General features: G+C 36.7%; 48 protein-coding genes and 6 pseudogenes (2 of these 54 running past the window's edge). 46 read left to right on the top strand and 8 right to left on the bottom strand.

Features of this window, described 5'->3' with window-relative positions:
• From trmFO to ACZ2V4_RS00660, 24 genes and pseudogenes are all read left to right on the top strand, one after another.
• Positions 1-312, top strand: the end of a protein-coding gene (gene trmFO, locus ACZ2V4_RS00545) for an FADH(2)-oxidizing methylenetetrahydrofolate--tRNA-(uracil(54)-C(5))-methyltransferase TrmFO (RefSeq protein WP_490514359.1). It extends 990 nt beyond the left edge of the window; only the last 312 of its 1,302 coding nucleotides appear in the window; its start codon lies beyond the left edge, outside the window; it ends in the stop codon at positions 310-312.
• 59 nt (positions 313-371) lie between these two features.
• Positions 372-1,244, top strand: coding sequence for a tyrosine recombinase XerC (locus tag ACZ2V4_RS00550; RefSeq protein WP_413475303.1), 873 nt, complete (start codon positions 372-374; stop codon positions 1,242-1,244).
• An 11-nt stretch (positions 1,245-1,255) separates the two neighbouring features.
• Positions 1,256-1,798 carry an ATP-dependent protease subunit HslV gene (hslV, locus tag ACZ2V4_RS00555; RefSeq protein ID WP_413475302.1) on the top strand — a complete coding sequence of 181 codons (543 nt, stop codon included), beginning with the start codon at positions 1,256-1,258 and terminating at the stop codon, positions 1,796-1,798.
• Between the two features lie 10 nt (positions 1,799-1,808).
• On the top strand, positions 1,809-3,182 hold the full coding sequence (hslU, locus tag ACZ2V4_RS00560) for an ATP-dependent protease ATPase subunit HslU (RefSeq protein WP_219494650.1): 1,374 nt from the start codon (positions 1,809-1,811) through the stop codon (positions 3,180-3,182).
• Between the two features lie 16 nt (positions 3,183-3,198).
• Positions 3,199-3,972: a GTP-sensing pleiotropic transcriptional regulator CodY gene (gene codY, locus ACZ2V4_RS00565; RefSeq protein ID WP_420494367.1), complete on the top strand. Its 774-nt coding sequence runs from the start codon at positions 3,199-3,201 to the stop codon at positions 3,970-3,972.
• 208 nt (positions 3,973-4,180) lie between these two features.
• Positions 4,181-4,948, top strand: a complete 768-nt coding sequence (gene rpsB, locus ACZ2V4_RS00570) for a 30S ribosomal protein S2 (RefSeq protein WP_086038570.1) — start codon at positions 4,181-4,183, stop codon at positions 4,946-4,948.
• A gap of 125 nt (positions 4,949-5,073) precedes the next feature.
• Positions 5,074-5,955 carry a translation elongation factor Ts gene (gene tsf / locus ACZ2V4_RS00575; protein ID WP_219494655.1) on the top strand — a complete coding sequence of 294 codons (882 nt, stop codon included), beginning with the start codon at positions 5,074-5,076 and terminating at the stop codon, positions 5,953-5,955.
• 144 nt (positions 5,956-6,099) lie between these two features.
• The gene (gene pyrH / locus ACZ2V4_RS00580; protein WP_420494368.1) at positions 6,100-6,822 is read left to right on the top strand and encodes a UMP kinase; all 723 of its coding nucleotides are present in this window, start codon (positions 6,100-6,102) and stop codon (positions 6,820-6,822) included.
• Positions 6,823-6,847: 25 nt separating this feature from the next.
• Positions 6,848-7,405 carry a ribosome recycling factor gene (gene frr / locus ACZ2V4_RS00585; RefSeq protein WP_420494369.1) on the top strand — a complete coding sequence of 186 codons (558 nt, stop codon included), beginning with the start codon at positions 6,848-6,850 and terminating at the stop codon, positions 7,403-7,405.
• Between the two features lie 140 nt (positions 7,406-7,545).
• Positions 7,546-8,295, top strand: a complete 750-nt coding sequence (gene uppS / locus ACZ2V4_RS00590) for an undecaprenyl pyrophosphate synthase (protein ID WP_283721623.1) — start codon at positions 7,546-7,548, stop codon at positions 8,293-8,295.
• 10 nt (positions 8,296-8,305) lie between these two features.
• The gene (locus tag ACZ2V4_RS00595) at positions 8,306-9,091 is read left to right on the top strand and encodes a phosphatidate cytidylyltransferase (RefSeq protein WP_099483165.1); all 786 of its coding nucleotides are present in this window, start codon (positions 8,306-8,308) and stop codon (positions 9,089-9,091) included.
• Positions 9,092-9,247: 156 nt separating this feature from the next.
• Positions 9,248-10,378, top strand: a complete 1,131-nt coding sequence (locus ACZ2V4_RS00600) for a 1-deoxy-D-xylulose-5-phosphate reductoisomerase (protein ID WP_420494370.1) — start codon at positions 9,248-9,250, stop codon at positions 10,376-10,378.
• Positions 10,379-10,380: 2 nt separating this feature from the next.
• Positions 10,381-11,661, top strand: coding sequence for an RIP metalloprotease RseP (gene rseP, locus ACZ2V4_RS00605; RefSeq protein WP_219494664.1), 1,281 nt, complete (start codon positions 10,381-10,383; stop codon positions 11,659-11,661).
• An 83-nt stretch (positions 11,662-11,744) separates the two neighbouring features.
• Entirely contained in the window at positions 11,745-13,451 is a 1,707-nt protein-coding gene (locus ACZ2V4_RS00610; protein WP_490514360.1) for a proline--tRNA ligase, read from the top strand.
• Between the two features lie 71 nt (positions 13,452-13,522).
• Complete coding sequence (locus tag ACZ2V4_RS00615) at positions 13,523-17,827, top strand: PolC-type DNA polymerase III (RefSeq protein WP_490514361.1); 4,305 nt, start codon at positions 13,523-13,525, stop codon at positions 17,825-17,827.
• 114 nt (positions 17,828-17,941) lie between these two features.
• A complete protein-coding gene (gene rimP, locus ACZ2V4_RS00620; RefSeq protein ID WP_219494667.1) occupies positions 17,942-18,409 on the top strand; it encodes a ribosome maturation factor RimP in 468 nt (155 codons plus the stop codon).
• Between the two features lie 9 nt (positions 18,410-18,418).
• Positions 18,419-19,480 carry a transcription termination factor NusA gene (nusA, locus tag ACZ2V4_RS00625; protein ID WP_219494669.1) on the top strand — a complete coding sequence of 354 codons (1,062 nt, stop codon included), beginning with the start codon at positions 18,419-18,421 and terminating at the stop codon, positions 19,478-19,480.
• A gap of 10 nt (positions 19,481-19,490) precedes the next feature.
• The gene (gene rnpM / locus ACZ2V4_RS00630) at positions 19,491-19,778 is read left to right on the top strand and encodes an RNase P modulator RnpM (RefSeq protein ID WP_219494671.1); all 288 of its coding nucleotides are present in this window, start codon (positions 19,491-19,493) and stop codon (positions 19,776-19,778) included.
• Positions 19,775-20,107, top strand: coding sequence for a YlxQ family RNA-binding protein (locus ACZ2V4_RS00635; protein WP_219494672.1), 333 nt, complete (start codon positions 19,775-19,777; stop codon positions 20,105-20,107). The genes rnpM and ACZ2V4_RS00635 overlap by 4 nt, the downstream gene beginning before the upstream one ends.
• Positions 20,100-20,262, top strand: a pseudogene (locus tag ACZ2V4_RS00640) (translation initiation factor IF-2 N-terminal domain-containing protein); the annotation flags it as partial. The gene ACZ2V4_RS00635 and the pseudogene ACZ2V4_RS00640, both read left to right, overlap by 8 nt.
• 185 nt (positions 20,263-20,447) lie before the next feature.
• Positions 20,448-22,280: pseudogene (gene infB / locus ACZ2V4_RS00645) on the top strand (translation initiation factor IF-2); the annotation flags it as partial.
• A gap of 195 nt (positions 22,281-22,475) precedes the next feature.
• Entirely contained in the window at positions 22,476-23,495 is a 1,020-nt protein-coding gene (locus ACZ2V4_RS00650; RefSeq protein WP_490514362.1) for a tyrosine-type recombinase/integrase, read from the top strand.
• Positions 23,496-24,273: 778 nt separating this feature from the next.
• On the top strand, positions 24,274-24,549 hold the full coding sequence (locus tag ACZ2V4_RS00655; protein ID WP_133453414.1) for a hypothetical protein: 276 nt from the start codon (positions 24,274-24,276) through the stop codon (positions 24,547-24,549).
• 1,584 nt (positions 24,550-26,133) lie between these two features.
• Positions 26,134-27,525: a hypothetical protein gene (locus ACZ2V4_RS00660; RefSeq protein WP_490514363.1), complete on the top strand. Its 1,392-nt coding sequence runs from the start codon at positions 26,134-26,136 to the stop codon at positions 27,523-27,525.
• Positions 27,526-27,606: 81 nt separating this feature from the next.
• Here ACZ2V4_RS00660 and ACZ2V4_RS00665 read toward each other — a convergent pair whose 3' ends face one another.
• Positions 27,607-28,221: a recombinase family protein gene (locus ACZ2V4_RS00665; protein ID WP_490514364.1), complete on the bottom strand. Its 615-nt coding sequence runs from the start codon at positions 28,219-28,221 to the stop codon at positions 27,607-27,609.
• A gap of 225 nt (positions 28,222-28,446) precedes the next feature.
• Between ACZ2V4_RS00665 and ACZ2V4_RS00670 the strand changes: the two genes are divergently transcribed.
• Both ACZ2V4_RS00670 and ACZ2V4_RS00675 read left to right on the top strand, forming a co-directional pair.
• The gene (locus ACZ2V4_RS00670) at positions 28,447-29,433 is read left to right on the top strand and encodes a hypothetical protein (protein WP_490514365.1); all 987 of its coding nucleotides are present in this window, start codon (positions 28,447-28,449) and stop codon (positions 29,431-29,433) included.
• 228 nt (positions 29,434-29,661) lie between these two features.
• A pseudogene (locus tag ACZ2V4_RS00675) lies at positions 29,662-29,868 on the top strand (DNA/RNA helicase domain-containing protein); the annotation flags it as partial.
• A 157-nt stretch (positions 29,869-30,025) separates the two neighbouring features.
• Here ACZ2V4_RS00675 and ACZ2V4_RS00680 read toward each other — a convergent pair.
• Positions 30,026-30,610 (bottom strand): annotated as a pseudogene (locus tag ACZ2V4_RS00680) (IS30 family transposase); the annotation flags it as partial.
• A gap of 342 nt (positions 30,611-30,952) precedes the next feature.
• On the opposite strand from ACZ2V4_RS00680, the gene ACZ2V4_RS00685 reads away from it, so the two are divergent.
• A complete protein-coding gene (locus ACZ2V4_RS00685; protein ID WP_012656763.1) occupies positions 30,953-31,450 on the top strand; it encodes a GNAT family N-acetyltransferase in 498 nt (165 codons plus the stop codon).
• 57 nt (positions 31,451-31,507) lie between these two features.
• Positions 31,508-31,742 (top strand): annotated as a pseudogene (locus ACZ2V4_RS00690) (IS5/IS1182 family transposase); the annotation flags it as partial.
• Positions 31,743-31,828: 86 nt separating this feature from the next.
• Here ACZ2V4_RS00690 and ACZ2V4_RS00695 read toward each other — a convergent pair.
• The 6 genes and pseudogenes from ACZ2V4_RS00695 to ilvD all read right to left on the bottom strand — a co-directional run.
• A pseudogene (locus ACZ2V4_RS00695) lies at positions 31,829-32,083 on the bottom strand (transposase); the annotation flags it as partial.
• A 312-nt stretch (positions 32,084-32,395) separates the two neighbouring features.
• Positions 32,396-33,658 carry a threonine ammonia-lyase IlvA gene (gene ilvA / locus ACZ2V4_RS00700; protein WP_219494675.1) on the bottom strand — a complete coding sequence of 421 codons (1,263 nt, stop codon included), beginning with the start codon at positions 33,656-33,658 and terminating at the stop codon, positions 32,396-32,398.
• Positions 33,659-33,670: 12 nt separating this feature from the next.
• Positions 33,671-34,663, bottom strand: a complete 993-nt coding sequence (gene ilvC, locus ACZ2V4_RS00705; protein WP_490514366.1) for a ketol-acid reductoisomerase — start codon at positions 34,661-34,663, stop codon at positions 33,671-33,673.
• The gene (locus ACZ2V4_RS00710; protein WP_219494677.1) at positions 34,663-34,908 is read right to left on the bottom strand and encodes an ACT domain-containing protein; all 246 of its coding nucleotides are present in this window, start codon (positions 34,906-34,908) and stop codon (positions 34,663-34,665) included. Before ACZ2V4_RS00710 ends, ilvC begins: the two co-directional genes overlap by 1 nt.
• Positions 34,905-36,572: a biosynthetic-type acetolactate synthase large subunit gene (gene ilvB / locus ACZ2V4_RS00715; protein ID WP_219494679.1), complete on the bottom strand. Its 1,668-nt coding sequence runs from the start codon at positions 36,570-36,572 to the stop codon at positions 34,905-34,907. The genes ACZ2V4_RS00710 and ilvB overlap by 4 nt, the downstream gene beginning before the upstream one ends.
• An 11-nt stretch (positions 36,573-36,583) precedes the next feature.
• Complete coding sequence (gene ilvD, locus ACZ2V4_RS00720) at positions 36,584-38,272, bottom strand: dihydroxy-acid dehydratase (RefSeq protein WP_490514367.1); 1,689 nt, start codon at positions 38,270-38,272, stop codon at positions 36,584-36,586.
• A 351-nt stretch (positions 38,273-38,623) separates the two neighbouring features.
• Here ilvD and rbfA point away from each other — a divergent pair, with 351 nt between their 5' ends.
• From rbfA to rny, 18 genes are all read left to right on the top strand, one after another.
• Positions 38,624-38,968 (top strand): 30S ribosome-binding factor RbfA, encoded by a 345-nt coding sequence (gene rbfA, locus ACZ2V4_RS00725; RefSeq protein WP_012656768.1) that lies wholly within the window; start codon positions 38,624-38,626, stop codon positions 38,966-38,968.
• A gap of 57 nt (positions 38,969-39,025) precedes the next feature.
• Complete coding sequence (gene truB / locus ACZ2V4_RS00730) at positions 39,026-39,922, top strand: tRNA pseudouridine(55) synthase TruB (RefSeq protein ID WP_219494681.1); 897 nt, start codon at positions 39,026-39,028, stop codon at positions 39,920-39,922.
• A 9-nt stretch (positions 39,923-39,931) separates the two neighbouring features.
• Entirely contained in the window at positions 39,932-40,885 is a 954-nt protein-coding gene (locus tag ACZ2V4_RS00735; RefSeq protein WP_219494682.1) for a bifunctional riboflavin kinase/FAD synthetase, read from the top strand.
• A 107-nt stretch (positions 40,886-40,992) separates the two neighbouring features.
• Positions 40,993-41,262, top strand: a complete 270-nt coding sequence (rpsO, locus tag ACZ2V4_RS00740) for a 30S ribosomal protein S15 (protein ID WP_015912457.1) — start codon at positions 40,993-40,995, stop codon at positions 41,260-41,262.
• A 114-nt stretch (positions 41,263-41,376) separates the two neighbouring features.
• Positions 41,377-43,488: a polyribonucleotide nucleotidyltransferase gene (gene pnp / locus ACZ2V4_RS00745; protein ID WP_219494683.1), complete on the top strand. Its 2,112-nt coding sequence runs from the start codon at positions 41,377-41,379 to the stop codon at positions 43,486-43,488.
• 60 nt (positions 43,489-43,548) lie between these two features.
• Positions 43,549-44,739: a M16 family metallopeptidase gene (locus ACZ2V4_RS00750; RefSeq protein WP_490514368.1), complete on the top strand. Its 1,191-nt coding sequence runs from the start codon at positions 43,549-43,551 to the stop codon at positions 44,737-44,739.
• Positions 44,740-44,806: 67 nt separating this feature from the next.
• Positions 44,807-45,061 carry a hypothetical protein gene (locus ACZ2V4_RS00755; protein ID WP_219494685.1) on the top strand — a complete coding sequence of 85 codons (255 nt, stop codon included), beginning with the start codon at positions 44,807-44,809 and terminating at the stop codon, positions 45,059-45,061.
• Positions 45,062-45,181: 120 nt separating this feature from the next.
• Positions 45,182-46,855, top strand: a complete 1,674-nt coding sequence (gene rnjB, locus ACZ2V4_RS00760; RefSeq protein WP_490514369.1) for a ribonuclease J2 — start codon at positions 45,182-45,184, stop codon at positions 46,853-46,855.
• A 59-nt stretch (positions 46,856-46,914) separates the two neighbouring features.
• Positions 46,915-49,155, top strand: coding sequence for an FtsK/SpoIIIE family DNA translocase (locus ACZ2V4_RS00765; RefSeq protein WP_490514370.1), 2,241 nt, complete (start codon positions 46,915-46,917; stop codon positions 49,153-49,155).
• Between the two features lie 11 nt (positions 49,156-49,166).
• Positions 49,167-49,880 carry a GntR family transcriptional regulator gene (locus ACZ2V4_RS00770; protein ID WP_413475280.1) on the top strand — a complete coding sequence of 238 codons (714 nt, stop codon included), beginning with the start codon at positions 49,167-49,169 and terminating at the stop codon, positions 49,878-49,880.
• Positions 49,881-49,889: 9 nt separating this feature from the next.
• The gene (gene yfmF / locus ACZ2V4_RS00775; protein ID WP_419895565.1) at positions 49,890-51,122 is read left to right on the top strand and encodes an EF-P 5-aminopentanol modification-associated protein YfmF; all 1,233 of its coding nucleotides are present in this window, start codon (positions 49,890-49,892) and stop codon (positions 51,120-51,122) included.
• Positions 51,122-52,390: an EF-P 5-aminopentanol modification-associated protein YfmH gene (gene yfmH / locus ACZ2V4_RS00780; protein WP_219494689.1), complete on the top strand. Its 1,269-nt coding sequence runs from the start codon at positions 51,122-51,124 to the stop codon at positions 52,388-52,390. The genes yfmF and yfmH overlap by 1 nt, the downstream gene beginning before the upstream one ends.
• Positions 52,383-53,090, top strand: coding sequence for an SDR family NAD(P)-dependent oxidoreductase (locus ACZ2V4_RS00785; RefSeq protein WP_219494690.1), 708 nt, complete (start codon positions 52,383-52,385; stop codon positions 53,088-53,090). Before yfmH ends, ACZ2V4_RS00785 begins: the two co-directional genes overlap by 8 nt.
• A 10-nt stretch (positions 53,091-53,100) precedes the next feature.
• Complete coding sequence (locus ACZ2V4_RS00790; protein ID WP_219494691.1) at positions 53,101-53,892, top strand: YmfK family protein; 792 nt, start codon at positions 53,101-53,103, stop codon at positions 53,890-53,892.
• A gap of 15 nt (positions 53,893-53,907) precedes the next feature.
• Positions 53,908-54,729, top strand: a complete 822-nt coding sequence (locus ACZ2V4_RS00795) for a helix-turn-helix domain-containing protein (protein ID WP_219494692.1) — start codon at positions 53,908-53,910, stop codon at positions 54,727-54,729.
• 16 nt (positions 54,730-54,745) lie between these two features.
• Positions 54,746-55,327 carry a CDP-diacylglycerol--glycerol-3-phosphate 3-phosphatidyltransferase gene (pgsA, locus tag ACZ2V4_RS00800; RefSeq protein ID WP_219494693.1) on the top strand — a complete coding sequence of 194 codons (582 nt, stop codon included), beginning with the start codon at positions 54,746-54,748 and terminating at the stop codon, positions 55,325-55,327.
• Positions 55,328-55,604: 277 nt separating this feature from the next.
• Positions 55,605-56,666 (top strand): recombinase RecA, encoded by a 1,062-nt coding sequence (gene recA / locus ACZ2V4_RS00805; RefSeq protein ID WP_219494694.1) that lies wholly within the window; start codon positions 55,605-55,607, stop codon positions 56,664-56,666.
• Positions 56,667-56,992: 326 nt separating this feature from the next.
• On the top strand, positions 56,993-57,671 hold the beginning of the coding sequence (gene rny / locus ACZ2V4_RS00810) for a ribonuclease Y (protein ID WP_219494695.1). Its footprint extends 881 nt past the window's final position; 679 of the gene's 1,560 nt are visible here — the first part of the coding sequence; it begins with the start codon at positions 56,993-56,995; its stop codon lies off the right edge, out of view.

The following is a 57,671-nucleotide window of genomic DNA, read 5'->3' on the forward strand; positions in this document are numbered from 1 at the left end:
AGTCTGTTTCTGGCTGGACAGATGACAGGTGTAGAAGGTTATGTGGAAAGTGCAGCAAGTGGATTAGTTGCAGGAATCAATATGGCGAAGTATGTTGACAATAAGCCTGTGATTACATTCCCTGAAAATACAGTGATCGGTTCAATGGCATATTACATCACGCATACAAGCAGCAAGAACTTTCAACCGATGAACGCCAATTTCGGACTCTTGCCAAGTTTAGATGAACGTATTAAAGATAAAAAAGAACGATATGAAGCGCTCGCAGCACGCGCATTAGCTTCTTTAGAGCATTTTAAAGTTACTTTATAGTGTTTTAGTTGTGTGTCAATTTTAAATTGTGATAGAATTCAGATAAATAGGAGGACTGTATGGATACTAATGATTTGCAAAGATTCTTAACTTACTTGAAGAATGAGCGTAATTTTTCAGACCATACTGTTACCGCCTATAAAAATGATGTACTGCAGTTTATTGCGTTTTTAGAACACGAACAGTTAGAGTTTAGAACTTTTGAATATCGTGATGCGAGAAATTACCTCGTGAGTCAATATAACAAAGGGCTTGAACGTACGACGGTGTCGAGAAGAATTTCTGCGTTACGCTCTTTTTATGGGTTTTTATATGATGGAGACGAAAGCAATCCCTTTGTACAACTTGTTCATCCGAAACAAAAGAAGTATCTGCCTGAATTCTTCTATGAAAAAGAGATGACTTTATTGTTTAATAGTATCGACATGTCAAAACCGTTCGCAGTAAGAGATAAATTCATACTTGAGATGCTGTATGCTACAGGTATGCGTGTTTCAGAGTTTATTGAGCTGAAGAGTGATGCATTCGATCTAGGACTTATGACAGTAAAGGTGATGGGGAAAGGGCGTAAAGAAAGAATTATTCCTTATGGTGCCTATGCACATCAGTCATTACTGGATTATCTGGATTTTAGAAACAGCAAGGTGATAACGCATGACTATTTACTGATCAATCAGCGGGGTGGTCCTCTCACCGCTAGGGGACTGACATATATTCTTGATATGCTGATTAAGAGGAGCAGTGCGGATGGACATATCCATCCCCATAAATTAAGACATACATTCGCAACACACTTATTGAATAATGGAGCAGATTTGCGTACTGTTCAGGAATTGCTTGGCCATGTCAATTTATCGACAACGAGCAAATATACGCATATAACGAAAGCGCACTTAAGAAATTCATATTTAAACGCACATCCAAGAGCATAAGGAGTGAAAGAATGAATAATCAATTACATGCTACGACAATTTTTGCAATCAGACATAATGGTCGGGCGGCGATGAGTGGTGATGGTCAAGTGACACTCGGCCAACAGGTCATTATGAAACAGACTGCAAGAAAAGTGAGAAGACTTTTTAATGATGAAGTCGTGGCAGGATTTGCCGGCAGTGTTGCAGATGCATTTACGTTATTTGAAATGTTTGAAGCAAAACTTCATGAATATAATGGTAATTTATCACGTGCAGCAGTTGAGCTTGCCAAAGAATGGCGTGGCGACAAAATGTTACGTCAACTTGAAGCGATGCTGATTGTTATGAACAAAGATGAACTGCTTGTCGTGAGTGGTACAGGCGAAGTGATCCAGCCTGATGATGATATTATTGCGATTGGTTCAGGTGGGAATTATGCGCTAAGTGCGGGGCGTGCATTAAAGCGTCATGCAAGCACATTGAGCGCACGCGATATCGCACAGGCTTCTTTAGAAACAGCAGCTGATATATGTGTATTCACAAATCATAATATTATTATTGAAGAAATTTAGGAGGCAAATCATGAAGTCAGCGAACTTAACGCCAAGACAAATCGTTAGTCATCTTGATGAACATATTATCGGTCAGCAGGATGCAAAGAGGAAAGTGGCGGTAAGCTTGAGAAATCGTTACCGTCGTATGGCACTAGATGATGAGATTCAAAAGGAAGTTATTCCTAAGAACATATTGATGATTGGGCCAACGGGTGTCGGTAAAACAGAGATAGCGAGACGAATGGCAAAGCTAGTTGGTGCGCCTTTCGTAAAAGTAGAAGCAACTAAATATACAGAAGTCGGTTATGTAGGTCGCGATGTTGAAAGTATGATAAGGGATCTTACAGAAAATGGTGTCAGGTTAATTAAAGAGAAGAAAAAACAGGAAGTTCTAGAAGAAGCTAAACGAAATGCAGAAGAACGCCTTGTTAAGTTGCTCGTTCCGGCGATGAAGAAAAAAGAAAATAAAGCTGGAAATCCATTTGAAATGCTGTTCAATCAAACTATCCAAGAAGAAGAAGATGCACCAGATGAGCATGTAAAATTAAAACGTAAAGATATTCAAGTTCAGCTGAAAGCAGGAAAATTAGAAGATGAAACTGTCAAGATTAAAGTAGACCAAGAATTTAAAGGACTGAATATGTTCGGTATGGATATGCAGAACAATCAAATGCAGGATATGTTCAGTCAGATGATGCCAAAGAAGAAGGTTGAACGTACGTTAAAGGTTTCAGATGCAAGGGACGTTCTGATTGATGAAGAAGCAACAAAGCTGATCGATGAAGAATCAATGCATAGTGAAGCTGTAGCCTTAACTGAGCAGTTAGGAATTGTATTTATCGATGAAATAGATAAGATAGCCGGAGGTAATCAAGGGCCGGATGTTTCAAGACAAGGTGTTCAGCGTGATATATTACCGATTGTTGAAGGTAGTGTAGTTCAGACGAAGTATGGAGCTGTTAATACTGAACACATCCTATTCATAGGTGCTGGGGCTTTCCATGTGTCCAAACCGAGCGACCTGATTCCAGAGTTACAAGGAAGATTCCCGATTCGTGTGGAACTTGATAAGCTTTCAGTAGATGATTTCAAAAGAATACTAAAAGAACCGAAACTATCACTTTTAAAACAGTATGAAAGTTTGCTGGCGACAGAAGATGTTACTATCCAGTTTACGGATGAAGCGATTGACAGACTTGCGGAAATGTCCTATGAAGTGAATCAGGAAACAGATAATATTGGTGCAAGACGCCTACATACAATTTTAGAAAAGATGCTTGAGGATCTGCTGTTTGAGGCTTCGGAAATGCCGAATGCACATGTAGATATTACTGCGCAATATGTCGATGCTAAACTAGGAAATATTACAAAAAATAAAAATTTAAGTGAATTTATACTTTAAAGGAGTGCCTTTTAATATGGGATTATTACAAAAAACGAGAAAGATTAACAAACTTTTACAGGAGCATAAAGGGATTGCAGTTGATTTTAAAGAAATGGCAGATTATCTTGGTTCAACGATGCAATCTAATGTGTTCATCTTATCACGTCGCGGAAAATTATTAGGTTTTGGTGTTAATGAACTACTTAAGAACGAACGCATCATCAAGATGCTTGAGGAACGTCAGTTTCCAGAAGCGTATGTCGAGCTACTTTTAAATATTGATGAGACAAAGAGCAATATTCAAATAGAAAATGACCTTTCTGTGTTCCCATCTGAAAATGCAGACTTATTCGCTCAGTCTAATACGGTTATTATCCCGATAAAAGGGGGCGGTACACGTCTTGGAACGCTTGTGTTAGGTCGTGTAGATAGAGCGTTTGATGATGAGGATCTCGTACTAGGAGAATATGCAGCTACTGTAGTAGGTATGGAAATTCTGCGTGAAAAGCACGCTGATGTTGAAAAGCTTGCGAGAGATAAAGCAGCAATTAATATGGCTATTAATTCACTATCGTATTCAGAGAAAGAAGCGATTGAACATATCTTTGAAGAATTAGGGGCATCAGAAGGATTACTTGTTGCTTCTAAAGTAGCAGATAGAGTCGGAATCACACGTTCGGTTATCGTTAATGCACTCCGTAAGCTTGAAAGCGCAGGAGTTATTGAATCGCGATCGCTTGGTATGAAAGGTACATTTATCAAAATTAAAAAAGAACATTTCTTAGAGGAACTATCTGCGTCACATTAATCAATGTGATAAATATACAAACTTATAAGAGATAATTTATGTTTCTTTTAATTTTTATTATTGAATGTAATATTGATTTATGTTATATTAATCTATGGCTAAAAAGCCAAATTCACACATTACAGATAAGTATTTCGGACGGTGCAACATCTGTTGTTTCTGAAATTGCCTGTAATGGCGGAATAAAACCAATTAGGAGGAAATTAAAATGGCAGTAATCTCAATGAAACAATTGCTAGAAGCTGGTGTTCACTTCGGTCACCAAACACGTCGCTGGAATCCAAAAATGAAGAAATATATCTTCACTGAAAGAAATGGTATTTATATCATCGATCTTCAAAAAACAGTTAAGAAAGTTGAAGAAGCATACAACTTCGTAAAATCTATTTCTGAAGAAGGCGGTACTGTATTATTCGTAGGTACTAAAAAACAAGCACAAGAAGCAATCAAAGAAGAAGCGGAACGTGCAGGTCAATTCTTCATCAACGAACGTTGGTTAGGTGGAACATTAACGAACTACAAAACAATTTCTAAACGTGTAAAACGTATTTCAGAAATTGAAAAAATGGAAGAAGACGGTACTTTTGACGTACTTCCTAAAAAAGAAGTAGTTGAACTTAAAAAAGAATATGATCGTTTAATCAAATTCTTAGGTGGAATTCGTGAAATGAAATCTATGCCTTCAGCATTATTCGTAGTAGACCCTCGTAAAGAGCGTAACGCGATTGCAGAAGCTAAGAAATTACACATTCCAATCGTTGGTATCGTAGATACAAACTGTGATCCAGATGAAATCGATTACGTAATCCCTGCAAACGATGATGCGATTCGTGCCGTTAAATTATTAACTGGTAAAATGGCTGATGCAATCTTAGAAGGTCGTCAAGGCGTATCTAACGAAGAAGTTGCAGCTGAACAAAATATTGATTTATCTGAAGAAGCAGAAGTTAAAGCAGAAGAAACAACTGAAGCTTAATTGAAATAAAAGTGATAAGTGTATAACATTTATCACTTTTTTTAAAAGCTAAAGCATTTGCTTTAGTTTTAATTAAAATTTTAGTAAAATAAAACCGTAAACATAAATCTTTGGAGGTATTATACATGGCTATTACAGCACAATTAGTTAAACAATTACGTGAAAGAACAGGCGCAGGTATGATGGACTGCAAAAAAGCATTAACTGAAACAAACGGAGATATCGACGCAGCAGTTGACTACTTACGTGAAAAAGGAATTGCGAAAGCTGCTAAAAAAGCTGACCGTATCGCTGCTGAAGGTACAACTTATGTTGCTTCTAGTGGCAACACTGCAGTTTTATTAGAGTTAAACTCTGAAACAGACTTCGTTGCACGTAATGAAGGTTTCCAAGCATTAGTTAAAGAAATGGCAGATCACATTCTAGCAACTAAACCAGCTGATCTTGATGCATTAATGGCGTCTGAAATCGAAGCAGGTAAAAATGTTGAAACTAAATTGAACGAAGCAATTTCTACAATCGGTGAGAAATTAACTTTACGTCGTTTCGTATTAGCTGAAAAAACAGATGCAGATGCATTTGGTGAATACTTACACATGGGTGGACGTATTGGAGTATTAGCAGTAGTTGAAAATTCAACTGATGCTGAAGCTGCAAAAGACGTTGCAATGCACATCGCTGCATTAAATCCGAAGTTCGTTTCTCGTGAACAAGTTTCTGCTGAAGAATTAGAACACGAAAAAGAAATTTTAAAACAACAAGCATTAAATGAAGGTAAACCAGAAAATATCGTTGAAAAAATGGTAGAAGGTCGTCTACGTAAATATTTAGAAGAAATTTGTGTGGTTGATCAGCCATTCGTTAAAAATCCAGATCAAACTGTTGCTGAATTCTTAAAATCAAAAGGTGGTTCATTAAAATCATTCGTACGTTATGAAGTTGGAGAAGGTATCGAGAAACGTCAAGATAACTTTGCTGATGAAGTAATGGGGCAAATGGGTAAATAATGTTCTGATAAAGACACTTCGGTGTCTTTTTTTATACATAAAAGGTTAGAAAAACTACATATAATGATTTATTTAACAGAAGATTATTGATATAATGGCTATAGTTTTGTGTACAGTACACATATTTTGAGAGGACGGGTAATAATGATTGAAACTTCTAAATATAAACGTGTCGTATTAAAGTTGAGTGGAGAAGCGCTTGCTGGAGAAACAGGCTTTGGCATTAATCCGTTTGTGATTAAAAGTGTTGCGAAACAAGTGGCAGAAGTAGCGAAGATGGATTGTGAGATTGCTGTAATCGTAGGCGGTGGTAACATATGGCGCGGTAAAACAGGAAGTGACCTAGGTATGGACCGCGGTACTGCTGACTACATGGGGATGCTTGCTACGGTAATGAATTCATTAGCATTACAGGACTCTTTAGAACAATTGGATTGTGACACGCGTGTGCTAACTTCTATTGAAATGAAGCAAGTTGCAGAACCTTATATTCGACGTCGAGCGATACGCCATCTTGAGAAAGGTCGTGTTGTCATCTTCGCTGCTGGTATTGGAAATCCTTATTTCTCAACAGATACAACAGCTGCATTACGTGCTGCCGAGATGGAAGCAGATGTCATTCTGATGGGTAAGAATAACGTAGACGGTGTATATTCAGCTGATCCGAAACTAGATCCAAATGCGAAGAAATATGAAACCTTAACATATATCGAAATGTTACAAGAAGGTCTACAAGTAATGGATTCAACAGCAAGCTCATTCTGTATGGACAATGATATTCCACTCATGGTATTCTCAATTATGGAAGATGGTAATATTAAACGTGCAATTATGGGTGAAGAGATAGGGACTACCATCACAAAATAAAATATAGAATCAAAGGAGAAAAAGAATGACAACTGAAATTATGAATGAATTAAAATCAAAGATGGAAAAGAGTATCGAGAGCTTACAGCGTGACTTTGCTGCGATTCGTGCGGGCCATGCAAATGCTAATCTGTTAGATCGTGTATCTGTAGTTTATTACGGTGCTGAAACGCCAGTTCAGCAATTAGCAAGTATATCAGTTCCTGAACCAAGAATGCTTTTAGTTACGCCATATGATAAAACATCAATTGATGATATTTTAAAGGCAATTAATATGGCAAACCTTGGTGTTAACCCGACTTCAGACGGGAATGTAATCCGTATTACAATACCAGCTTTAACAGAAGAACGCCGTAAAGAACTCGTTAAAGAAGCTAAGAAAGAAGCAGAGAATTCAAAAATTGCGATTCGTAACATCCGTCGTGATGCGAACGATGCACTTAAAAAAGCTGAAAAAGCTGGAGACATTACTGAAGATGATTTAAAATCATTTTCTGATGATGTTCAAGCTGAAACTGATAAATTTATTAAAAAGATTGACGAATTAACTGCGTCTAAAGAAAAAGATATTTTAGAAGTATAGGGTACCTGTAATAAAATAAATTATAGTTTGAATAAATGGCGAGCCAAATCATTTTTGGCTCGACCTTTTTTTGTAATTTTCATGAATATACATATATCTTATGTTAAAATATATGAATAAGTTGAATTACGGAGGCGGCTATGTTCCCATTTAAGAAAAGGAAAGTGACAGAAAATATTCAAATGAGTAAAGCGCATATTCCGAAACACATTGCTATTATAATGGATGGTAATGGGAGATGGGCGAAAGCTAAGAAGATGCCGCGCATTAAAGGGCACTACGAAGGCATGCAGACAGTAAAGAAGATAACAGGACATGCAAGTGATCTCGGAGTAGAATATTTAACATTGTATGCATTTTCTACCGAAAACTGGTCACGACCTAAAGATGAAGTAAATTATTTAATGAAGTTACCAGGAGATTTCTTAAATACCTTTCTTCCGGAATTGATTGCAAAGAACGTAAAGGTGGAAACGATTGGATTTATTGATGATCTGCCAGAACACACAAAGAAGGCTGTACTAGAGGCGAAAGAAAGAACAAAGGATAATACAGGGTTAAAGTTAGTATTTGCATTAAATTATGGTGGCAGAAAAGAAATCATCTCTGCGGTACAGTTAATTGCAGAACAATATAAATCTGGAGAGCTTTCATTAGATGAAATCAATGAGTCTCAGTTTAATGAATTTTTATTTACTAAAAATATGCCGGATCCAGAACTTCTCATCCGTACATCTGGTGAAGAGCGCTTAAGTAACTTTCTAATCTGGCAATGTTCATATAGTGAGTTTGTGTTTGTAGATGAATACTGGCCGGACTTCACAGAACAAAGTTTAGATAAATGTATTTCAATATACCAGAATCGACATAGACGATTTGGTGGATTATAAGGAGTAAATCATGAAAACAAGAACGATTACTGCGATAATCGCAATGGCAATCTTTTTGCCCGTGGTTGTATATGGTAAGCTGCCACTATTAATTATGGCATACTTACTTGCGATTGTAGCGCTAAAAGAAGTGTTGAATATGAAGAATATTAAGCTTTATTCATTACCCGGTATTATTAGTGTAGTCGCAATATGTTTAATTATGTTACCAGAAAAAAGTAAGCTTGTTGCGCTCGATTATCAGGTTCCTTTTTTAATATTAATGAGTTTAATTATGCTGAGCTATACAGTGATGAGTAAGAATAGATTCAATTTCGTGGATGCTGCATTTTGTATGCTTGCAGTTGCATATATTGGGATTGGGTTTATGTATTTCTATGAAACGCGTAACAACGGTCTGATTTATATTTTATTCGCTTTACTTATCGTATGGGTAACAGATACAGGTGCATACATATTTGGACGTTTATTTGGCAAGAATAAGCTGTGGCCAGAAATCAGTCCCAATAAAACGATAGAAGGCTTTGTAGGAGGTATTCTAAGTTCTACTATAATAGCAATTATATTCAGTATCAATTATGATATGCCGCTATCGATCCTGCCACTGATTCTTTTAACTTGGTTATTCAGTATGTTCGGGCAGCTCGGTGATTTAGTGGAAAGTGCGCTAAAACGTCACTTTGATGTTAAAGATTCAGGTAATCTGTTGCCTGGACATGGCGGAATACTCGATCGCTTTGATTCTTTTATCTTTGTACTGCCTTTGATGAATATATTATTGATTAGTTTCAAATAAACAATCACAGCATTATTTTATACATAATAACCCAGTTCATGTTTTGCTAAATCGTGAACAGGGTTATTTTTTCATGTGATAAATGTATTTGAATGCTTATTATGATTGCAAGATTTATGATAGAATAAAGCTATTAAACGTAAAAAAGGTGAAACAATGAAAAACATAGGAATATTAGGTGCCAGCGGATCAGTTGGTACACAAGGATTAGATATAATTAGACAATATCCGCATGCTTACAAGCTTGTGAGTTTTTCGGTTGGTAAAAATATTGATCTGGCAAATGAAATTATTGAAGAATTTAGACCGGACATCTGCTGTGTACAAAATAAAGAAGATGTAGATATGATTAGATCAACGGCTATTAAAGTCGTATATGGTAATGACGGATTGATGGAAATAGCTGCATATCACAAAAATGATATGCTCTTAAATTCAATTATGGGGAGTGTCGGATTAAAGCCTACTGTTCATGCGATTAAACACGGCATCGATATTGCGCTTGCCAATAAAGAGACGCTTGTTGTTGCAGGTGAAATTATTATGCAGCTCGCCCGTGAAAATAATGTGAATATAATACCTGTAGACTCAGAGCATTCTGCAATCTTTCAGTGTTTAAATGGTGAAAATCATAAACATATTGAGAAACTGATTATTACAGCGAGTGGAGGTTCATTTAGAGATTTATCTCGCGCGGCACTGAAAGATGTTACTGTACAGGATGCACTGAAACACCCGAACTGGTCGATGGGTCAGAAGATTACAATTGATTCTGCGACAATGATGAATAAAGGACTTGAAGTCATTGAAGCAAGATGGCTGTTTGATATGCCAATCGATAAAATTGAAACTCTGTTACATAAGCAAAGTATCATACACTCAATGGTAGAGTTCAATGATACAAGTGTGATTGCCCAGCTTGGGACACCGGATATGCGTATGCCGATTCTTTATGCATTTAGTTATCCGGATCGTCTCGCACGTAAAGCAGAACGACTAAATCTTGCTGAAGTTGGTCAGCTGGACTTTAAGGCGATGGATTTTGATAGATATCGATGTCTGAAACTTGCATATGATGCAATCAGGATTGGTGGCACGATGCCAGTCGTAATGAATGCAGTCAACGAAGTTGTCGTGCAGCAGTTTTTAGATGAAGAGATTGACTTTTTAGATATTGAGACAATTATTGAACGTGAAATGAATGCACATGATGTGATACAAAGTCCAGATCTTGAAACCATTCTTGAAATTGATGCACAGTATAAGTCAAGAAAGTATGAGGTGTAGCGATGTTAGGATTATTAGCCTTTATATTAGTCTTCGGATTAATCGTTACCGTGCATGAACTTGGACATTTAATCTTCGCAAAACGTGCAGGTATTATGTGTCCGGAGTTTGCAATCGGTATGGGACCGAAGCTCTTCTCTTACAAGAAGAATGAAACGCTGTACACGATTCGTATGCTGCCAGTTGGTGGGTATGTGATGATGGCTGGAAGCGGCATGGAAGAAAATCCGCTAAAAGCAGGGATGAATGTTAATATTAAGAGGAATCCTAATGGCGAAGTGACGCATATTCTGCTTGATGAGCAGCATCAATTCCAGCAAATTGAACAAATTGAAGTCGTTGATAGTGATATGGATGATGCAATGTTTATTGAAGGTATCAATCAATATACGCAGCAGCAAGAGCATCTTCGTATTGCAGAACAGTCATATTTTGTCCGTGAAGGAGACTTGATTCAGATTGCTCCTCCGAGCAGACAGTTCAGAACGAAGAAACCATTGCCAAAGTTCTTAACATTATTTGCAGGACCATTCTTTAATTTTCTGTTGACACTTGTACTATGTATTATCATTGCATTTATGATAGGTTCTCCTACAAATGCTGTGAAAGAAGTAGCTGAAGATTCTCCTGCAATGAGTGCAGGACTGAAGGCTGGTGATAGAATAGTACAGCTCAATGATGAGAAGGTAAGTACATTTGGCGAAATAAAATCTTACCTTGCGAATAATGAGGGTAATCCGTTAAGCGTAACCGTTGAACGTGGAGACCGTGCTGAAAAGATAGAACTGAAACCTAAAAAGATTGTCACTCAGATTTCTAAAACAAAGAAAGAAACGACTTATCAGATCGGTTTCTTACCAGAAAGACAGTTTTCACTCACAGACCCATTTATAAATGGCTTTAATGAAACGATGCGCTATGCAACGCTGATTTTTACATTACTTATCGAACTGTTTACTTCTATATTTACAGGGAGTTTTTCATTTAATATGTTAAATGGACCTGTAGGTATCTATAAATTTACAGATACTGTTGCGCAGCAAGGACTTATCCCACTGCTTAATTTAGCAGCAATGCTTTCTATAAACATCGGGATTATGAATTTGATACCTGTTCCTGCTTTAGACGGCGGACGTATATTGTTTGTTCTGTATGAGGCTATATTCAGACGTCCTGTGAATAAACGTGTAGAGATGATTATCGTCGGAGCAGGGGTAATATTTATGTTCTTTGTGATGATAATGGTGACGTGGAACGATATTTCAAGATATTTCTTAAAATAAACAGCACTGCGCTGTTTATTTTTTGTTTGATTAATGATTATTTTATTATATGATATATGTATTATAGATTTTAGGAGGCAGCTATGAAACAGAGTAAGATGTTTATTCCAACATTAAGAGAAGTTCCAAGCGATGCAGATAGCAAAAGTCACCAGCTACTGCTTAAAGCAGGGATGATCAAACAAGTCGCAAGTGGTGTATACAGCTACTTACCGATTGCGAAACGTGTATTGAACAAGATTGAGGCTATCGTACGTGAAGAGATGGAAGCGATTGATGGTGTCGAAATACTAATGCCTGCCTTACAGCCTTCAGAGCTTTGGAGCGAATCTGGTCGCTGGCAAAGTTACGGCGCAGAGCTTATGCGTATGACAGACCGTCATGGTCGTGAATTTGCGCTTGGACCGACGCATGAAGAAATTATTACATCACTAGTGCGTGATGAATTAAAGTCTTATAAGAAGTTACCGGTAACGTTATTCCAGATTCAAAACAAGTTCCGTGATGAAAAGCGTCCTAGATTCGGATTGTTACGTGGCCGTGAATTTATTATGAAGGATGCATATAGCTTCCATGCGACAGAAGCATCACTTGATGAGACATATCAAGACATGTATGATGCATATTCCAAGATCTTTACACGACTTAATCTGCAGTTCCGTCCAGTTATCGCAGATAGTGGTGCAATTGGTGGCAGCCACACGCATGAATTTATGGCGTTAGCGGAAATTGGTGAAGATACGATTTGTTATACAGATGGCAGTGATTATGCAGCAAATATCGAAAAAGCAGAAGTCGTATACCATCCAAATAAGAAACATACAGAAGAGAAAGCATTAGAAAAAGTACATACGCTTGGTGTAAAAACAGCGCAGCAGTTAGCAGATTTCTTAAAGCGTGACTTAGATGAAATTGTGAAATCAATGATTGTTAAAGTCGATGACCAGTTTGTAATGTTCTTAATTCGTGGACATCATGAATTAAATGATATTAAGGTAAAATCATTCTTTGGAACTGAACATGTAGAGATGGCAACAGATGATGATATTCGTTCAATCTTAAATGCGAGTCCAGGTTCATTAGGCCCAGTAGGAGTTAATAAGATTGATATCTATGCAGATAACAGTGTACAGGATCTAAATAATTTAGCAGTCGGTGCAAATGAAGATGACTATCATTATGTGAATGCGAATGCCGATCGTGACTTTAACGTGAAAGCATATGGTGATTTCCGATTTATTTTAGAAGGTGAACCAGCTGCAGATGGTAGTGGTCCAGTTAAATTTGCTGAAGGTATTGAAATCGGACAAGTATTTAAACTCGGTACAAAATATAGTGAGAGCATGAATGCGACTTTCTTAAACGATCAAGGCCGAGCAGAGCCTATGATAATGGGATGTTACGGAATAGGCGTTTCACGTACATTATCAGCAGTAATCGAGCAGCATAATGATGACAAAGGTATTATATGGCCAACTGCTATTACCCCATATGAAGTGCATATCATCAGTGTGAATCCTAAGCAGGAAGCCCAAAAAAACCTTGCAGACCAGCTCTATGCTGCATATCGCACGCAGTATGAAGTACTGTATGATGACCGAGCAGAACGTGCGGGTGTGAAATTTAATGATGCAGATTTAATCGGAATACCGGTTCGTGTGGTGGTTGGGAAACAAGCAGCCGACGGTATTGTCGAGGTTAAGAACCGTCGTACTGGGGACGCTGTTGAAGTCCATATAGATGACTTACAAGAAACGATTCAATCAATTTATGCATCTTTTGAATCATAATTTGATATAATGAATAATAAAAGTAATACGCACCTGCGTGTTACTTTTTCATTTTGAAGGTGGTAAAAAACGTGACAATAAATAATAACGAAAAATTTAAAGTATTGTTAAAGCAGCTGCAGATTGAAGATTTATTTACAATACCTGATCTCGATGAAGCAGAACTCACTAAGATTGATGTTTATAAGAATGACCGTAGATGGCATATGTACTTTAAATTTCAAACGCACCTGCCATATGAATTATTTGCTCTGCTTAAATCTAAGATTAAAGAACATTTTGAACATATTGCAACAGTGACATTTGAAATAGAAGTATTGGATGCTCTTGATACAGAGAAACTCTGCGCATATATTCCTTATGCGATTAGCCAGACGAATATGAGTCCAAGTTTAAAGCATCAGTTAAATAGTAAAGCGTTTACATTCAGCGGTGATATATTAAAATTCAATGTGACGAATGATATCGAGAAAGTTCACTTTGAAAAGAACTGTAATGGCGCGCTTCTTAAAGCCTTTAAAGACGTAGGTTTTAATGTCTCACGTTGTGTATTTGAAGTGTCAGACAATGCTGAACAAGAAGAGCTGGCATCTTTAGAAGCGTATATACAGGAAGAAGAAGAAAATCATAGTAAAATATTAAGAGAAAAGATGATCGAACGAGAAAAACAGCGTAAAGAAGATGATGGCCCTGAAGTGACACGTTGTCAGATTGGGAAGCCGATACAAATTGAAAATGTTAAACGTATCGAATCCATTATCGAAGAAGAATATAAAGTTGCACTTGAAGGTGTAGTCTTCGATATCGATATTAAAGCACTAAAAAGCGGACGACATATCGTGCAGCTTAAAATAACAGATTACACAGATTCTTTAATCGTTAAGATGTTCACACGCAAAGGTAAAAACGACTTAGAGCATTTTGAGTCATTGAAAATTGGTGACTGGGTGCGTGTACAAGGTCGTATTGAAATGGACACCTTTGTACGAGATTTGGTCATGATGATGGATGATATCGAGGCCATCAAAAAACCTGAAAAGCAAGATAAAGCACAGGACAAACGTGTTGAATTCCATCTGCATAGTGCGATGAGCCAGATGGATGGTATTACGCATATCGGAAAATATGTTGCTCAAGCTGCAAAATGGGGCCACAAAGCAATCGCGGTAACTGATCATAACGGCTGTCAGGCATTTCCGGATGCACATGCTGCAGCAAGTGCAGCGGGCATTAAGATGATCTATGGTATAGAAGGGATGCTTGTCGATGAGGGTGTGAACATCAGTTACAAACCACAAGATATACCACTGAAAGATGCGACCTACGTTGTCTTTGACGTAGAGACAACAGGTTTAAGCTCACAATATGATAAAATTATTGAACTTGCGGCAGTTAAAGTGAAAGACGGAGAAATCATCGATAAGTTTGAGCGCTTTAGCAATCCCGGAGAACGTCTGAATGAAACGATTAAGAACTTGACTGGAATTACTGATGATATGCTTATAGATGCACCGCCAATCGAATCTGTATTGAAGGATTTTAAAGATTTTGTAGGGGATGCAATCTACGTGGCGCATAATGCAAGCTTTGATATGGGATTTATCGATACTGGTTTCGACCGTCTAGGATATGGAACAACGGAAAATGGTGTCATCGATACGTTAGAACTTTCAAGAACGATCAATACTGAAATGGGCAAACATGGCCTTAACTTTCTTGCCAAGAAGTATGGTGTAGAATTAACACAGCACCATAGAGCCATCTATGATGCTGAAACGACTGCGCATATCTTTGTGAAGATGTTAAAACAGATGGAAGCGCTTGGTGTTACGAATCACAAGGAGATTGACCTGAAGCTCTCAAATAAGGATGCTTATAAACGTGCGCGACCGATGCACGTAACATTAATCGTCCAGAATCAAAAAGGATTAAAGAATCTTTTCAAAATCGTAAGTGATTCTATGGTGGAATACTTCTATAGAACACCAAGAATCCCGCGCTCACTTTTAAATAAATATCGTGAAGGTATACTGGTCGGAAGTGCGTGTGATAACGGTGAAGTGTTTACGGCGGTGATGCAGAAGGATCAAGAAGAAGTTGAGAAAATTGCGCGCTACTATGATTATCTTGAAGTACAGCCAAAAGCACTATATCAGCATCTTTTAGATAAAGACTTAATCCGTGATAATGAAACGATGGAAGAAATCTATAAGCGTATCCTCGATGTTGGTGAAAAACTAGATATTCCAGTTCTAGCCACAGGTAATGTCCACTACTTAAATGAACACGATAAGATTGCACGTGAAATCTTGATTGCATCAAATCCGGGTAATCCGTTGAATAGGCAGACATTACCAGATGCACATTTTAGAACGACCGATGAAATGTTAGATGCCTTCCATTTCCTAGGAGAAGAGAAAGCTTATGAAATCGTCATTAAAAACACAAATGAACTTGCTGATCGTATAGAGACGGTTATTCCTATTCAGGATAAACTGTTTACACCGAATATCGACGGTGCAAATGAAGAAATTCGAGAGATGAGCTATGCACGTGCACGTAGTATATACGGGGAAGAACTTCCTGAAATTGTTGTTGCCAGATTAGAGAAGGAACTGGATAGTATAATAGGTAATGGATTTGCCGTTATATATTTAATTTCTCAGAAGCTCGTGAAGAAAAGTCTGGACGATGGCTACCTGGTAGGGAGTCGTGGTTCGGTTGGATCAAGTTTTGTAGCGACAATGACTGAAATCACTGAAGTCAATCCATTACCTCCGCATTATATTTGTCCGAAATGTAAATCAAGTCACTTCTTTGAAGATGGAAGCGTTGCGAGTGGTTTTGACTTACCCGATAAATCATGTCCATCATGTAATGTGCCATACATTAAAGAAGGGCAGGATATTCCATTTGAAACGTTCTTAGGATTTAAAGGCGATAAAGTTCCAGATATTGACTTAAACTTTAGCGGAGAATATCAGCCAATTGCGCATAACTATACAAAAGTACTATTTGGAGAAGATAAAGTGTTCCGGGCAGGTACGATTGGTACGGTTGCAGAGAAGACGGCATTTGGTTATGTGAAAGGCTATATGAATGATTCAGGTGCGCATAAACGTGGTGCTGAAATTGATAGGCTTGTAAAGTCATGTACGGGTGTCAAACGTACGACAGGACAGCATCCTGGCGGTATTATCGTTGTGCCAGACTATATGGACATCTATGATTTTACACCGATTCAATATCCTGCAGATGATCAGTCCAGTGCATGGAAAACGACTCATTTTGATTTCCATTCTATACATGATAATTTATTGAAGTTAGATATACTCGGACACGATGATCCTACGATGATTCGTATGCTACAGGATTTATCAGGTATGGATCCTAAGACAATTCCTGTCGATGATAAAGAAACGATGAAAATATTCTCGAGCCCTGAATCCTTAGGTGTCACTGAAGAGGATATATTATGTAAGACTGGAACCCTAGGTGTGCCAGAGTTTGGTACTGGCTTCGTGCGTCAAATGCTTGAAGATACAAAGCCTTCATCATTCAGTGAGCTCGTGCAGATTTCTGGATTATCTCATGGGACAGATGTATGGCTTGGCAATGCTCAAGAACTTATAAAGAGCGGGACATGTGATTTAAGTTCTGTTATCGGATGTCGTGATGATATTATGGTGTATTTAATGTATGCCGGCTTAGAACCATCACTTGCATTTAAGATTATGGAATCTGTGCGTAAGGGTAAGGGACTATCTGAAGAATTTGAAGCTGCAATGCGCGAGAATAAGGTGCCTGAATGGTATTTAGATTCATGCAAAAAGATTAAATATATGTTCCCGAAAGCCCATGCAGCGGCATATGTACTCATGGCAGTACGTATCGCATACTTTAAAGTGCATCATCCGTTATATTATTATGCAAGTTACTTTACTGTTCGTGCGAGTGACTTTGATTTATTGACGATGACGAAAGACAAGCATACGATTAAAGCAACAGTGAAAGATTACTATAGTCGTTTTCATGACCTCGGTAAGAAAGAGAAAGATGTACTCACAGTGCTTGAAATTACTAATGAAATGGCGCAGCGTGGCTTTAAGGTTCAGCCGATTTCACTGGAAAAAAGTACAGCCTTTGAATTCATCATTGAAGATGACACATTAATTCCGCCCTTTATCTCTGTTCCGGGTCTAGGTGAGAACGTTGCGAAACGCATTGTAGCAGCGAGAGACGAAGGACCATTCTTGTCAAAAGAAGAGCTGAATAAAAAAGCAGGCGTTTCTCAAAAGATCATTGATTATCTAGATGAACTCGGAAGTCTTTCTGGTATGCCTGATAAGGCACAGCTCTCAATTTTTGACTTGTAATTGTTTGATGAATGCACAACTTTATGTTATGATTTAATTGTTAAAGAAAATACTCTACTAGCGAAAAGAGTGGGAATCCCCGCTCTTTTCTTACGTTTATGTTAGGAGGATTATATGAGTAAAGTTACAGAACGCGTTGAAGCGATATGTCAGCCGGTAGTTGAATCTTTAGGGTTTGAACTTGTAGATGTGGAATATGTGAAAGAAGGTCCGGATTACTATCTACGTATCGCCATAGACAAACTAGGTGGTATCGATATTAGTGACTGTGCACTGGCAAGTGAAAAAATCAGTGAAGTGATGGATAAAGAAGACCCGATTACAGAAGCTTATTTCCTAGATGTTTCATCTCCAGGTGCAGAACGTCCGCTCAAAAAGGAAAAGGATTACGAGAACGCAATTGGTAAGCATGTCTATGTAAAACTTTATGAACCTGTTGAAGGGGATAAAGAATGGATCGGTGAATTAAAAGAAGTCTCAAAAGATACGATAACATTGTCAGCAAAGATTAAAACGAGAACAAAAGTGATTGAAATTGACCGTAAGCGTATTGCTAAGATTCGTCTTGCAGTCATTCTATAGGAGGCAGTTATGAAAAACAATGAATTATTAAATGCGATTGATTTTCTTGAGAAAGAAAAATCGATTCCAAGAGACGTATTAATAGAAACGATTGAAGCAGCTTTGATCACTGCTTATAAGAAAAACTATAATTCGGCCAACAATGTACGCGTTGAACTGAATATGGACAATGGAGCATACCGAGTATATTCACGTAAAGACGTAGTTGAAGAAGTAATGAATCCAAGAGATGAAGTAAGTCTTGAAACAGCATTATTGTCGAACCCCGCATATGAAATCGGCGATATATATGAAGAAGATGTTACACCAAAAGATTTTGGACGTGTTTCAGCACAAGCTGCAAAGCAAGCTGTACTACAAAGATTAAGAGATGCAGAACGTGGTATATTATATAATGAGTTTATCGATAAGGAAGATGATATTATGACTGGTATCATCGACCGTGTGGATCACCGTTATGTCTATGTGACTTTAGGTAAGACAGAGGCTGTTTTATCTGAAGCAGAAAGAAGTCCGAATGAAGTTTATCGTCCGACAGAACGTATTAAAGTCTATGTCAACAAAGTTGAGCAGACGACTAAAGGACCTCAAATCTTTGTGTCACGTAGTCATCCAGGATTATTAAAACGTTTATTCGAACAAGAAGTTCCTGAAATTTTTGATGGCACGGTAGTGGTGAAATCTGTAGCCCGTGAAGCAGGAGATCGCTCAAAGATCAGCGTCTATTCCGATAATCCTGATATCGATGCTGTGGGAGCATGTGTCGGTGCGAAAGGTGCTCGTGTTGAAGCGGTTGTGGAAGAACTCGGTGGAGAAAAAATTGACATTGTTGAATGGAGTGCAGATACAAAGACTTTCGTTAAGAACGCATTAAGTCCATCTCAAGTTGTCGATGTATTGGTAGATGAAGCGAATCAGTCAACAACAGTAATTGTTCCGGATTATCAGTTGTCGCTCGCTATTGGTAAGAAAGGTCAGAATGCACGTCTTGCTGCCAAGCTAACGGGTTGGAAGATTGATATTAAATCTGAGACAGATGCTAAAGAAGCGGGCATTTACCCGGCAGAATAGGGGGGGTTTAATGAAGCAGCGTAAAATACCCATGAGAAAATGTATTCTTTCTAATGAAATGAAACCTAAGAAAGAACTGATTCGTGTCGTTAAAAATAAAGAAGGCGAAATATTTGCAGATGCGACCGGTAAGCAAAATGGGCGTGGTGCATATGTTTCGATGGATTTAGATATCGTAAATAAAGCACGTGAAAAAAAGAAATTAGAACATTATTTCGAGACCGATGAAACGGTGATGAATCCAGTATATGATGAAATTATTCGACTCATCTATAGAGAGATGATTCCAAAACGATGACATCTAAAGATAAGTTATTAAACCTGCTAGGTCTTGCGATGCGTGCAAGAAAATTATCTACTGGAGAAGAGCTTGTATTAAATGATGTACGAAGTAAACGTGCTAAGCTCGTCATCATTTCTACAGACGCATCAAACAATACTATGAAAAATGTTTCGAACAAATGCCAGTCCTATCAAGTCGCTCTAGAACAAGTATGTACAAGGTATGAACTAGGCTATGCACTTGGTAAAGATGAACGTGTAACAATTGGCGTTCTGGATGCTGGATTTGCGAAGTCAATGAAAGCTTTGATTCGAGACATCAATGAGGAGAGAAGCTATGAGTAAAAAGAGAATATATGAATACGCAAAAGAAGTCAGCTTAAAAAGTAAAGATATTATCGATGCATTAAAGAAAATGAATATTGAAGCATCGAGTCATATGCAGGTAATCGAAGCAAAAGAAATCAGTGCATTAGATAAAATCTTCAAGAAATCTGATGCTAAAGCAGAAGTGAAACCTGAGCAAAAAGCTGAATCAAAAAAAGAAGAACCTAAAAAAGAACAGCCTAAAAAAGAAGAACAGAAAAAGCAAAGCGATCAGAAGAAGCCTCAAAATAATAATCAAAAACGTAATCCAAACCATCGTCCTGGAAGTCATAATAAACCAGGTACGGGCGGTCCATCTAAAAACAAAAAAGGTAAAGGCAAAGGTAAACAAAAACCTGAACCAAAACAAGAAGTACCTGTTGTAAAAGAAACACCATCTAAAATTACGTATGAAGAAGGCATTACAGTAGGAGAGCTGGCTGAAAAACTAGGTAAAGATGCTTCTGAAATCGTTAAAAATTTATTTATGGTTGGTATTATGGCTAATATCAACCAATCTTTAAATCAAGAAGCAATCGAACTTATTTGTGATGAGTATGGCGTAGAAGCTGAACTAGAAGTTGTTGTCGATGCAACAGACCTAGAAACATATTTTGAAGATGTAGATGCTAATGAAGAGGATATTATGGAACGTCCGCCTGTTGTTACAATTATGGGACACGTTGACCATGGTAAAACAACATTACTTGATTCCATCCGTAATACACGTGTTACTGCAGGAGAAGCAGGAGGAATCACACAGCATATCGGTGCATATCAAATTGAATATAATGATAAGCCTATTACATTCCTTGATACACCAGGACATGCTGCGTTTACGACTATGCGTGCACGTGGGGCGCAAGTAACAGATATCACAATATTAGTAGTAGCAGCTGATGATGGCGTAATGCCACAAACGGTTGAAGCCATTAACCATGCGAAAGCAGCAGAAGTACCAATCATCGTTGCTGTAAACAAAATTGATAAGCCAACTGCTAATCCAGACCGTGTAATGCAGGAACTTGGTGAGCACGGATTATATCCTGAAGATTGGGGCGGCGATACTATCTTCGTTCAAATCTCCGCAATTAAAGGTGACGGAATCGATGATTTACTAGAAATGATTCAGCTTGTAACTGAAGTTGAAGAATTAAAGGCAAATCCGAAACGTACAGCGATCGGAACTGTAATTGAAGCGGAATTAGACAAATCTCGTGGACCAGCTGCATCTTTACTTGTTCAAGATGGTACGCTTGAAATCGGAGACTCTATTGTTGTTGGTAATACGTTCGGTCGTGTCCGTGCAATGGTCAACGATCTTGGCAAACGTATCAAGACAGCTGGACCATCTTTACCAGTAGAAATTACTGGACTTCAAGATGTACCTTTAGCTGGAGATCGTTTTGTTGTATTTAAAGATGAGAAGAAAGCGCGTCGTATTGGTGAAGCACGTCAGCAGCAGAATATTTTAGCGCAGCGTCAGGAATCTCAAAAAGTTTCTCTTGATAACTTATTTGAACAGATGAAACAAGGTGAGATGAAAGACTTAAACGTTATCATCAAAGGTGATGTACAAGGTTCAGTTGAAGCGCTGGCAGCATCACTTATGAAAATTGATGTTGAAGGTGTTAACGTACGTATTATCCATACAGCAGTGGGTGCAATTAATGAATCTGATGTTACTTTAGCGTCTGCATCTAACGGTATTATCATTGGTTTCAACGTCCGCCCTGATGTTAATGCGAAACGTGCGGCAGAAGCTGAAGGTGTAGACATGCGTTTACACCGCATCATCTATAAAGTAATCGAAGAAATCGAAAGCGCGATGAAAGGGATGTTAGACCCTGAGTTTGAAGAAAAAGTGATCGGTCAGGCGGAAGTTCGTCAAACAATCAGTATTTCTAAAGTCGGTACAGTAGCCGGAAGTTATGTGACTGACGGTAAGATTACGCGTGATTCACAAGTACGTATCATTCGTGATGGTATCGTCGTTTACGAAGGTCAGGTTGATGCATTAAAACGTTTTAAAGACGATGTACGTGAAGTGGCACAAGGATATGAGTGCGGTATCACGATTGAAAACTTCAATGACATCAAAGAAGGCGACATCTTTGAGGCCTTTGTCATGGAAGAAATTAAACGCGTCTAATAAAGCTATTTCTGAGAGTTGAAAGAAGAGAAGACTAAACTTTTCAAATTACACTTTCAACGAAATATCAGGAAAATTTACAATGCGAGATTGCAACTTCTCAATAGTTGAAAGAAGTATGATATTGTAAGCTACAAATTAAAAACACTTTACTATTTAATTAAAATTATTTAATTATTAGTGAGGTGTTTTTTTGTGTCTAAAAGATTAAATTCAAGAAGGTTGAGAAAAATTGAGAAGGCAGGGGATTTCGAAAAAATTAAATCTATTGTTCTTGAAGATAAAGAACTACAGAACTTATCTAGAGCAACTATCATTAATTACAATAAAGTATTTACTTCTTTAAGTATTTTCTTTGATGATATTGATGATCCGTTCAAAATAACTGAAAAGCAAGCTAGGGAATATATTAGGTATTTAAAAAATGAACATGTACACTATAAAGATAAACTACATCATAAAAATGAAATTAGGGGACTTAAAGCAAGTACAATTAACACATATATAAAGTTGTGTAAATCAATATATCAGACGTTAGTGGAATTAAACTATATTGAGAGTAACCCTTTTAAAGCTATTAAATGCTTAAAAAAACAAAACGAACGTATAAAAACGATACCACCAGAAGACATAAATAAGTTATTAAATTCATTAGATACAAGCTACTATACAGATTTCAGAATGTTTACTGCTATACATGTATTTCTAGATACATTCGGTAGAATTGATGAAGTGTTAAATATAAAAATCTCAGATATTGATTTTGACAAACGTTCTATTTATTTTCCGAATACAAAGAATAACGAAGGTAGATATGTGATGTTCAGCTTAAAGACCAAAAAATTATTAGTAGAATTGATTGACGAAATGAAAGATTATAATAACGATTTCGTATTTTTAGCAGTTGATGGAGGTAAATTCACTAACCAAGCCTTTAGAAATCAACTAAAAAAGTATTGCAAAGAATACAATTTAAAAACAAATATCACACCTCATATGTTTAGGCATACCGCTTCAATGTTGTTTCTTGAAAATGGTGGGAACATCAGAGTACTACAAAAGATACTAGGACATAAGAAGTTAGCAACTACTGAAATATACGCTCATGTTTCAGAAAACTTAATGACGTTACAACAAGAAGATTATAGCCCATTAGATCAAGTTCTAGGCAAACAAAAAAAGTACCATAGAGCTAGAAGCAAAAGATTAAAATAACTAGAGTTGAATTTTAGGGAGAAGATACAGACGAACAATAATAAAGTTATTACATTTACGTTGCACTATTGAGATTTAGTGAAGAAGAACAGACAATTACATTAAAAGGGGAATTGCTAAAAGGTATTATAACAGAAGATTTTTATTAGATATGATAGACACTGATTAATTTCGGTGTCTTATTTAATTTAGTATCAACTCATGCATATCTTATAGAATAACTAATAATAAATAATCACATATAATTACAAATAAAGCTAATCCATACAGAATAAACGTGCTTCAGCAGACGACAATACAAAGTAAGTAGATAACATTCAGAAATAAAAGAAGTCGTGAGATTGCATAAATCTATCGTGTAAAAAGAGTAAAACAGTGTGCTAGATCATTACGTTTTTAAAGCACATTCCCAATATGGCAATCTGTCATAACTAATACGATTTAAAATCTTAGTAAGTCAAAGCAGATAACACTCAAAATCCAAAATTGCGTTCTGTAGAAGAAAAACCCGAATGTATTATGAATACATTTGGTATCTATAATGTGTACACCTTACAACTGCAGCAAAGTATTTCAGAGTATGTTTTCTTATGAGGTAGTACACCTCAAATGTGAGTTCTACTCATTACAAGCTAGCTATAAGCTGAGTATGAAGTATTGACGAAGACGAAAAGCTGAACGGAACATTATTCCTGTCAGGTCAGAAAACAATATATATCTATTAACAGAAAATTATGGTAATTTATAATAAGCAATATAACTAAAGGAGATGTAAGGTATGACTTTAAGTAAGAACGATCAAGTATTATTAGAAATATTATTAGAGATTTTTAAAGGTGAGAAAGGTGTAATCAATCCTAATAAATTTGAAATTGAAAACAGTGAACTAAAAGTAATTACAGACTCTATTAGGAAAAATCATTTAGTGGAAGGTAAGTTTGAAGTTGTTGAATCTGGAGTACCTAATAAAATAACTCATATTGGTATAAAACATTGTGAGTTAACAAGAGTTGGTGGTAAAGCATTAGATAAACTAAGTGAGCTAAATGGATAAATTCGAGAAAATATCCGTAAAAAACGATTGTTAATCGCATATACTTATAGAGAGATACCTTTTATAAAGATAATATCCGTCAAAACGTTTGCAAAAAACGATTTACTTCAAGCGTATAAATTTTATGGATAAAATGTTGGGAGCCAATGAAGATATGTAGTAGTGTATATAACCATTGGTTCCTAGCATCTTGGTAACTCATAAATCTCTATAGTCCTAAGTGACACCGAGGTGAAAGAGTTGAATAAACCGAATGTAATGTAGTTTTTCAACGATAGAGATACAAAACTTATCAGATTATAAATAATGTGAACGATGCAGGAACAAAGATGATTAAATGTTGAATGTATAAAATGAAGATGAAAAGAGTCTATATAATGTATAGAGTGGAGGAAAAGCTGAACACGTTACTATCGTGGTCAAATCATTATGTTATTGAAGCAATAGAAAGCACATAGCAATGAATTGTAATAAAACATTAGATGATTAATAACGTTAGATATAAGTAATCTATGAAGCTATAAAGAGTTGATAAGCAGTAGACAGACATATCTATCATGCTTCAACAAAGCAGAACTTCACACGATATATTTATTTAACGTTTAGAGTGTGTTCAAGAGCATGTATTGATTTATGATATTTACTATTTTGATAGTTTAGAAGTCGCTAGTAATTGATTTATAGAGTGAATAAGAATATATCTGAAGCTATGAAATTGAGATATTAAAAGGTAGATTTTATTGTGAGATTTGGATTAGAATAGAGAAATTTTAACAGTTGAACACGCACTATTTGTTATAGAAATTTGCGAAAACAATCTGAAAATAGGTTAATTCAGAAAGTAAGAGTGTTGATATACCAATGGTTAAGCGACACGATAAAATGTGAGTTTACTAAAATTTCAATAATTTTACAACTTTTCAGTCTTTAGAAAGTCCTTGCATAGTAAGGGATTAGAAGCGGTCTTAAAATATGTAAATATATTCAAAGTGGAATTTCTAATATTTAAGTAGTATTTAGAACATAATCATTTTTCCCTTGTAGAACACGTATAAAATGACAATCTGAAGCAGGGGGAGTTTGTATCAAAACTGCAAGAAAGGGCTTGTTGTACCGCTTCTTGTTGCGTATTTCTGTAAGTAATAGATTTCTTTAAAGGGGGAGGTAGTTAAAGATATTGAAGTTGTGAATTAAGTTGGATCTGTTGCAACTGATATGAACGCACGCATTTGAATATAAAATAATTATGTAAATTAAAATATTTGGATATTTATAAAGATTTGCATTTTTAAAGACTTGATTTATACTTTAGTTAGCTACTCAAACGACTCACAAAATTTGTCTCGTATACTTATTGTAGTATTTAATAAACAACTAATAGTGTCTAAATATAAATTCTTGGCGTAAGTAAAAAAATCACATGTATATTTGAAAAGGTATTACTAAAAAAAATAAAAAAATCATGCGTAAAATAAGGGAAAAAAATAGGTGGGAGTTTGTTTATTGTTAATTTTTTTTTAACAATATCTAATGAACTCCTACCTATTTTTATCATTAGTAGAACAATGTAAAAGGAGAGATTTTATGACAGATAAGGTTTTTACACTCGAGTTATTAAATAAAGCCAAGAGGAAAGACAAAAGATATAAGCATGAAAGAAATAGATTAATTAATGTTGTTCAAAGTAAGGTTAAGAATTTAGAATATCAACAAGTAACTACAGACGTTGTATATAAAATATTTGATTATGAAAGTTATAAAAATGGTACAGTAGATGTTGGATTAATTAAAAGGACTATTTTGCAGTTTTTTCATAGTTTCGAACGTGTTGATAATGAATATGATAAACGTCGTTCAGATTATCTTTTTGGACAGTTAATAAATGAAGATGGTAGTCCAGAACCGAGAAAACGACAATCTAATAGTGATGATTTTTCTTTGTATTTAGAAGCTATTTTAATTCATATATTTGAAAATAAAAAAATATCACAAGATGAAAAAACTATATTGAAATGGCTTCAAGAATTTGGATTATTAACTTCAGATCAAGTGTATCACTATAATCTTTTTAGACATGTATCAAAATATGAAAAATTAAATGAAAAACAAAAAAAAGAATTTTCAAAAATAAAAATGAAGATTAATTTAAATATTGATATTGAATATATTCCTGATGAGTTACTTTTAGAAAGGGTTTCACAAAAAAGAGAACTTACTGATAAAGAGCATTATAAAATTTATCGTGATTTTACTATGTATATAGTTGATATATTGAAAGAAAGATTTAATTATACTTTAAAAAAGTTTGAGAGAAATAAACTTATTAATGTATATCCGAAGAAATACGCAATTGAGTATTTAACAGACAGCAATGGAGAGGTATTAACTATTACTGACGATAAAGGATTAGAATATAACACAAAGAAAGTAAAGTTAAGTTTAGACGAAATACGCATTATTGATAATATTGAAAAAGAAATAATAGAAGAATTAGGATTTGACAATTTATATGGTACACAAAAGTATTTCAATCAAAAGTTTATGAAAGAGTATAATAAAGTATTGAGTAATGGAATTGAAGTAAATGGAGAAATAAGGTATTTTGAATCAGTTTTTAGAGTTTTTGCATTGACAAAACGTTTTACGAATATAGAGAAAGAAAAATATATTAATAGTAATGACAGATTAAAAGTATTCTATGAGAGCAAAAAGAGGGTAATGATTGGTAATTATAGAAAAGAATTTAAAAAACTTGTAGATAAAAAAAGTAATAGTCAAACTTACTACTTTATCGAAAAAGAAACTAAGAAATATACAGGCAAGGTTATTGGAGGTAAGTCAAAATTTGATGATAAGTTGCATCAATCAACAAATCGATTAGAATCTTATCACAATAAATTTAAAGAACTTTCATCTAAGTATATTAATGAATTATTTGTTGATGATTTAACTAAAAAACATACAAATATTTTTTAATAGTAATGAAACAGGTACAACAGCAAAGTATCAGTTTACTGAAAAAGGCTATGCTTTGCTCATGTACTCTATAAATTTTAATTAGTTTGCAAGTGAGCGTTTTTTAATTGCATATACTGTTTGTCGAGTAATTCCGTTATCTTTAGCAATCTTTGAAATAGCTTCATTATTGTTTAATTGATTGATAACGTTTTGATATACAATTCTTTTCTTTGGATCACGTGCATTACTTGAATATTCAAAAGGCTTTCCAGAGTATGCACTAGGATTTTTAGCCTTTGCGTTCGCTATTCCCTGTGCCTGACGTCTTTTACTTTCAGCACGTTCTTGCTCACTAATCATAGCTAATATTTGTATGATTAAATCTTTCATGAATTTGTCTAATAGCTCATTTCCTATCATCTCGTTCATGATTGGTAGTGAAGTGATGATTAACTTAACTTTCTTTTCTTTTAGTTTATTGATTGTCTGAATTATCTCATCATAGTCACGTCCCAATCTATCCAGACTTTCAACGACAAGTGTATCAGCTTCACGAACAAAGTCTAATACTTCTTGAAACACTTCACGATCTTTAATATTTTTACCACTTTTCTTTTCAGTAAAGATTTTCTCACAATCATTTTCTTTTAAGATTTCAATTTGTCTGTCTAAGTTTTGATTTATTGAAGATACACGAGCATATCCAACTTTCATTGTTCACACCCCATTTATTAGTATATCTATATCATGCACCCTAATCATACGCTTGTAAAGTCTATAAATCAAGAAAAAAATATGTATGATTTAAGCGTACTCATAGGATACATAGATATTAATATTAGGCGGAATATTAAAAATAGATTTGAATTAAATATAATAACCATGAATAAAAAGATATATGATATTCTATAAATATACTAAATATTAGGGGGTTTATTTATGAGGATTAATATTGTTACTTTTATAATTTTAATTTTAGTTTTATCTGGTTGCTCAGTTCATAATGAAAAAAAACAAGATGGAGAAAGTCAAACTAAAAATCGAACGCAAGTTTCTGGAAATGAATTGATAAAAAATGCTAAAAAAGACTTAATTGGTGAATGGATAAGTACTAAGCCTATAGTTTCATTCAAATTTAGAGATGACGGGAAATTTATAGAGCAAGAAAATTATTTAGAAAGTAAGGTTGGTACATACGAAATAGTTAAAGTTTCAAAAAATGAAATAAAAGTTGAACAGATATTTAACAATAAAATGAGAACATATTTTATTAAACTAAATCCAGATAAACAAAGTTTTGAATTAAAGTTTAGTAATAATTCGGAATACTCATTAAAATTTAAAAAAGCTGAAAGTGAAGATGAATTTGAAAAAATATTGGATCAAAAGGGGGAAAATGATATTAAAGAAACAAATTCAATTATTACTAACAACAGTAGCGAAGTAAAAAATGAAGAAGATAAAAGTATTGAAACAGATGATGATAATACACTTAACAATGCTACCAATAATGATATAAATCCAAATAATAATACTAATGATATAAATTCAAATGAAATAAATGAAACAAATGAAACAAATGAAATAAATGAAACAAATGAAACAAATGAAACAAATGAAACAAATGAAACAAATTCAAATAATAATACTGATGATATAAATTCAAATAAAACAAATGAAAATGCTGATAATAGTATAGATGCTAATTCTACTGAACCTATTAATGAAGATAGTAATATATCTGAGCGTTATAAATATATGACACCAAATGAAAGAGAAAAGTTTATTGAATTAGAAAAAGAAATTATTAATAATTCTAATGCATATATAGAAGCACTAGATAATAGTGATAACGAATATGAGTATCAGACTATCAGCCCGGGAGAAGAAGGGTATGCAACTGATAATCCAAAAGCTCAGCCATAGTACATTTTATAAACTCCGTTATATTGTCATTAATCACAACATACTTAAAATTAATATCTTTGATAGTAACAATTACTATAATCTAATTAATTAAATAGTAAAGAATGTAGATATATCAATACTTCATTGATTATTATGATAATATTTGGAGTAGATAAATATTGATCATAAAAAGAATATGCTAAAGAAGAGTTAGGTATCGTATTCACACTTTAAGGTGCTAATTTAAACTATTGCGGAGTAATCATTGATAACGATATTTATTACGATAAAGATACTGACAGTTTAGAAGTAAATGAATCAAATGTTTTTGATAAAAATGCAGTTCCAAGGCTACTTGATGAAAATGAAATTAAAAATAGTGTTTTAGTTTACGAGAGGTATGATTTACTTAGAGAAATTGTATTAAATGCTAATTATGTTTTATTAACTTGAAGTGTTAAGGGATATATTTATTTCGAAAACGAAGATATGAAAAAATTTGATTGCTTTTATAATATTATTATTGGATACTAAACTTGAAACCTTATAAGAAATATTATAACAATTATTTTAATAAAACAGAGGTGAACATATTTGAATTTTTCGTTTGTCAAAATAAGCTAGACAATTTCTCATCTTCGATGAAACTCATAAATACTTCCAATGGTGTTTTATAGCCCAGCGATTTTCTGGGACGATGATTAATATTTTGAGCAACACTAATGATATGATCATCAGTGACTGAATTAAAGTCTAATTCTTTATCTAATCCACAGCGTCTAAGCATCCCGTTAGAATGTTCATTCAATCCTCGTTGCGACGGAGTGCCAGGGTCAGCAAAGAATATCGAGATATCGTGTCGGTTACAGATTGTTTTCCAGTTTGAGAACTCCTTACCACAATCGAAAGTAATCGATTTAAATATATGAGGAGGTAAAGCTGAAAACATAGAGTGAAGAGCATCTTCAATATCATCTGCCTTGCGACCTTGAGGTCGTATAGTGATAATCATCTTAGAGATTCTTTCTACTAAGGTTATGACAGCACTCCCATGATTACGGCCAATGATAGTGTCACCTTCAAGATGACCAAATTCTTGAAAGAAGAAAGGAAATTCTTCTATTCTTTCAGAAATGTGTCTTTTGAAAGCTTGTCTACCTCTTTTTTCACAATGACCATTTGGCTTCCTTTTACCGAAAGATTTTGATGATAATATGATTCTATGAACGTGAGTTCATCCGTGTTAAGATGTTTATAGGCCATTCTGTACTAACTCCTTATGTTTTCTTTGGTCGGAAATACATATTGAGTTTAGCACAGAAGGCTTTTTTAGTTGTCTAGCTTAATTTTACAATCGACGATATAAACAAATATGAGAATTTTATAGATTTCATAGTAAGAGTAATAAATCGAGAATAACAAGAAAATGAGAATTAGTATGTGATGAATTGTTAAAAAAAGTGTTCACAGTGATGATGACTTATTCGTTATTTATATTTATAATGCAAATATATATGAAAATTTGGGGAGTGGAATTATGAAACTAAGAGCATTAGAGTATAGTGATTTACTTTTTGTTCATGAATTAAATAATGAATATTCTATTATGTCTTATTGGTTTGAAGAACCATATGAATCCTTAACGGAACTTCAATATTTATTTGATAAGCATTTATTAGATGAATCAGAGAGACGTTTTATTGTTGAAGATGAAAATCAAGTTGTAGGTATTGTTGAATTAGTAGAAATTAATTACATCCATCGTAATTGTGAAATACAAATAATTATTAAACCTGAGTTCAGTGGTAAAGGTTATGCAAAATTCGCATTCGAAAAAGCGATAAGTTATGCATTCGATATATTAAACATGCACAAGATCTATCTATATGTTGATGCAGATAACAAAAAAGCTATTCATATATACGAGTCACAAGGATTTAAAACTGAAGGATTACTCAAAGAGCAATTCTACACTAAAGGTAAATATAAAGATGTCTATTTTATGTCATTATTGAAATCTGAATATATTTTGTAGCATAAAAAATAACTCATATATTTATTTAGGTGGGTTCAAACCTAAATTACTTCTAATAAAAGTAAAATGAGTTTCACTCGAATGTCCGTAAGAGGAATAAATAAAGTTAAAAGAGAATTTGGATTTGTATTAATGGCATTCAATATAAGAAAAGTAGTGGCTCAACCAGCTGAAATAATCAAAAAATTTATAAAAAAGACAATTTCTATATTAATTGATAGAAATTGTCTTTTTTTATTTATTCAAAAACTTTATATCCCGGACTCGCTTTCATAATATTATCTCTATTTAATACTTTACATAATAGATCTTTATCAGTATCAAATGAACATCTTTTGTAGTAAGCCTTGTTTACGTTGTTTTAATAATTTTCGTTTGTCAAAATAAGCTAGACAATTTCTCATCTTCGATGAAACTCATAAATACTTCCAATGGTGTTTTATAGCCCAGCGATTTTCTGGGACGATGATTAATATTTTGAGCAACACTAATAATATGATCATCAGTGACTGAATTAAAGTCTAATTCTTTATCTAATCCACTGCGTCTAAGTATCCCGTTAGAATGTTCATTCAATCCTCGTTGCGACGGAGTGTCGGGGTCAGCAAAGAATATTGAGATATCGTGTCGGTTACAATAGAAGAGTCTTAAAAGTTGTTAGTTCTACACTATAATTTAAATCTATTTTTGACAGTAATAATTATAATAAGCTATAATCTAATTAATTAAATAGTAAAGAATGTAGATATATCAATACTTCATTGATTATTGTGGTAATATTTGGAACGATTGAAAACTTCAATGACATCAAAGAAGGCGACATCTTTGAGGCCTTTGTCATGGAAGAGATTAAACGCGTCTAATAAAGCTATTTCTGAGAGTTGAAAGAAGAGAAGACTAAACTACAATATTAAAACACTTCACGAAAATTCGTGAAGTGTTTTTTTAGATTAATAGGGAATAGAGCATTTCATTATTGTTAACGGCGATATACTTAGGATCGAACTGCTGCACACGTTGGTAGAGACTATTTTTATCGCTCTTATCTTTCAGTTGTACGCCAATGATGACAGCACCTTTACTTCTTGCAGTTTTCTTGAGGTATTCAAACTTTGTGATATCATCTTCAGGACCCAGTACATCGTTAACAAATGTTTTCAATGCACCTGGTCGCTGTGGAAAGTTAACGATAAAGTAATGTTTTAAAGATTCATACAGGAGTGCACGTTCTTCAATTTCATTCATACGATTGATATCATTATTGCTACCGCTGATGATACATACAACATTCTTGCCGATGATATGATCCTTAAAATGTTCCAGAGCACTTACACTCAGTGCACCTGCAGGTTCAGCGACAATCGCTTGTTTTGTATACATGTCGATGATTGTGCTGCAGACCTGTCCTTCATCGATAGCGATACAATCATCGATCACCTGTCGTGCGATATCAAATGTCAGTGCGCCCACAGTTGCTACAGCAGCACCGTCTACGAATTTATCGATAGCATCTAATGTGAGTCTCGTCCCTTTTTCAAGAGATTGTTTCATGCTGCTTGCACCACGAGGTTCTACTGCAATGATCTGCGTTTCTTTGCTGACATCCTTAAGATATGTACCAACACCTGATATTAATCCGCCACCACCGACCGCCTGAAAACAGTAGTCGATTACAGGCTGATCCATAAAGATTTCCTTTGCGACAGTTCCTTGGCCAGCCACTGTATGATTGTTATCGAAAGGATCGATAAAACTAAGGTTATGATCTTCTGTATATTGTAGCGCGGCAGCAAGACACTCATCAAATGTATCTCCATACAGTTTAATCTCCACGTTATCTTGCCCAAAGAACTTGACCTGTTCTATCTTCTGGTTCGGTGTAGTTACCGGCATAAAGATGACTGCGTGCAGGTCGAGTTTATTTGCAGTGTAGGCGACACCTTGTGCATGGTTGCCGGCACTGGCACAGCTGATACCTTGCTGTCGAACCGCGGGCGTCAGCTGGCTGACGGCATAATAGGCCCCTCTTAGCTTGAACGAGCGTACCCATTGCAGATCTTCGCGTTTCAGGTAAACATTGCACTGATATTTTTGAGATAGATATAGATCCTTTTCAAGTGGTGTATGCTTGACTACATGTTTCAGTACTTCATATGCCGCTTCTATATCATCTTTTGTAACAGGCATCTTTGTATGCGTATGGTTCATACTATTCCTCCTCTAGTTGTTATTGATAAACGGCATCATCGTTCTAAGGTCTGCACCGACTTTCTCTATAGGATGTCCCGCCTGGGTACTTCTCATAGATTTAAAAGACTCAAATCCATTATTATTGTCTTCGATAAACTGCCTGCTGAATGCGCCAGACTGGATATCAGCTAATACCTGTTTCATATTCTCCTTAACTTCAGGTGTAATAACGCGTGCACCAGAGACATAATCTCCAAACTCAGCGGTATTAGAGATGGAATGTCTCATCTTCTCCATACCGCCTTCGTACATAAGGTCTACAATCAGTTTCATTTCATGCAGTACTTCAAAATAGGCGAGTTCTGGCTGATAACCTGCTTCCGTCAGTGTTTCAAAACCATAGTGGATGAGCTTTGTGATACCGCCGCAGAGTACCGCTTGCTCACCAAAGAGGTCTGTCTCTGTTTCTTCTTTGAAGGTCGTTTCGATGACGCCCGCGCGTGTAGCACCGATGCCGTGTGCATAGTTCAGTGCAAGGGCCTTTGCGTCATCAGTTACATCTTGATCGACTGCAAATAACGCAGGAACAGCACTGCCTTTAACATATTCACGTCGAACAAGATGTCCTGGTCCTTTTGGTGCGACTAAGAAGACATCAACATCGTCAGGTGCTTTGATTGCACCAAAATGTACATTAAATCCATGAGCGAAAACTAAAGCCGATTGTGGTTTGAGATGAGGTGCGATTTCCTCGTTGAATACACGCTGCTGTACTTCATCCGGCATAAGGACGACGGTAACATCTGCATGTTCTACAGCTTTACTGACGTCATATGCTTGAAATCCATCTTCTTCAGCCTGTGTTCTGGACTGTCCTTCACGTACTCCGATGACCACGTCATAGCCACTGTCCTTAAGGTTCAATGCATGTGCGTGTCCTTGAGAGCCGTAACCTAGTACTGCGATTTTCTTATTTTTTAAGTATTCCTTATTTACATCGTTATCATAATATACTTTAGCCATTATAAAACCTCCTGAGTTGTGTTGTTTACTACTGATAATACAGTTATTGGTTTTTCTAGTTGTTTGATGACAGTATGAATGTTCTGGCCGTTTCTTAATGCTACTTCCAATGTCAGATTAAATTGTCCGCCTTCTGATTGTCCATGCAGTGCTATAACTCTAATGTCTCGTCGGAAACAGATGCTTGTAATACGATTCAGCACTTCGGGACGGTCTGTCATGCAGATGCTAAGCGAGTAGTTCATTCGTATCCCTCCACTTCATGATTAGGTTTCCCAGATGGAACCATTGGAACCACCATCTCATCAGGGGAGATTCTGATCTCGATGAACGCAGGACCTTGATAAGCAAGTGCTTCATAAAGTGTCGCTTCCAGAGCCTGTTGCTGCGTGATAAGGTAGGGTTTGACGCCATATGCGTTGCTCAGCATCTGAAAGTCAGGCTGTCCACTGAAGACTGACTCGCTATAACGCTGACCATGGAATTTATGCTGCCATTGTTTCACCATGCCGAGCGTACCATTGTTCAGCATGATGATTTTGACCGGGAGCTGATATTCGTTTAATATCGCCATTTCCTGGTTGGTCATCTGAAAGCCGCCATCACCGACAATAGCAACTACCATCTGATTAGGTGCGCCAAGCTGTGCACCGATTGCAGCAGGAATACCGTAGCCCATCGTGCCGAGACCACCACTTGTGATCAGCTGTGCCTTCTTGAATGGATAGTATTGGGCGGTCCACATCTGATGCTGACCTACATCCGTTGCAACAACGGCTTCATCTGTAAACCTACCGATAAGTTCAACCACATGTTGTGGTCTGATGAAAGTTTCGGCCTGTCTATACTTGAAGGGGTACTGCTGATGTCTTTCGATACATATCTCTGTCCAGCTGCTGTCGACAGAGCAAGGTAGATCCAGCAGCTGTGTAAGAACCGACCTGACATCTCCGTGGATTGCGAGGTCAGCTTGTATAACCTTATTAAGTTCACTTTGATCTATATCGATATGAACGATCTGTTTGTTCTGCTGAAAGGCTGCAACATCTCCGATGAGCCTGTCATCGAACCGACTCCCGAAGTTGATCACGCAGTCACTTTCAGAAAGTGCCATGTTCGCAGCATAGCTCCCATGCATGCCCCCCATACCTAAAAAGAGGGGATTATCGTATGGAACTGCGCCAAGTCCGAGCAATGTTGTCACTACTGGGAGATGGTATTTTTCTGCAAAACGTGTCAGCATATCGTTTGACTGAGAATGATTGATACCTGCCCCTGCCAATAGAAGTGGACGCTGTGCTTGAGCAAGTAAATTTGCCAGCTCGTGGACTGTTTCAATGTCAACATTTGGTGCAAGTGTGTAACCCGGCAGGTTCATCTCAGTCTGTAGCGGGCCTCTAGCCTTACTGATACCGATATCTTTAGGAAAATCTATAACTACTGGTCCTTTACGTCCTGTACTGGCTACGTGAAAGGCTTCGTTGATAACTCGAGGTATCTCTTCGACTGAGCGAATCTGATAGTTATGTTTCGTGATTGGTGCTGTCAGCGAAATCAGATCTGCTTCCTGGAATGCATCTAGTCCGATACCTTGCTGATGCACTTGTCCTGTGATGACGACAAGGGGCAATGAGTCACAGTAAGCATCTGTTATACCGGTTACTGCATTCGTCGCTCCAGGACCACTTGTCAGCACGACAACCCCAGCTTTGCCACTTGAACGTGCGTAGCCTTCTGCGGCGTGTATCGCACCTTGTTCATGACGTGTCAGGATATGTTTGAAAGGTGCATCGTAGAATGCATCATAAAGTGGAAGTACCGCACCTCCTGGATATCCAAAGACGTATTCTACATCGTTGTCAACGAAAGATTGCACAAGCAGTTGTGCTCCTGTTTGTTCATGGTTCATGGTATTCCTCCTTATAATAGATGTTCTGGTATCTGCATGACACCGCCTGTATTAGCACTTGTGACAAGTGCTGTATAACGTGCGAGGTATCCAGATCTAACTTTTGCCTTAAAAGGTTGTAGGTGTGCCTTACGTTGCTTTAGTTCATCATCTGTTACATCGACGTTCAGCGTACGATGCACAAGGTCGATGGTGACCATATCTCCATCTTCAATGAGTGCGATAGGTCCCAAAGCCGCTGCTTCAGGTGAGATATGTCCGACTGCAATACCACGGGTTGCACCTGAGAACCTTCCATCAGTGATCAAGGCGACCTCCTTACCGAGGCCACGTCCGACGATGGATGAAGTAGGGGCAAGCATCTCAGGCATCCCTGGACCACCTTTTGGACCTTCGTATCTTATAACGACGACATGGCCCGGACGTACTGTATGGTTATCGATTGCCGCGACCGCTTCGTCATGGCTATCAAAACAAATGGCTGCACCGGTGAACGTCTGTATAGAAGGATCGACACCGCCTACTTTGATAACCCCTCCAAGTGGAGCGATATTACCATGAAGCATCGAAAGACCGCCGTGTTCACTGTAAGGGCTATCCAGTGTATGGATGACTTCCTCATTTTGTATTGTGTGAGCAGCATTATTGTCGCGTAGAGTAGCACCAGTAACTGTCATGCGGTCAGGATGAAGAATTCCTTCACGCTTCATCAGTTCATTGATGATTGCAGGTACACCCCCTGCGTTATGTACATCATGCATGGAGTAAGAAGAACTTGGTGCAATCTTCGATAAGTAGGGTGTTTTTTCAGCTATTTCGTTGATACGCTCTAAGTCATAGTCGATACCCGCTTCGTTTGCAAGTGCGAGTGTGTGAAGAACAGTATTTGTGGAACCACCCATCGCCATATCCAGCGCAAATGCATCGTCGATTGCCTCTTTTGTTACGATATCCTTCGGTTTGATATCACGTTTGACAAGATCCATCAGCTTAAACGCACTCTCTCTGATCAGTGCTCTACGTTCTTTACTGACGGCAAGTGCAGTACCATTGAAGGGGAGTGCAAGTCCGAGCACTTCCATCAGACAGTTCATGGAGTTTGCAGTAAACATACCAGCACAAGAACCACATGTCGGACATGCATTTTGTTCCATATCAAGAAAGTCCTCTTTTGTGAGTGTACCTTCCTTGAACGCACCGACCGCTTCAAACATGCTAGATAATGTCAGTGCCTTGTCGGTAGCGGATAATCCTGCCTTCATCGGACCTCCTGAGCAGAAGATAGCAGGAACGTTCGTTCTTACAGCAGCGAGCAGCATGCCAGGTGTTATCTTATCGCAGTTCGGAATATAGAAGACACCATCAAACCAGTGGGCATTGATAACTGTCTCTGCTGCGTCAGCTATGATTTCACGGCTCGGCAGAGAATACCTCATGCCGATATGACCCATAGCGATTCCGTCATCAACACCGATCGTATTAAATTCAAACGGTATGCCACCTGCTTCTCTAATCGCTTCTTTTGCGATGTCTGCAAGTTCTCTTAGATGAACATGTCCAGGGACGATATCGATATATGAGTTGCAGATTGCAATAAATGGTTTATTCATATCTTCTGGTGACTTAATTTGTCCCGTTGCGTGCAGTAGGCTGCGGGCCGGTGCTTGTTCAGGTCCTTTTTTGATCATATTACTTCTCATATAAATCCTCCCTTAATTTTAAAAACAAAAAAACGATGCCCTGAATAGGACATCGTTCCCAGTCCTATTCATGTGAAATAGGACTTAAACTTATAAGTAGTGTAATCTACCTACAGTTCCAGTCCGGACCGATAATAATAATAATGTTGTTAAGTTGTAAATGTCTGTTATTCATCATCATCTGTCCTTCCTGTTTTTTTGTATGTTACAAATTTAAAGTAAAATGACATAGATGTCAACACAATATTTAAAATTTTCTAAAAATTAAGCAAAATACAAAAACGCAAAAATTGACAATCAGCAGTTTGAATCCTTATAATAAAAGTAATCGAAAGTATAGAGGTGAAGTATATGAGTTTAAGAAGTGAACGAGTTGGTGAACAGCTGAAGAAAGAAATCAGTGAAATTATCAATCAGAAGCTAAAGAATCCGAATGTCGGCTTTGTAACAGTGACAGAAGTTGAGGTTACGGGTGATTTAAGTCTAGCATCGGTTTATGTAACGGTGCTTGGAGAAGAGAAGGAGCGTAAGAAATCTTTAGAAGGTCTGGAGAAATCTAAAGGATTCATTAAATCAGAAATCGCACATCGTATGGATTTACGTATTGTACCTGACTTAAAATTTAAATATGATGAGTCCATTGACTATGGTAATAAAATCGAGCGTATGATTGCGGAATTAAATAGAGATAAATAGACCAATCACACTTTTTCATGTAAACTATTTTAGAGTTTACTGAAGGAGTGTTTTTTTATGGATGGCATTATCGGTATTAATAAGGCGCGGGGGATGACGAGTCATGATGTGGTGTTTAAGCTACGTAAAATTTTAAGGACGAAGAAAGTCGGTCACACGGGGACACTTGATCCTGAAGTGGATGGCGTATTGCCGATTTGTGTCGGTAAGGCGACGCGTATCAGTGATTATGTGATGCAGAGTGGTAAACGTTATATTGCAGAGGTGACCCTCGGCGTTCAGACGGCGACTGAAGATGCTCATGGTGAGGTTGTGAATACGGCATCGATTGAAGAGGGAATGTATACAGAGGCGCAGGTCGATGAGGTGTTACTTCAACTAACGGGTTCAATTAGACAAGTTCCTCCGATGTATTCCGCGGTTAAGGTAAAAGGACGTAAATTGTATGAATATGCACGTGAAGGAATTGAGGTTGAGCGTCCAGAACGTACAGTGGAGATTTATGAATTAATACGTACAAGTGCTGTTCGTTTTATTGATGGTAAATGTATATTCAATATTGAAGTCGCATGTGGTAAAGGGACATATATTAGAACGCTTGCCACTCAAGTAGCAGATAGTCTAGGTACTATTGGTCATATGTCAGATTTGACACGAACGGAGAGTGGTGGATTTAAGCTTGAAGACTGTATTACAATAGATGAATTACGTGAAGTACCCTATGATGCGATAGCTGAGCTTCTCAAACCGATAGAGGCGGGTCTTGCCCATATGCGGCATGTCGCTGTCGATGAGCCGACATCCGTCAAGATTATGTATGGCCAAAAGTTACGTCAGATGAGCCCGCCGATTGAAGATGAGACGGTGATGACGTACAATGATAAGGTAATAGCAATTTTCATACCGGATGAGAAGCATCCAGGTTTGATCAAAGCTAAAAAAGTATTTAATTAGGGGATAGCTATGAAAACAATTGAAATGATACATCCAATAGAGCAATGTTATGATCACGAACCATGTGCCCTTGCAATTGGTTTCTTTGATGGGATTCATACTGGACATCAGAAGGTCATTGAAACCATGATATGTATTGCTGAGAATAAAGGACTGAAAAAAGCGGTGATGACGTTTGACCCTCACCCTTCTGTCGTCTTAAATCCTGAAAAACAACGCACAGATTATTTGACGCCGATGCAGGAGAAGAAGCATATATTAGAAGCGATGGGTATTGATTATTTATTTATCGTGCCGTTTACTTCTTCGCTCGCTCAAATGGAGGAGCATGACTTTATCTCGAATTATTTCACTAAAAATCATGTAAAAGAAGTTGTAGCTGGTTTTGATTTTACTTATGGTAAATATGGAAAAGGAAATATGCTTAAACTTGAAGCGGATAAAGATGGTTTCAATGTAACGACTGTAGAAAGACATGCGCTAGCTGACGAGAAAGTTTCTACTACTTTAATTCGTAAAGATCTGATTCATGGCGATATTGAATCAGTGAATGCACAACTTGGAAGACCTTATAAAATTACTGGTCTTGTTGTTCAAGGTGAAAAGCGTGGACGTACAATTGGATTTCCGACGGCAAATGTTGAGCCGAATGAAAACTTTGTATTGCCACGTTTAGGTGTGTATGCCGTTACGCTGAAGCTCGATCAGACTGGTAAAATATATAAAGGCGTCTGTAATGTGGGGGTAAAACCAACCTTCCATGACCCTGAAAAACAGCAAGTTTCGATAGAAGTGAATATCTTTGATTTCAAAGACTCAATATATGGAGAACGTGTTGAAATTGAATGGTATGAATTTTTACGTGCTGAAAAGAAGTTTGATGGTATTGATAGTCTGATTACACAAATAAATGCAGATAAAGCACAGGCAATTGAAATATTGAATGACATTCATCTTGATTAATTATTGATTCATGATATAATAACGAGGAACCTTTCCTTGGCTTATAGATCACTCCGACTTTATGCTCAGGTTACGGTGTCAATTAAATTTATAGGAGGCTATTAACAATGGCAATTTCACAAGAACGCAAAAATGAAATCATTGCACAATACCGTGTACATGAAACAGACACAGGATCACCAGAAGTACAAATCGCAGTTTTAACAGCAGAAATCAATGCGTTAAACGAGCATTTACGTACACACAAAAAAGACCACCATTCACGTCGTGGTTTATTAAAAATGGTAGGTCGTCGTAAAAACTTATTAACTTACTTACGTGAGAACGATGTTCAACGTTACCGTGAATTAATTAAATCATTAGGATTACGTCGTTAATTCTAATTTTATCGAAAGAAACCTATGTTTCTTTCGTTTTTTTTATGCGATTTATGACATAATATGAATTGTCATGTTATGATTAAGGATATATGTGAGAGAGGAGATACATACATGTCTCAAGAAAAGAAAGTTTTTAAAACAGAATGGGCAGGTCGTCCATTAATTATTGAAACTGGCCAGTTAGCAAAGCAAGCAAATGGTGCAGTACTCGTACGCTACGGGGATACGGTAGTATTATCAACGGCGACAGCAAGTAAAGAACCTAGAGATGTGGACTTCTTCCCATTAATGGTCAATTATGAAGAGAAATTATATGCGGCAGGTAAGATACCTGGAGGATTCAACAAACGTGAAGGCCGTCCAGGTGAGGATGCTACTTTGACCTCACGATTGATTGACCGCCCGATTCGTCCATTATTCCCAAAAGGTTACCGTCATGATATTCAGGTCATTTCTATGGTTATGAGTGTAGACCCAGATAATTCACCTGAAATGGCAGCGATGATCGGTTCATCTATGGCACTTTCGGTTTCAGATATTCCATTTGAAGGACCAATCGCAGGTGTGAACGTAGGTTTAGTTGATGGAGAACTCATCATAAATCCTAATGTTCAGCAGCGTGAAGTTTCTGTTCTGGACTTACAAGTTGCAGGTCACTTTGATGCGGTCAACATGGTTGAAGCGGGTGCGAAAGAAGTAGCGGAAGATAAGATGCTTGAAGCAATCATGTTCGGTCATGCTGAAATTAAGAAACTTGTTGAATTCCAGCAATCGATCATTGATGAGATACAACCTGTAAAGTCTAGGTTTGTACCTGTTGAAACGGATACAGCCTTAGAATCGAAGGTAGAGCAATTATCAGAAAGCTTTGGACTATCTCAGGCGATTCAAACTCAGGAGAAGCTTGCACGTGAAGAAAATATTACAGCAATCAAATTAAAGGTCATCGAAGCTTTTGAAGGTGAAGGTGAAGCTGTTATCACTGCAGTGAACAAGAAGTTCGATGCACTGATTAAAGAAGAAGTGCGTCGTCTTATCACAGAAGAAAAAGTGCGTCCGGATGGACGTCGCCCAGACGAAATTCGCCCGCTTGATTCAGAAGTCGGCATTTTACCTCGTGTACATGGATCTGGTCTATTTACACGTGGACAGACTCAAGCCCTATCTGTAGCAACATTAGGTGCATTAGGTGAACATCAGATTATCGATGGTCTTGGTGTAGAAGAAGAGAAACGTTACATGCATCACTATAACTTCCCGAATTTCTCTGTAGGTGAGACAGGACCAATTCGTGCACCAGGTCGTCGTGAAATTGGTCATGGTGCACTAGGTGAACGTGCGCTATTGCAAGTCATTCCAGATGAAAAAGAATTCCCATATACAATTCGTGTTGTATCTGAAGTTTTAGAATCAAATGGTTCGAGTTCACAAGCATCAATCTGTGGTTCTACGCTCGCCTTGATGGATGCTGGTGTACCAATTAAAGCACCAGTTGCGGGTATTGCAATGGGTCTTGTAACAAAAGATGATAATTATACGATTCTATCTGATATTCAAGGTATGGAAGACGCACTTGGTGATATGGACTTTAAAGTTGCAGGGACAAAAGAAGGTATCACAGCAATACAGATGGACATTAAGATTAACGGGTTAACAGAAGATATCTTACGTGAAGCATTAGAGCAGGCGCGAGTAGGTCGTCTGCATATTATGGAACATATGTTATCTACAATTTCTGAACCAAGAGCAGAACTTAGCCAATACGCACCTAAAATTGAAATTATTCATATTAATCCTGATAAGATTCGTGATGTTATCGGACCAGGTGGTAAGAAAATTAACGAAATTATCGATGCAACAGGAGTTAAACTTGATATTGAACAAGATGGTACAGTCTTCATCGGTTCAAGTGATGCATCAATGATAGAAGAGGCGAAGAAGTTGATCGAAAATATTGTACGTGAAGCTGAGGTTGGCCAAATTTATATGGCAACAGTAAAACGTATCGAGAAGTTCGGTGCATTTGTTGAAATCTTCCCAGGTAAAGATGCGCTCGTACATATCTCGCAAATTGCTTTAGAACGTATAAACAAAGTAGAAGATGTTGTGAAGCTTGGTGATCAGTTCTTGGTGAAAGTCACTGAGATTGATAAACAAGGTCGCGTAAATGCATCACGTAAAGTGCTGTTAGAAGAAGAGAAGAAAGCATCAGAAGAAAAGTAGATTATTAAGGTGAGGCGATATGTCTCACCTTTTTATTTGATTTGTCAGTGAGGAGATTATTTGGAGCATATTAAACTTAAGAATGATATGACATTTGCATATCACGAAACAAAATTAGAGGTCGTTCATATTGGACTTTACATTAAAGTGGGCACATCGGATGAGGCAGGGTATCCAGCAGGTATCGCACATTTTATTGAACATATGGTGTTTAAAGGAACGGAGCAGTTTCCATTTCAAGCATTATCAGATAAAATTGATGCAATTGGTGGAGAAGTCAATGCCTATACGACTAAGACATATACATGTTATTCGATTAAGACGTTAAAGCGATTTGAACGTGTTGCCATTGAATTGCTGAAAGAAATGGTGTTCTGTGCTACATTCCCGAATGATGAACTTGAAAAAGAACGTCAGGTCATTCTAGAAGAGATAAAGATGATCGAAGATGATGATGAAGAACGTGCATTTGAGCAGTTCGAAAGCGCGTTACTTGAAGGCACTGCATTTAACACACCGATTCTTGGTACGGCTGACAGTGTTAATAATATTACTCAGACAATGCTTCAAGCGTTTTATCATAAATTTTATCAGCCAGATAATATGATCTTGTCGTACGTTGGAACTGATTATCATTTTATTAAGGATTACTTTGAGCAATTTAACTCTGTTCACAAAGTGATACGCCCACTGAAAAGATTTAAAATGAACACGATTCATCTTACGCATCATAAAGAAAGTATGGAACAAGCACATGTTATACTGGCGCATAGAGGGATCAGCTATCTGGATGAAAAAAATACATGCTATGAGATTATAAATAATATCTATGGTGGCAGTATGACGAGTTTGCTATTCAGAAGGTTAAGGGAAGCACTAGGGTTATGCTATGCATTATATTCATCGGTCGATGCTTATGAAGAAGGTGGGATTCTTTATACATACTTCGCTACTGACGCAAAAAACATAGAACGATGTATGGCAGAGATTCATCTTATACACAAGCAGCTTGCAGCAGGTATTGAAGAATCGTTGCTTTTAAAAACGAAACATTATCTTGTAACAAATTTATATATGAATCTAGATTATGATGGGTCCATTATGGAGCATATGGGTAAGAGCATACTGCTTTACAATAAGATATATGATATACATGAACTGGAAGAAAAAATAATGGCTGTTACATTAGAAGAGGTAAATGAAGCGCTGCAGGTTTTTAAGAAAGCGTATGCAAGTTACCGAATATACTAGGTTTCTATAGATTAATCCTTGCTAAAAATGTATAATATGGATGACTATATAACAAGGAGATGTAACTATGGTATTTGATAAAATTCAGGTGAATGGTTCAGAAATTGAAGCAGAAGGACGTTTTAGAATTGAAGATGAAACTGTACATGTGTCAACGACAAGCGAAGATGTGGGATTAGCGTTCAAACAAGTTGAGACAACAAATGCACCTGTGCAGCTTGTACTTTATAAAGGGGATACAGATCGCTATGCATCTGAAGGGCTAACATTAAAGCACTATACAGTAGCTGGTGGCGAATTTAAGATGGAATTAGAAAAATAATAGCAGATGTGCGTAAGCCTTATTATAGAGGCTTACGCATTTTTTATTGTTAAATTGTCTATATTTAGCTTATAATATAAGAAGTATGAATTGAACGGGTAGAATTTAGGAGGAACTATTTTGAATCTAGTAAAAAAAGATAATGAACATATAAAGATGACACCCCTTGGTGGTGTAGGTGAAATAGCAAAGAACATGTACATCGTTGAAGTAGACGATGAAATGTTTATGCTTGATGCAGGACTTATGTTTCCTGAAGATGAGATGCTTGGAATAGACGTAGTTATACCAGATATCAACTATGTCATTGAAAATAAGGCGAAATTAAAAGGAATATTCCTTTCGCATGGACATGTTGATGCAATTGGAGCTTTAAAGTACATTATGAATCAGATTGATGCACCTATCTATGGATCACGTCTGACGATTGCACTTGTTAAAGACCGAATGAAAGAAGAAAATATAAATAAGAAGATTAAGTACTATACTGTAAATAATGACTCGATTATGCGTTTTAAAAATGTGAACGTATCATTTTTCAGTACGTCACACAGTATTCCAGATAGCCTTGGTATCGTGATTCATACATCACATGGTGCAATTGTTTATACTGGTGAATTTAAGTTTGATCAAAGTTTATCCGGAAGTTATAGACCAGATATTACAAAGATGGGGCAAATTGGTGATAACGGTGTACTTATGCTGATCAGTGATTCCACAGAAGCTGAGAAACCGGGTTACAATACACCTGAAAATGTCATTGAAAGTCATATCAATGACGAATTTGCAAAAGCAAATGGACGTATCATTGTTTCCTGCTACGCATCGAACTTCATTAGAATACAGCAAGTATTAAACAGTGCAGCTAGAAATAACCGAAAAGTATCATTTCTAGGTAAATCATTAGAAAGTTCGTTTAATACGGCACGTAAGCTGGGATACTTTGATATAAAAGAACAATTGCTGATACCAATCAAAGATGTGGAGAAGTATCCTAAGAATGAAGTCATCATTATTTCGACTGGTACTCAAGGTGAACCGATAGAGGCACTTGCACAGATGGCGCTCAATAGACATAATATACTGAATATAGAAGAAGGAGATACAGTATTTATTACGACGACACCTTCATCTAATATGGAAGTCATATTAGGCTCTACAATTAATCATCTTGTTAAAGCAGGTGCGAAAGTCATACCAACTAATAAGAAGATTCATGCTTCTGGACATGGATGTATGGAAGAGCTTAAACTGATGCTCAACTTAATGAAACCTACTTACTTTGTTCCAGTTCAAGGTGAATTTAAGATGCAGATTGCTCATGCGAAGCTTGCTGCTGAAGCAGGTGTACTGCCTGAACATATCTTCTTATTAGAAAAGGGGGACTGTCTGAACTTTGACGGTGAGTATATGCTTGCGAACGAAAAGGTAACAGCAGGTAATGTCTTGATTGATGGTATTGGTGTTGGAGATGTCGGCAATATCGTATTAAGAGACCGACGCCTTCTGAGTGAAGATGGTATATTTATTGCTGTCGTAACGATCGATCCAAAAAATCGTACCATCGCTGCAGGACCTCAAATTCAGTCAAGAGGATTTGTTTATGTACGTGAGAGTGAGGATCTTCTCAAAGAAGCTGAAGAAAAGGTTAGAGCTATTGTAGAGGATGGTTTGACTAAAAATAAAATTGAATGGGCTGAAATTAAGCAGGAAATGCGTGATAAGCTGAGCAAGCTGCTCTATGAACATACGAAACGCCGTCCGATGATCATTCCTGTAATTTCAGAAATTTAAATTATAAATAAACAAGCTATTAATAGCTTGTTTATTTATTTAGTAAGGTAGGTGTCAGTATGGCTATTAAGAAGAAAACACGTAAGAAAAAACGTAATACAAAGAAGAAGGATAATATACCCTATCGTTATTTGATTGCTCTTTTGATTATTGGACTTATCTTTGCCGCCATATTTCAATTTGGAATCATTGGCGTAGGCATTGACAGTCTATTTACATACTTTACGGGTAGTGCACGGTTTTATGCGTACATACTGATTCTTTTAGTGACGATATACTACACCGTCAATCAAAAGATGATACCACTGAATCGTCGCGTTAATGGCTGGTTATTGATGCTTGTAGCGCTACCTTCATTTTTACAGGTTATAGAGCATATGTTAAATGGTAAGCCCATTGTGCCGTTATTTAATTCAATTTATGAGCTTCAATCTCATTCAGGTATTCATTTTTTTGGTGGCGGTATCATAGGTTATCTGTATGATATGGTGTTCAGTACATTAATCAGTACATTTGGCTCACTTTTATTATCGCTACTGATGATAACCATCAGTACATTGCTGATTCTTGGAAGATCTATTCGTCTTGCTGCCGAAAAAACATTCCTGTGGCTCATGAAATATCTACGCCTGTTAATGGCTAAAGTTACAGACTATGCAAAAAAGGACAGGAACACACAACAAAATGAGGTCATCGATGTGTCTGACCTCCCTGTACTTACTCAAGATGCTGAGGATATCCCAATTTATGACAGTGTAGAGCAATTTGATAACAATGAAGATCTTGTGGAAGCTGAAGCGTTTATAAGTACAAGTAAAGATGTACCATCTAAGATGGGTAATATGGATCTTGAAACAGTGGAACATACAAGTGCAACAACAGAAGATGAGAATCCGAATTATAAGCTCCCACCGATTACTTTATTACATCCTGCTGCTGAAAAAGCAAAGAACAATATGCAGAACGTAAAAAAACGTGGACAACTTTTAGAAATGACTTTAAAGAATTTTGGGGTCAATGCAAAGGTGAGTCAAATTAGGATTGGACCCGCTGTTACCCAATATGAAGTACAGCCTGCTATGGGAGTTAAAGTCAGTCGCATCGTCAATTTACATAACGATATCGCGCTCGCACTTGCTGCAAAAGATATCCGTATAGAAGCGCCGATACCTGGCAAATCGGCAGTTGGTATAGAAGTCCCGAATCAGTCGGTCTCTATGGTCACGTTACGAGAAGTGCTGGAAGCATCTCCTGTAAACGATAATAAGCTGAAAGTTGTGCTTGGAAGAGATATCTCAGGAGAAGCGATCACTGCAGAACTTGACAAGATGCCGCATTTACTTGTGGCTGGTGCAACCGGAAGCGGTAAGTCGGTGTGTATTAATGGTATAATTACAAGTATACTTATGAATGCGAAGCCTCACGAAGTGAAGCTGATGATGATCGATCCTAAGATGGTCGAATTAAACGTCTATAATGGTATACCGCATCTACTGACGCCAGTGGTCACGAATCCTCAGAAAGCTGCTCAGGCGCTGCAGAAGATTGTTGGTGAGATGGAACGTCGTTACGATTTATTCAGCCATACTGGTACACGAAATATAAAAGGATATAATGCGTATCTTGAAAGACAGAATCAGGAGATGAACGAAAAGAATGCGAAGCTTCCATATATAGTAGTCATTGTTGACGAACTAGCTGATTTGATGATGGTGGCAAGTAAAGATGTAGAAGCAGCCATTATGCGACTAGCACAGATGGCACGTGCGGCGGGGATTCATCTGATCATCGCTACTCAGCGCCCATCTGTAGATGTAATCACAGGTTTAATTAAAGCAAATATTCCTTCGCGAATTGCGTTTAGTGTAAGTAGTGCTGTTGATTCAAGGACGATTCTGGACAGTCAAGGTGCAGAGAAACTGCTCGGTAAAGGAGATATGTTATATTTACCTTATGGACAATCTAAACCGACGCGTATACAAGGGGCTTTCTTATCTGATGCTGAAGTAGAAGCTATCGTTCAGTTTGTTACAAGACAGCAGTCTGCAAATTACGTTGAAGAGATGACGCCTACAGACGTAAAAGAAAGCGAAGCTAATTCAGAAGATGAACTTTATCAGGAAGTATATGCATTTGTAATCGAAAAACAGAAAGCTTCAGCCAGTTTACTGCAGAGACAGTTTAGAATTGGATACAATAGAGCGGCACGTTTAATTGATGAACTGGAAGCAAACGGAGTAATTGGTCCCGCTACGGGAAGTAAACCAAGAAATGTTTTAATAGAACAAAATGAAGAATAGGAGCGGTAATATTGTCTGTAAATCATGAAGTTGTCTATACGAAGGACTGGATTCTATCAAAGATATATTCTGGAGATTTCAATAGTCATAAACCGATACCCTCTCAATATGAGATTTCAAGACAGTTAAATATATCACGTGATGCTATTGAACTCGCATTTCATGAACTTATAACTGAGCAAATTATAACTGAACACTTTCAGGAAGGTTATTTTGTCAAAGAGAAGCCCCCATTCAACTATCCGGTTGATGAACTAAAGAGTATTACTTCTATGATTGAAGAAGCAGGTTACGTAGCCGGCACCCTCATTATCAGCCAAGACATTGAACAACCGTCGCTAGATGATAAAAGTGTGCTGCGTATAGATGATGATCGAAAAGTGACAGTTATCGAGCGTATTCGTACTGCCGATGAAACCCCGGTTGTTTATTGTCTGGATAAAATTGATATGATGAACTTTGAAATGGATAGCGGCATCAATTCACGGTCATTATTTGATGCACTTATGGATGCAGGGTTAGCCATCAGCTATGCTACGACTGAGATAGAATCAATCGGCTATGAGCCGTATATTTCTAATGCGCTGGATTGTGCGCCTGATGATAGTTTACTCCTTTTCAAACAGATTCATTATAACGATAATCATGATCCTGTACTTTATTCGATGAATTATTTTAAATCGAGTCAAGTCAAGTTTAAAATAAGACGTACAAAGAAAGATTAGGTGAATCACATGTCACATCACATTAATTATTTAAATACTTCTCAATTTAAGACGATATCGCTCGTAATTAAATTTAAAGCACCGCTTGATGAATCTACAATGACTGCAAGAAGTGTGTTATCAAAGTTAATGCAGAAAACTTCACAGAAGTATCCTACAGAAATAGAGATGATGAATCATCTATCAGAACTGTATGGGGCAAATTTATACAGCTCTGTTTTAAAACAGAACAATGCACATGTCATCACTTTAGGTATAGATATTGTTAACGATAAATATTTAACAGATACAAACTTACTTGAAGAAGCTTTTAAATTATTACACGAAGTACTATACTTCCCGAATGTGCAGAATCAGGCTTTTAATACACGGCTTGTGAATCAAGAAAAACGCTTATTAAAGAATAAATTTTTGGCGATAAAAGAAAATATTGGGCAATATGGATTTTATCAGTTGCTGCACACAATGTTTCCGGAGGACCCGAACCGACTACCAAGCTTTGGCGATGAGCATCAACTGGACAATATTGATGGCAGAGCGTTGTATCAAACCTTTCAGAAGATGAAACAAGAAGATGAAATTTATTTCTATGCAGTAGGTGAAATCGACTCAGAAGAAATTGAATCACTTTATGAAAAATATATACAGCTCAATTCTTCAACGGTAACTTTAAATGACAGCAGACCTGCATCGAATAAAGAGACAAATTATGTTGAGGAAACAATCGATACCACACAAGCGCGGCTTAATATAGGTATGAAGTTTGAAGTGCATCATCCAGACAGATCGTACTTCAGCTTTATCGTATTGAATCATCTCTTTGGTGGAGATGCGTCCAGTATGCTCTTTATGAACGTTAGAGAAAAATTGAGTCTAGCTTATCAAATACATAGCCAGATTGATGCGCGCAGTGGATTGCTGTATGTACTTGCAGGTGTAAATCAGCAAAATAAAGCACGTGCAATCGAAACGATTCAAAACCAATTTGAAATGATAAAAAGTGGTGAGATTGAAGAAAAGATGGTAGATTTGTCAAAAAGACTGATTATCAACAGCCGACTTGAGTCAACGGATCGTCCGAAAGGATTTGTGGAAACAAGTTTTTCTAATACATTTGGGTCTGAAATATCACAGGAAGAATGGATTGAAGGCATTCAAGCTGTGACAAAGGCTGACATCATAGATTTAGCGAAAACTGGATGTTTTCACACAATATATTGTCTAGTGAGTGAGGTGCAATAATGAAGAAAACATACTATCGTTCTATAGATGAATCACTTTATGAATATCAGCTTGATAATGGTCTTGATTTATTTATCATACCTAAAAAAGGGTTTAAAAAGTCCTATGTTACTTTAACTGCTAAATATGGTTCTATACATAATGATTTTTATCTCGATGACCAGTTGATACATATGCCAAAAGGGATTGCACATTTTCTTGAACATAAGATGTTTGAAAAAGAGGACGGAGACATGTTCAATGAATTTTCTGAGCATGGCAGTTCTGCTAATGCATTTACATCGTATGACCGAACGAGCTATTTGTTTACGACTGTCGAAAGTCTCAAAGAAAATATCAAGCTACTAATGCATATGCTTGATACCCCATATTTTACGCCAGAAAGTGTGCACAAAGAAGTGGGTATCATTGCTGAAGAAATTAAGATGTATCAAGACCAGCCCAACTATAAGCTCTATTATCAGACTTTAAATGCGATGTATCATCATCATCCCGTAAAATATGATATCGCGGGTACGATAGAAAGTATCTCTGAAATTACTGACACTACTTTATATCAATGCTATGAGACCTTTTATCATCCGGAGAACATGGTTATGTTTATCGTAGGAGATGTAGCACCCGAGGAAATGTACCAATATGTTAATGGTTTAGGTACAAAAAGAGATAAATACGTTCCAGCCGAACTTATGAAGATTGATGAACCGACGGATGTGTATGTACCGATGATCCAATCAAAGGGAAGTATACAAAAGGATAAGTTGATGCTTGGTATTAAGACGAATGTTCATCATCGACATGAATCTCATATGAAAATTGAAATGGAAATGCTTTTTGCATTAGATCTTTTATTTGGAGAGCAGACTGATTTTTATCAATCGCTACTAGATGAACACCTCATCGATGACACGTTTGGGTATAGTTTTATTATTGAACCTACTTTTTCTCATATATTGATCGCCGGTTCAACTGATAATATTGAAGAACTGAAGAAACGTATTTTATTACAGCTGAATCATTTTGAAATGCTGAATGATGAGGCGTCCTTTAGACGTCTGATAAAACAGACAATAGGTGAATATGTTTCCAGTATGAATAGTCCTGAATATATTGCTAATCAGTTTACACGCTATTTCTTCAATGGAGACATTCTCTTTGATTTATTACCGATACTCAATCAGTTACAACTCGAGGACTGTATATCAACGTATAAAACAGCGATAGCATCTGCCTCAATTACAGATAGCAGGATGCTACCGAATGGGTAAATATATGGTTATTGGAGCGAGCGGAGATATCGGCAGTCAGATTACACGAGATTTGCTATTGGATGGACATGAAGTCATCGCTCAGTACTTTAGTGCAGATATTACGCAGTTGAAAGAACAGTTTATTGGACAGGCAATTTCTTTTTTACAGCTTGACTTATCGGTTCCTTTACAAAAGAATCCTTTTGAAACATGGATGACAGCACATCTTGATGGTTTAATCTATGTTGCTGGTAAGTCCTATTTTTCAGAACTTCGTGATGTCACAGATGATAAAATTCATGAACAGTACGCGATTCATTTCTTTAACCTTGTGAAGTGCGTTCAATATACTTCTAGTGGCTTATTACAAGGAAATAATGGTAGAATTATTGTAATTAGTTCTATATGGGGTGAAACAGGTAGTAGCATGGAAAGTATCTATAGTGGTTTCAAAGCGGCACAAATCGGCTTTATAAAATCTATCGCTAAAGAATATGCACAAACAAACATTACCGCAAACATTATTGCACCGGGCCTCGTTGCCGGAAAGATGACGGATGCACTTGGAGATGATGTGCAGGACATCATTGAACAGATTCCTCAAAGAAAATGTGTACAGCCGGTAGAAATCAGCCATTGTGTACGCACTCTGCTACACCAGTATGCCCATACGACAACAGGCACTGTAATACGGATCAATGGTGGCTGGTATATATAGGAGGAAGCGAATGGAACAAACTTTAAAAAAGGAATGGTACCTTGAATATGAGATAGTGATTAATCGTGCGGGTCTTCTAGGAGATGTATCAAGTTTACTAGGTGCACTTGGAATCAGCATTATTACGATTAATGGTGTTGACCAGGGAAAGCGTGGACTGCTCATTAAGACAGATGATGTTGAGAAGGTAAAACGATTCGAGCATATTATCAGTCAACTTGATGATATTGAAATCGTTAAGCTGCGCGAACCGAGATTGACAGATCGTCTCGCAGTGCGCCATGGGCAGTATATACAGAAAGATACCCATGAGAAAAATACTTTTCGCTTTGTTCGTAAAGAACTGGGAATACTGGTCGATTTAATGGCAGAGCTCTTTAAAGAGGATGGGCATCGATTGATTGGAATTAGAGGAATGCCGCGTGTAGGGAAGACGGAATCTATTGTCGCAGCAAGTGTATGTGCACATAAGAAATGGTTATTTATTTCTTCGACAATGATTAAGCAGACAGTGCGTAATTCTTTATTTAAAGGAGAATATGATGACAGTCATATTTACATTATAGATGGCGCGCTATCAATCAGACAAAAGCCAGAGCATCTGGATCTAATTCGTGAAGTGATGGCACTGCCTGCAACGAAAGTGATTGAACATCCTGATTTATTTGTACAGAAAACCGATTATACATTAGAAGATTTTGATTATATTATTGAGATTCGTGAAACTGAAACTCAAGAAATTACTTATGAACAATTATCTAAAAATAATTTGTTTGATAACGATGAATTTGGATTTTTTTAATAAAGGAGCACTTTAATGAAACAAATTGGACAAATTTTAAGATCTAAACGTGAATCTCTTGGTATGACATTAATCGACCTTGAAAAGAAAATTAAAATCCAAAAAAAATATATTGAAATGATTGAGAAGAATAATTTCGAACACCTGCCAAATCCAGATTATACACGAGGTTTCATTGAAAAATATGCACGTTGTGTAAATCTTAATGGGAAAGAATTGATTAAACAGCATGAATCAGAACTTCCAGTCGAAAAAAAATCGGCTAGAGAAGCAATAGGCACTTTAAAGGCGACGCATATTACAGAGAATGATCATTCAACGCGTAAATTGTTTTATATCATTATAGCGAGCTTAGGTATTCTTTTCATCATATGGATACTCAGTCAACTGCTCTTTACAAATAAAGATGAGACGTTTAAACCCGCATCTCTCAATCCTTCACGTAACATCCCTGTTGAGAAGAAACAAGAAACTATATCAAAGGCTGACGAACCAGCTGTTAAAACGCAGGTGAAACCTGAAACAAGTCTGACATATAAAAACTTTGATGGTAGTAATTTAACCTATGAAGTTAAGTCACAGCAACCCCTGACCGTGAAGATCGTTTCTAAGGTGCCGACATGGGTACAGGTATTTGATGATAAGAACAAGAACTATGTATACAATGAAATTAAAGAACAGAGTTTCAACATTGATAAGGATGCCAAGGAAGTAACAATTATTTCAGGTAATTCTACTTCAGCAGATATCTATATAAATAACCAGAAAGTTTCGGTTCCAAAGGAAGCAGAGAATCTTATCACGCGAACTTATTTCTTTAAAGTTTCAAAAAAATAGAGTTAGGATGAATAAAATGAATATACCAAATCAAATTACAGTGGCTAGAGTACTTTTAATACCGATATTCCTAGTATTCTTACTCGTAGATTTCAATATGGGTGATATTTCTGTGCTTGGGTCTGAAGTAATGCGCATCGAACAGTTTATTGCAGCATTAATTTTTATTTTTGCTTCGCTGACGGACTGGATAGATGGCTATTTGGCGCGTAAATGGCAGCTCGTAACGAATATGGGAAAATTTCTAGATCCATTAGCAGATAAATTACTTGTTTCAAGCGGTCTAATAGCATTAGTCGAGCTTGATGCGATACCTTCATGGGTGGCAATCGTTATTATTGCACGTGAATTTGCAGTTACTGGACTGCGTCTTTTACAGATTGAGCAAGGGTTCGTTTCTGCTGCAGGACAATTAGGAAAGATTAAAACTGCAGTAACCATGCTTGCGATGACACTACTGTTACTTAATGAACCATTTTCAGAGTGGACAGGTTTTAACAGTGGCTATCTTCTCATGTATGTCGCAGTATTCTTCACTGTATTATCTGGAATTGAATATTTTTATCACGGACGCGATGTATTTAAAAATTCAAAGTAGCATAAAAGACATTTAGTATACTAAAAATACTAAATGTTTTTTATTACAATAATTAAATTTTAAACGTGTCATTTTTCAATTTCCTCAAGTATCACTGGAATAAAAACGCTTACACGTTCTTATTTTTTAATTATTACACAAAAAATACAAACAGACGTTCGCATTTTACTTGCTATTTTTAACATTAATGCGTATAGTATTAAATGTAGTAAATAACAGCTAAAGAATATTTAATAGTTCAATATACAATCATTAATTGATCTTCAGGAGGATATATATGAGTGAAAGACAAAAAGCATTAGACACAGTGATTAAAAATATGGAAAAATCATTTGGGAAAGGTGCAGTAATGAAGTTAGGAGACCGTACTGACCGTAATGTCTCTACAGTATCAAGCGGCTCTATTACATTAGATAGTGCACTTGGTGTCGGTGGTTACCCGAAAGGTCGTATTATAGAAATTTATGGTCCTGAAAGTTCAGGTAAAACAACGGTGGCACTACATGCTATCGCAGAGGTACAGCGCCAAGGTGGAGTTGCCGCATTTATTGATGCTGAGCATGCACTTGATCCGGTATATGCTAAGAATCTTGGAGTAGATATCGAAAATCTTTACTTATCTCAACCCGATCATGGTGAACAAGGACTGGAAATTGCAGAAGCATTTGTCAGAAGTGGTGCGGTAGATATTATTGTGGTCGATTCAGTTGCAGCCTTAACACCTAAAGCGGAAATTGAAGGAGAGATGGGAGACTCGCATATGGGACTTCAAGCGCGTCTTATGTCTCAAGCGTTACGTAAGTTATCAGGTTCTATATCTAAGTCTAATACGATTGCAATATTCATCAACCAAGTACGTGAGAAGATTGGTGTAATGTTCGGTAATCCAGAAACGACTCCAGGTGGTCGTGCGCTTAAATTCTATTCTTCAGTGCGTCTCGAAGTACGACGTGCAGAACAATTGAAACAAGGTCAGGAAATTGTAGGGAATAGAACAAAGATTAAGGTCGTTAAAAACAAAGTTGCACCTCCTTTTAAAGTAGCAGAAGTTGATATTATGTACGGTAAAGGTATTTCTCGTGAAGGAGAAATCGTTGATTTAGGTGCAGAATATGAAGTGCTGCAAAAGTCAGGGGCATGGTACTCTTATGATGGAGAACGTATTGGTCAAGGGCGAGAAAATATTAAGACTTATCTGAAAGAAAACCCAGAAGTACGTGACGAAATCGATCAGAAGATTCGTAAGGCGATGGGTGTCGGTGCTTCGTTAGAAGAGGCGTCAGCACAGAAAGAAGAAGTGCCAGTAGAAGATAAGTTATTCGACGATGAGTTAGAATAGTTAACAGCCTAAGGGAGGAGCGTAGTGCCTCTCCCGATTTTATAGCGGATGATGTTATTTATTTTTAACATCGTTCGTTTTTTATAGATAAATTTTCGTCATTATGAACTTAGTTTACATGCGAGAGTGAATATCAGATTTATATTATGGTAAATTTGTAACAAATTAAAATTTCATACAACAATTTGAGTAAAATGATGTAAATTTATATATTTAATGAGGATGACAGCTTGACGAGTATAACTCATAAACGTACAATTAATTTATATGGATATACTTCATATAATGTTTTATTGATATATAAAAGCAAATAAGGAGGTGTTTATGTGAGCTTAACTATCCTCTTATTCATTTTGCTTAGTATCATAATCGGTGTTGCAATCGGTTATTTTGTTGCGAAGAACGTATTAACAAATCAGCAGATTCAGGCAAGAACAACTGCAGATTTTATCGTTACTGAGGCTAACAAAGAAGCCGAAAGTCTTAAGAAAGAGAAGCTTCTTGAAGCGAAGGAAGAATATCAAAGACGTAATGATCGTCTGGAAGAAGATTATAAGGAAAGACGTTCAGACTTAGCGAGACAAGAAGCAAGACTCCTTCAAAAAGAAGAAAACTTAGATCGTAAAAGTGACCTTTTAGATAAAAAGGATGATCTTTTAGAACAAAAAGAATCTAAAATTGAAGAAAAGCAACAGCATGTAGATGCGTTAGAGCAAAGTGTTCAAGGAATCATAGCACAACATGAACAAGAATTAACACGCATCTCCGGACTGACACAAGAAGAAGCGAAGCAAGAAATTATTGATCAGGTTGAAGAAGAATTGACGCATGATATTGCAGTCATGGTAAAAGAGAAAGAGCAGGAAGCAAAGCAGAATATTGATAAAAAAGCGAAAATGCTTCTAGCTACGACTGTACAGCGATTGGCTGCTGAACATACTTCTGAATCTACAGTTTCTGTAATTAACCTTCCAAATGATGAGATGAAAGGTAGAATAATTGGCC

The organism is Macrococcus sp. CoH-51_TC_04, assembly GCF_058188655.1.

Bases quoted from the DNA above. Each gene is read 5' to 3' on its own strand.
- ACZ2V4_RS00550 (WP_413475303.1), top strand. From the start codon at position 372: ATGGATACTAATGATTTGCAAAGATTCTTAACTTACTTGAAGAATGAG.
- hslV (WP_413475302.1), top strand. From the start codon at position 1,256: ATGAATAATCAATTACATGCTACGACAATTTTTGCAATCAGACATAAT.
- hslU (WP_219494650.1), top strand. From the start codon at position 1,809: ATGAAGTCAGCGAACTTAACGCCAAGACAAATCGTTAGTCATCTTGAT.
- codY (WP_420494367.1), top strand. From the start codon at position 3,199: ATGGGATTATTACAAAAAACGAGAAAGATTAACAAACTTTTACAGGAG.
- rpsB (WP_086038570.1), top strand. From the start codon at position 4,181: ATGGCAGTAATCTCAATGAAACAATTGCTAGAAGCTGGTGTTCACTTC.
- tsf (WP_219494655.1), top strand. From the start codon at position 5,074: ATGGCTATTACAGCACAATTAGTTAAACAATTACGTGAAAGAACAGGC.
- pyrH (WP_420494368.1), top strand. From the start codon at position 6,100: ATGATTGAAACTTCTAAATATAAACGTGTCGTATTAAAGTTGAGTGGA.
- frr (WP_420494369.1), top strand. From the start codon at position 6,848: ATGACAACTGAAATTATGAATGAATTAAAATCAAAGATGGAAAAGAGT.
- uppS (WP_283721623.1), top strand. From the start codon at position 7,546: ATGTTCCCATTTAAGAAAAGGAAAGTGACAGAAAATATTCAAATGAGT.
- ACZ2V4_RS00595 (WP_099483165.1), top strand. From the start codon at position 8,306: ATGAAAACAAGAACGATTACTGCGATAATCGCAATGGCAATCTTTTTG.
- ACZ2V4_RS00600 (WP_420494370.1), top strand. From the start codon at position 9,248: ATGAAAAACATAGGAATATTAGGTGCCAGCGGATCAGTTGGTACACAA.
- rseP (WP_219494664.1), top strand. From the start codon at position 10,381: ATGTTAGGATTATTAGCCTTTATATTAGTCTTCGGATTAATCGTTACC.
- ACZ2V4_RS00610 (WP_490514360.1), top strand. From the start codon at position 11,745: ATGAAACAGAGTAAGATGTTTATTCCAACATTAAGAGAAGTTCCAAGC.
- rimP (WP_219494667.1), top strand. From the start codon at position 17,942: ATGAGTAAAGTTACAGAACGCGTTGAAGCGATATGTCAGCCGGTAGTT.
- nusA (WP_219494669.1), top strand. From the start codon at position 18,419: ATGAAAAACAATGAATTATTAAATGCGATTGATTTTCTTGAGAAAGAA.
- rnpM (WP_219494671.1), top strand. From the start codon at position 19,491: ATGAAGCAGCGTAAAATACCCATGAGAAAATGTATTCTTTCTAATGAA.
- ACZ2V4_RS00635 (WP_219494672.1), top strand. From the start codon at position 19,775: ATGACATCTAAAGATAAGTTATTAAACCTGCTAGGTCTTGCGATGCGT.
- ACZ2V4_RS00655 (WP_133453414.1), top strand. From the start codon at position 24,274: ATGACTTTAAGTAAGAACGATCAAGTATTATTAGAAATATTATTAGAG.
- ACZ2V4_RS00660 (WP_490514363.1), top strand. From the start codon at position 26,134: ATGACAGATAAGGTTTTTACACTCGAGTTATTAAATAAAGCCAAGAGG.
- ACZ2V4_RS00665 (WP_490514364.1), bottom strand. From the start codon at position 28,221: ATGAAAGTTGGATATGCTCGTGTATCTTCAATAAATCAAAACTTAGAC.
- ACZ2V4_RS00670 (WP_490514365.1), top strand. From the start codon at position 28,447: ATGAGGATTAATATTGTTACTTTTATAATTTTAATTTTAGTTTTATCT.
- ACZ2V4_RS00685 (WP_012656763.1), top strand. From the start codon at position 30,953: ATGAAACTAAGAGCATTAGAGTATAGTGATTTACTTTTTGTTCATGAA.
- ilvA (WP_219494675.1), bottom strand. From the start codon at position 33,658: ATGAACCATACGCATACAAAGATGCCTGTTACAAAAGATGATATAGAA.
- ilvC (WP_490514366.1), bottom strand. From the start codon at position 34,663: ATGGCTAAAGTATATTATGATAACGATGTAAATAAGGAATACTTAAAA.
- ACZ2V4_RS00710 (WP_219494677.1), bottom strand. From the start codon at position 34,908: ATGAACTACTCGCTTAGCATCTGCATGACAGACCGTCCCGAAGTGCTG.
- ilvB (WP_219494679.1), bottom strand. From the start codon at position 36,572: ATGAACCATGAACAAACAGGAGCACAACTGCTTGTGCAATCTTTCGTT.
- ilvD (WP_490514367.1), bottom strand. From the start codon at position 38,272: ATGAGAAGTAATATGATCAAAAAAGGACCTGAACAAGCACCGGCCCGC.
- rbfA (WP_012656768.1), top strand. From the start codon at position 38,624: ATGAGTTTAAGAAGTGAACGAGTTGGTGAACAGCTGAAGAAAGAAATC.
- truB (WP_219494681.1), top strand. From the start codon at position 39,026: ATGGATGGCATTATCGGTATTAATAAGGCGCGGGGGATGACGAGTCAT.
- ACZ2V4_RS00735 (WP_219494682.1), top strand. From the start codon at position 39,932: ATGAAAACAATTGAAATGATACATCCAATAGAGCAATGTTATGATCAC.
- rpsO (WP_015912457.1), top strand. From the start codon at position 40,993: ATGGCAATTTCACAAGAACGCAAAAATGAAATCATTGCACAATACCGT.
- pnp (WP_219494683.1), top strand. From the start codon at position 41,377: ATGTCTCAAGAAAAGAAAGTTTTTAAAACAGAATGGGCAGGTCGTCCA.
- ACZ2V4_RS00755 (WP_219494685.1), top strand. From the start codon at position 44,807: ATGGTATTTGATAAAATTCAGGTGAATGGTTCAGAAATTGAAGCAGAA.
- ACZ2V4_RS00765 (WP_490514370.1), top strand. From the start codon at position 46,915: ATGGCTATTAAGAAGAAAACACGTAAGAAAAAACGTAATACAAAGAAG.
- yfmF (WP_419895565.1), top strand. From the start codon at position 49,890: ATGTCACATCACATTAATTATTTAAATACTTCTCAATTTAAGACGATA.
- yfmH (WP_219494689.1), top strand. From the start codon at position 51,122: ATGAAGAAAACATACTATCGTTCTATAGATGAATCACTTTATGAATAT.
- ACZ2V4_RS00785 (WP_219494690.1), top strand. From the start codon at position 52,383: ATGGGTAAATATATGGTTATTGGAGCGAGCGGAGATATCGGCAGTCAG.
- ACZ2V4_RS00790 (WP_219494691.1), top strand. From the start codon at position 53,101: ATGGAACAAACTTTAAAAAAGGAATGGTACCTTGAATATGAGATAGTG.
- ACZ2V4_RS00795 (WP_219494692.1), top strand. From the start codon at position 53,908: ATGAAACAAATTGGACAAATTTTAAGATCTAAACGTGAATCTCTTGGT.
- pgsA (WP_219494693.1), top strand. From the start codon at position 54,746: ATGAATATACCAAATCAAATTACAGTGGCTAGAGTACTTTTAATACCG.
- recA (WP_219494694.1), top strand. From the start codon at position 55,605: ATGAGTGAAAGACAAAAAGCATTAGACACAGTGATTAAAAATATGGAA.